49 protein-coding genes and 2 pseudogenes (1 of these 51 running past the window's edge) are annotated in these 57,671 nt (G+C 42.1%); 26 read left to right on the top strand and 25 right to left on the bottom strand.

Annotated elements, in window-relative coordinates; all coding sequences use genetic code 11:
- Window positions 1–302, bottom strand: partial view of a prolipoprotein diacylglyceryl transferase gene (gene lgt, locus AAEY87_RS10285; protein ID WP_068038320.1) — the beginning only. The gene continues 583 nt to the left of window position 1, outside the view; only the first 302 of its 885 coding nucleotides appear in the window; the start codon lies at window positions 300–302; the stop codon falls past the left edge of the window.
- 327 nt (window positions 303–629) lie between these two features.
- Here lgt and AAEY87_RS10280 point away from each other — a divergent pair, with 327 nt between their 5' ends.
- Together AAEY87_RS10280 and AAEY87_RS10275 are read left to right on the top strand one after the other, a co-directional pair.
- Window positions 630–2,288 (top strand): DUF4139 domain-containing protein, encoded by a 1,659-nt coding sequence (locus AAEY87_RS10280; RefSeq protein WP_350657098.1) that lies wholly within the window; start codon window positions 630–632, stop codon window positions 2,286–2,288.
- Between the two features lie 81 nt (window positions 2,289–2,369).
- Window positions 2,370–3,191 (top strand): NRDE family protein, encoded by an 822-nt coding sequence (locus tag AAEY87_RS10275; RefSeq protein ID WP_350657097.1) that lies wholly within the window; start codon window positions 2,370–2,372, stop codon window positions 3,189–3,191.
- A 78-nt stretch (window positions 3,192–3,269) separates the two neighbouring features.
- Here the strand turns inward: AAEY87_RS10275 and AAEY87_RS10270 are convergent, their stop codons facing one another.
- Window positions 3,270–3,791, bottom strand: coding sequence for an RNA pyrophosphohydrolase (locus AAEY87_RS10270; RefSeq protein ID WP_068038310.1), 522 nt, complete (start codon window positions 3,789–3,791; stop codon window positions 3,270–3,272).
- Window positions 3,792–4,224: 433 nt separating this feature from the next.
- Here AAEY87_RS10270 and AAEY87_RS10265 point away from each other — a divergent pair, with 433 nt between their 5' ends.
- Window positions 4,225–4,638, top strand: coding sequence for an OsmC family protein (locus AAEY87_RS10265; protein WP_350657096.1), 414 nt, complete (start codon window positions 4,225–4,227; stop codon window positions 4,636–4,638).
- 14 nt (window positions 4,639–4,652) lie between these two features.
- A complete protein-coding gene (locus tag AAEY87_RS10260) occupies window positions 4,653–5,078 on the top strand; it encodes an MAPEG family protein (protein ID WP_068038304.1) in 426 nt (141 codons plus the stop codon).
- A gap of 84 nt (window positions 5,079–5,162) precedes the next feature.
- Here the strand turns inward: AAEY87_RS10260 and AAEY87_RS10255 are convergent, their stop codons facing one another.
- The 7 genes and pseudogenes from AAEY87_RS10255 to AAEY87_RS10225 form a co-directional block, all read right to left on the bottom strand.
- Window positions 5,163–6,215, bottom strand: coding sequence for a tRNA dihydrouridine synthase (locus AAEY87_RS10255; RefSeq protein WP_502945469.1), 1,053 nt, complete (start codon window positions 6,213–6,215; stop codon window positions 5,163–5,165).
- Window positions 6,216–6,275: 60 nt separating this feature from the next.
- Window positions 6,276–7,772 (bottom strand): UvrD-helicase domain-containing protein, encoded by a 1,497-nt coding sequence (locus tag AAEY87_RS10250; protein WP_068038298.1) that lies wholly within the window; start codon window positions 7,770–7,772, stop codon window positions 6,276–6,278.
- A 257-nt stretch (window positions 7,773–8,029) separates the two neighbouring features.
- A complete protein-coding gene (tatC, locus tag AAEY87_RS10245; RefSeq protein WP_350657095.1) occupies window positions 8,030–8,890 on the bottom strand; it encodes a twin-arginine translocase subunit TatC in 861 nt (286 codons plus the stop codon).
- A 194-nt stretch (window positions 8,891–9,084) separates the two neighbouring features.
- Window positions 9,085–9,768, bottom strand: a pseudogene (tatB, locus tag AAEY87_RS14505) (Sec-independent protein translocase protein TatB); the annotation flags it as partial.
- 70 nt (window positions 9,769–9,838) lie between these two features.
- On the bottom strand, window positions 9,839–10,138 hold the full coding sequence (gene tatA, locus AAEY87_RS10235) for a Sec-independent protein translocase subunit TatA (protein ID WP_350657094.1): 300 nt from the start codon (window positions 10,136–10,138) through the stop codon (window positions 9,839–9,841).
- Between the two features lie 171 nt (window positions 10,139–10,309).
- Window positions 10,310–11,185, bottom strand: coding sequence for a bifunctional phosphoribosyl-AMP cyclohydrolase/phosphoribosyl-ATP diphosphatase HisIE (gene hisIE, locus AAEY87_RS10230; RefSeq protein ID WP_350657093.1), 876 nt, complete (start codon window positions 11,183–11,185; stop codon window positions 10,310–10,312).
- An 82-nt stretch (window positions 11,186–11,267) separates the two neighbouring features.
- Window positions 11,268–11,705, bottom strand: a complete 438-nt coding sequence (locus AAEY87_RS10225; RefSeq protein WP_350657092.1) for an acyl-CoA thioesterase — start codon at window positions 11,703–11,705, stop codon at window positions 11,268–11,270.
- A 428-nt stretch (window positions 11,706–12,133) separates the two neighbouring features.
- On the opposite strand from AAEY87_RS10225, the gene rpmI reads away from it, so the two are divergent.
- From rpmI to AAEY87_RS10200, 5 genes are all read left to right on the top strand, one after another.
- Window positions 12,134–12,331 carry a 50S ribosomal protein L35 gene (rpmI, locus tag AAEY87_RS10220; RefSeq protein ID WP_011281253.1) on the top strand — a complete coding sequence of 66 codons (198 nt, stop codon included), beginning with the start codon at window positions 12,134–12,136 and terminating at the stop codon, window positions 12,329–12,331.
- 120 nt (window positions 12,332–12,451) lie between these two features.
- On the top strand, window positions 12,452–12,808 hold the full coding sequence (gene rplT / locus AAEY87_RS10215; protein WP_011281252.1) for a 50S ribosomal protein L20: 357 nt from the start codon (window positions 12,452–12,454) through the stop codon (window positions 12,806–12,808).
- A gap of 354 nt (window positions 12,809–13,162) precedes the next feature.
- Entirely contained in the window at window positions 13,163–14,218 is a 1,056-nt protein-coding gene (pheS, locus tag AAEY87_RS10210; protein WP_350657091.1) for a phenylalanine--tRNA ligase subunit alpha, read from the top strand.
- Between the two features lie 104 nt (window positions 14,219–14,322).
- Window positions 14,323–16,728: a phenylalanine--tRNA ligase subunit beta gene (gene pheT / locus AAEY87_RS10205; protein WP_350657090.1), complete on the top strand. Its 2,406-nt coding sequence runs from the start codon at window positions 14,323–14,325 to the stop codon at window positions 16,726–16,728.
- A gap of 203 nt (window positions 16,729–16,931) precedes the next feature.
- Complete coding sequence (locus AAEY87_RS10200) at window positions 16,932–17,231, top strand: integration host factor subunit alpha (protein ID WP_068038276.1); 300 nt, start codon at window positions 16,932–16,934, stop codon at window positions 17,229–17,231.
- Between the two features lie 226 nt (window positions 17,232–17,457).
- Here the strand turns inward: AAEY87_RS10200 and AAEY87_RS10195 are convergent, their stop codons facing one another.
- A complete protein-coding gene (locus tag AAEY87_RS10195; RefSeq protein ID WP_350657088.1) occupies window positions 17,458–17,814 on the bottom strand; it encodes a hypothetical protein in 357 nt (118 codons plus the stop codon).
- Between the two features lie 582 nt (window positions 17,815–18,396).
- On the opposite strand from AAEY87_RS10195, the gene ypfJ reads away from it, so the two are divergent.
- Entirely contained in the window at window positions 18,397–19,284 is an 888-nt protein-coding gene (gene ypfJ / locus AAEY87_RS10190) for a KPN_02809 family neutral zinc metallopeptidase (RefSeq protein ID WP_350657087.1), read from the top strand.
- A 135-nt stretch (window positions 19,285–19,419) separates the two neighbouring features.
- Here the strand turns inward: ypfJ and AAEY87_RS10185 are convergent, their stop codons facing one another.
- The 3 genes from AAEY87_RS10185 to trxA all read right to left on the bottom strand — a co-directional run bounded on the left by AAEY87_RS10185 (window position 19,420) and on the right by trxA (window position 22,112).
- A complete protein-coding gene (locus AAEY87_RS10185) occupies window positions 19,420–19,659 on the bottom strand; it encodes a YMGG-like glycine zipper-containing protein (protein ID WP_068038266.1) in 240 nt (79 codons plus the stop codon).
- Window positions 19,660–20,001: 342 nt separating this feature from the next.
- Window positions 20,002–21,270: a transcription termination factor Rho gene (gene rho, locus AAEY87_RS10180; RefSeq protein ID WP_068038263.1), complete on the bottom strand. Its 1,269-nt coding sequence runs from the start codon at window positions 21,268–21,270 to the stop codon at window positions 20,002–20,004.
- A gap of 515 nt (window positions 21,271–21,785) precedes the next feature.
- Window positions 21,786–22,112: a thioredoxin gene (trxA, locus tag AAEY87_RS10175; protein ID WP_068038261.1), complete on the bottom strand. Its 327-nt coding sequence runs from the start codon at window positions 22,110–22,112 to the stop codon at window positions 21,786–21,788.
- A 367-nt stretch (window positions 22,113–22,479) separates the two neighbouring features.
- On the opposite strand from trxA, the gene AAEY87_RS10170 reads away from it, so the two are divergent.
- Window positions 22,480–23,193, top strand: coding sequence for an RluA family pseudouridine synthase (locus AAEY87_RS10170; protein WP_350657086.1), 714 nt, complete (start codon window positions 22,480–22,482; stop codon window positions 23,191–23,193).
- Between the two features lie 191 nt (window positions 23,194–23,384).
- A complete protein-coding gene (locus AAEY87_RS10165; RefSeq protein WP_502945471.1) occupies window positions 23,385–24,980 on the top strand; it encodes a flavin-containing monooxygenase in 1,596 nt (531 codons plus the stop codon).
- A 7-nt stretch (window positions 24,981–24,987) separates the two neighbouring features.
- On the opposite strand, the gene AAEY87_RS10160 is transcribed toward AAEY87_RS10165, so the two are convergent.
- Window positions 24,988–25,929, bottom strand: a complete 942-nt coding sequence (locus AAEY87_RS10160; RefSeq protein WP_350657084.1) for a D-2-hydroxyacid dehydrogenase — start codon at window positions 25,927–25,929, stop codon at window positions 24,988–24,990.
- 556 nt (window positions 25,930–26,485) lie between these two features.
- On the opposite strand from AAEY87_RS10160, the gene rapA reads away from it, so the two are divergent.
- A complete protein-coding gene (gene rapA, locus AAEY87_RS10155) occupies window positions 26,486–29,377 on the top strand; it encodes an RNA polymerase-associated protein RapA (protein WP_350657083.1) in 2,892 nt (963 codons plus the stop codon).
- Between the two features lie 408 nt (window positions 29,378–29,785).
- On the top strand, window positions 29,786–30,688 hold the full coding sequence (locus tag AAEY87_RS10150) for an acyl-CoA thioesterase (protein WP_068038243.1): 903 nt from the start codon (window positions 29,786–29,788) through the stop codon (window positions 30,686–30,688).
- A 30-nt stretch (window positions 30,689–30,718) separates the two neighbouring features.
- Here the strand turns inward: AAEY87_RS10150 and mutY are convergent, their stop codons facing one another.
- The 3 genes from mutY to AAEY87_RS10135 form a co-directional block, all read right to left on the bottom strand.
- The gene (mutY, locus tag AAEY87_RS10145) at window positions 30,719–31,966 is read right to left on the bottom strand and encodes an A/G-specific adenine glycosylase (protein ID WP_350657082.1); all 1,248 of its coding nucleotides are present in this window, start codon (window positions 31,964–31,966) and stop codon (window positions 30,719–30,721) included.
- 222 nt (window positions 31,967–32,188) lie between these two features.
- Window positions 32,189–33,142: a ribosome biogenesis GTPase YlqF gene (gene ylqF, locus AAEY87_RS10140; RefSeq protein ID WP_068329631.1), complete on the bottom strand. Its 954-nt coding sequence runs from the start codon at window positions 33,140–33,142 to the stop codon at window positions 32,189–32,191.
- A gap of 311 nt (window positions 33,143–33,453) precedes the next feature.
- Window positions 33,454–34,191, bottom strand: coding sequence for a dienelactone hydrolase family protein (locus AAEY87_RS10135; RefSeq protein WP_068038234.1), 738 nt, complete (start codon window positions 34,189–34,191; stop codon window positions 33,454–33,456).
- A gap of 362 nt (window positions 34,192–34,553) precedes the next feature.
- Between AAEY87_RS10135 and AAEY87_RS10130 the strand changes: the two genes are divergently transcribed.
- Complete coding sequence (locus AAEY87_RS10130; RefSeq protein WP_502945470.1) at window positions 34,554–35,054, top strand: YcgN family cysteine cluster protein; 501 nt, start codon at window positions 34,554–34,556, stop codon at window positions 35,052–35,054.
- Between the two features lie 45 nt (window positions 35,055–35,099).
- Here the strand turns inward: AAEY87_RS10130 and AAEY87_RS10125 are convergent, their stop codons facing one another.
- The gene (locus tag AAEY87_RS10125) at window positions 35,100–36,323 is read right to left on the bottom strand and encodes an Lnb N-terminal periplasmic domain-containing protein (RefSeq protein ID WP_350657080.1); all 1,224 of its coding nucleotides are present in this window, start codon (window positions 36,321–36,323) and stop codon (window positions 35,100–35,102) included.
- Window positions 36,324–36,620: 297 nt separating this feature from the next.
- On the opposite strand from AAEY87_RS10125, the gene AAEY87_RS10120 reads away from it, so the two are divergent.
- From AAEY87_RS10120 to AAEY87_RS10100, 5 genes are all read left to right on the top strand, one after another.
- Complete coding sequence (locus AAEY87_RS10120; protein ID WP_068038225.1) at window positions 36,621–37,520, top strand: CBS domain-containing protein; 900 nt, start codon at window positions 36,621–36,623, stop codon at window positions 37,518–37,520.
- 318 nt (window positions 37,521–37,838) lie between these two features.
- Window positions 37,839–39,413 (top strand): apolipoprotein N-acyltransferase, encoded by a 1,575-nt coding sequence (gene lnt, locus AAEY87_RS10115; RefSeq protein WP_068038224.1) that lies wholly within the window; start codon window positions 37,839–37,841, stop codon window positions 39,411–39,413.
- A 135-nt stretch (window positions 39,414–39,548) separates the two neighbouring features.
- The gene (locus AAEY87_RS10110) at window positions 39,549–40,004 is read left to right on the top strand and encodes a hypothetical protein (protein ID WP_350657079.1); all 456 of its coding nucleotides are present in this window, start codon (window positions 39,549–39,551) and stop codon (window positions 40,002–40,004) included.
- Window positions 40,005–40,266: 262 nt separating this feature from the next.
- Complete coding sequence (locus tag AAEY87_RS10105) at window positions 40,267–41,829, top strand: peptide MFS transporter (RefSeq protein WP_068329622.1); 1,563 nt, start codon at window positions 40,267–40,269, stop codon at window positions 41,827–41,829.
- Between the two features lie 379 nt (window positions 41,830–42,208).
- Complete coding sequence (locus tag AAEY87_RS10100) at window positions 42,209–44,026, top strand: aminopeptidase P family protein (protein ID WP_350657078.1); 1,818 nt, start codon at window positions 42,209–42,211, stop codon at window positions 44,024–44,026.
- 156 nt (window positions 44,027–44,182) lie between these two features.
- On the opposite strand, the gene AAEY87_RS10095 is transcribed toward AAEY87_RS10100, so the two are convergent.
- From AAEY87_RS10095 to AAEY87_RS10085, 3 genes are all read right to left on the bottom strand, one after another.
- Window positions 44,183–45,019 carry a cell envelope integrity TolA family protein gene (locus AAEY87_RS10095; protein ID WP_350657077.1) on the bottom strand — a complete coding sequence of 279 codons (837 nt, stop codon included), beginning with the start codon at window positions 45,017–45,019 and terminating at the stop codon, window positions 44,183–44,185.
- 165 nt (window positions 45,020–45,184) lie between these two features.
- Entirely contained in the window at window positions 45,185–46,540 is a 1,356-nt protein-coding gene (gene fabF, locus AAEY87_RS10090) for a beta-ketoacyl-ACP synthase II (RefSeq protein ID WP_350657075.1), read from the bottom strand.
- Between the two features lie 241 nt (window positions 46,541–46,781).
- A complete protein-coding gene (locus AAEY87_RS10085; RefSeq protein ID WP_068329614.1) occupies window positions 46,782–48,176 on the bottom strand; it encodes an anhydro-N-acetylmuramic acid kinase in 1,395 nt (464 codons plus the stop codon).
- A gap of 119 nt (window positions 48,177–48,295) precedes the next feature.
- Here AAEY87_RS10085 and tyrS point away from each other — a divergent pair, with 119 nt between their 5' ends.
- From tyrS to AAEY87_RS10065, 4 genes and pseudogenes are all read left to right on the top strand, one after another.
- Window positions 48,296–49,507, top strand: coding sequence for a tyrosine--tRNA ligase (gene tyrS, locus AAEY87_RS10080; protein ID WP_068329612.1), 1,212 nt, complete (start codon window positions 48,296–48,298; stop codon window positions 49,505–49,507).
- Between the two features lie 60 nt (window positions 49,508–49,567).
- Window positions 49,568–50,143 carry a GNAT family N-acetyltransferase gene (locus tag AAEY87_RS10075; protein WP_068329609.1) on the top strand — a complete coding sequence of 192 codons (576 nt, stop codon included), beginning with the start codon at window positions 49,568–49,570 and terminating at the stop codon, window positions 50,141–50,143.
- Window positions 50,144–50,278: 135 nt separating this feature from the next.
- Window positions 50,279–51,322, top strand: a pseudogene (locus AAEY87_RS10070) (capsular polysaccharide export protein, LipB/KpsS family); the annotation flags it as partial.
- Window positions 51,323–51,475: 153 nt separating this feature from the next.
- Window positions 51,476–51,691, top strand: a complete 216-nt coding sequence (locus AAEY87_RS10065; protein ID WP_228138952.1) for a DUF1653 domain-containing protein — start codon at window positions 51,476–51,478, stop codon at window positions 51,689–51,691.
- Window positions 51,692–51,785: 94 nt separating this feature from the next.
- Here the strand turns inward: AAEY87_RS10065 and AAEY87_RS10060 are convergent, their stop codons facing one another.
- Together AAEY87_RS10060 and AAEY87_RS10055 are read right to left on the bottom strand one after the other, a co-directional pair.
- Window positions 51,786–52,622: an alpha/beta fold hydrolase gene (locus AAEY87_RS10060; RefSeq protein ID WP_350657074.1), complete on the bottom strand. Its 837-nt coding sequence runs from the start codon at window positions 52,620–52,622 to the stop codon at window positions 51,786–51,788.
- 183 nt (window positions 52,623–52,805) lie between these two features.
- A complete protein-coding gene (locus AAEY87_RS10055) occupies window positions 52,806–53,762 on the bottom strand; it encodes an alpha/beta fold hydrolase (protein WP_068329604.1) in 957 nt (318 codons plus the stop codon).
- A 190-nt stretch (window positions 53,763–53,952) separates the two neighbouring features.
- Between AAEY87_RS10055 and AAEY87_RS10050 the strand changes: the two genes are divergently transcribed.
- On the top strand, window positions 53,953–54,633 hold the full coding sequence (locus AAEY87_RS10050; RefSeq protein ID WP_350657073.1) for a hypothetical protein: 681 nt from the start codon (window positions 53,953–53,955) through the stop codon (window positions 54,631–54,633).
- 92 nt (window positions 54,634–54,725) lie between these two features.
- On the opposite strand, the gene AAEY87_RS10045 is transcribed toward AAEY87_RS10050, so the two are convergent.
- Together AAEY87_RS10045 and upp are read right to left on the bottom strand one after the other, a co-directional pair.
- Window positions 54,726–55,478, bottom strand: a complete 753-nt coding sequence (locus AAEY87_RS10045; RefSeq protein WP_350657072.1) for an SDR family NAD(P)-dependent oxidoreductase — start codon at window positions 55,476–55,478, stop codon at window positions 54,726–54,728.
- A 99-nt stretch (window positions 55,479–55,577) separates the two neighbouring features.
- Entirely contained in the window at window positions 55,578–56,225 is a 648-nt protein-coding gene (gene upp / locus AAEY87_RS10040; RefSeq protein ID WP_068038182.1) for a uracil phosphoribosyltransferase, read from the bottom strand.
- 394 nt (window positions 56,226–56,619) lie between these two features.
- Between upp and AAEY87_RS10035 the strand changes: the two genes are divergently transcribed.
- Entirely contained in the window at window positions 56,620–57,186 is a 567-nt protein-coding gene (locus AAEY87_RS10035; RefSeq protein ID WP_350657126.1) for a DNA glycosylase, read from the top strand.
- The last annotated feature ends 485 nt before the right edge of the window (window positions 57,187–57,671 follow it).

Here is a 57,671-nt window from a genome sequence, read left to right as displayed (position 1 = left end):
AAGCCGCCGTGGAATGACATACCACCTTCCCAAACTTTGAGAAGATACGCTGGGTTTTGCAACAGCTCGCCAAATTGATAGAACAATACATAACCGACACGGCCACCTAATATGACACCAAGCGCGCCGTAAAATACCAAGTCAGAAACCATATCGGTTGACCAAGTGTCACGTTTGGTACTGCGATACCAAGCTAGACCATAAGCCGCGGCAAATGCTAATAAATACATTAGGCCATACCAGTGCACTTCTACTGGACCCAAGGACAGCGCCACGGGATCATACTGAGGATGAATCTTCATAAGGGCATCATAATTATTGATAATAGAATGAGGGTCATAATAGCAAAAATAGCTACTTAGGCATACCAAATTACCGTCATCCTAGTTTCATCGTAACAACTTATCTGCCGCTGGTAACATCTAGAAAGGAAGACAGAAAACCGTTAAGATATAAAACTGGGTTTAGAATAAGGCTCACAATAAACACTGCATAAAATAATCGAACAAGAGCACTTTTTAAGAACAATAATAAGCAGATTAATAAGTCATTTTTACATAGCGTCAGATCACGTAAGCTTGCGCTAACCAGCGATGTTAATGGATTAATATTATTTTTAAGGAATTATTATGCGCGCTTACTTTTTAACAGCACCAGTTTCGAGTGATCAAAATTATTCAAAAAAACCGAGCAAGTTGGTATTAAAACAGCTCATGACACCGCTAAGTTTAGTTAGCCTAGTAGCTTTAAGTGTCTCTCCTGCTCAAGCTATCATGAGTAGTGTTGAACAAGTTACCATTTATCAAGGTTTAGCAAGCGTAACTCGTACGTTGCCAATCAGTGGCACGGGTGAGCAGACGCTGATATTTTCGTGTTTATCACCGTCTATTGATCAAGATAGTGTCAGCGTGCAGGCACTTGGCAATGTAAATGTCGGTGAAGTCAGTATTGAAGCTTTAAGCGGTGAGCAAGCAGCACAATGTCAGTACCAAGGTGATGCAAAAGTGCAGGCGCAACAGGCTACCTTAGCCGATATCAACGCTGAGTTAGAAGCGGCACGCTTAGCCAAAGCGTACTTGCAAAATCTGACCAAAGTCACGCAAATAAGTACGGATGGTACATTGGCGAACAATGCGCGTGATTTAGAAACGCAAGCGGCAAGCATTAATAAAAGAATTTTGGATATTCAGCAGCGCCAAGCTCGCGCGCAAGATATACTTAATCAGCTGATGGCAGGTAGCTTAACCTCAACAAGTAATAGTGTGACGCAAGTAAGTGTGCGTACCGCCAGCCGCATGCCAAGCTCAGTAAAGTTGCATTACCAAGTACGCGGCGCAGGTTGGGAGCCAACTTATCAAGCACGCTTAAATACTGAGAGTAAGCAGCTTAGTATCACGGCCTCCGCCGTCATCGCCCAACAAACGGGAGAGAATTGGACCAACGTACCTGTTACTTTGAGTACCATTAATCCCAATCAAAACACCACTAGTCAGCTGCCAAGAGTACCGCTCTTATCTTTATATGAAGAGCGTCAAAATGAATTGGTTAGATATACGCCAGCTGCTATGGAGGCTACTCCAGTGGTAGTCTCTGCAAGAGATAGCTATAGTGGCGGCGAGTCTGCCACAAATACGGCACCGCTGCCGAGCTTTACTGTTAATAGCCAAAATAAAAACGGCATTACCGAATATCGTTTGCCGCAGCGCATCAGCATTCCAAGTGACGGTAGACGGGTACGGACGGTGATTGATGAGCAATCTGGTAATAGTAAGCTTTGGCTACGCAGTACACCAAGCGTCGAGCAAACGGCTTATTGGTATGCATCAGCGCCGTTTTTGACTCCAGCTTGGGTTGATGGTTCACTACAGTTATATCGCGATGATAACTATGTTGGACAGTCGCGTTATAGCTATCAATCGCTAAAAGAACAGGGCATTGGTTTTGGGGTTGATCCTAATATGCTAGTGAAGCAGTTGACCGATGAAGACAAACAAGGTGATAAAGGAGTATTTAATCGTTTGCAAACTTTGACGACCAAACAAGCTTATCAGTTTACCAATCAGCACAACCGTGGCATGCGCTTGCAAGTTTTAAGCGCTCAGCCTGTCAGCCGTGATGACAGTATTAAAGTTATAGCAACCCATACTCCACCTGTTACTAAGCAGGATTGGAATGACAGTAAAGGCATAGTCGCTTGGGAGTTTGATTTGCCGAGTAAGCAATCACAAGTGGTACAGTCTACTTATCAAATTAGCTACCCTGCCGATAAGAAGCTAAACACCAATTAGTTATCAAAAAAATGTAAAATAACAATCGCGCTAAATGATAGTCGCGTGACAACTGTAAACCTTAAAACATAAAGGAATTCTATGTGCATCGTCGCCATTGCTTGGCAGCTATTTGATGAATTGCCACTAGTACTATTGTCTAATCGCGATGAGTTTTTGCAGCGTCCAACCGAAGAGCTGCATCAGTGGTCTGATAAACCTATCTATGCTGGACGCGATAGCCAAAGTGGTGGCACTTGGTTGGGTATTCATCAAGAGCAGCATACCGATTTTTATGAGCAAAACGGACGCTGGGCCGCCGTACTGAACTTTCGCGATGGTGTGCAGGCGAGTTTGGATGAACGCTCACGTGGCGCACTCGTCACTGATTTTTTGACCAGTAATATAAGTCCAATGGATTTTGCACGGCAAATCAGCTTGCAAGACTACGCGGGCTTTAACCTTATTATTGGTGATACCACGCAGGCTGTCATTGTCAATAATCGCGGTCATGCACCAACCCCATTGTATGCAGGATTGCATGTCCTCTCTAACGGTCAGCCAGAAGACAGCTGGTTTAAGACTGACCGTTTGCGTGGTCGGCTCCGTCAAGAAGTACTGCCGCTAATTGCAGAAAATAACTCGCTTGAGTACTGGCGAGACGCTGCCTTCACTGTGTTGTCAGACAACATTCCAGCGCCAGCGGACAAACTACCCGATACTGGTATTGCTGTTGAGATTGAACAAAGACTATCATCTGTCTATATTGAGCCTGTAGATCTGACAGGTCCTGAGGATGGAGTAATACCAAATTATGGCACTCGCACCCAAAGTATTTTAACGCTACGTAATGATATTAAAGATGCAAAAGTTACTGCTGAGATTATAAGTTGTGAATTTAATTATCATTCAAATACGCAATAAAAAATGCTTATATTAGTATCTAAATTTTCTAGATATTAATATAAGCATCCGTAATGCGTTTTGCATTAAGCTGTTTATTTATTCCATCAACAAATGGTTATCTTGTTCAGGAATAATTAGCTCTTGTCTGAGGGGTAACTCGCGTGCTAACTCTTGCAAAGCACGACGATATACCCCGCGTTTAAAGTGAATCACCTGCCCAAGTGGATACCAATAGCTTACCCATTGCCAGTGATCAAATTCAGGTTTACCCGCATCAAAGCGAATATGTTGCGCGTTCGGCTCATCTAAGCGCAGCAAAAACCATTTTTGTTTTTGCCCAATACACAGTGGATATTGTCCATGGCGCACGTAGCGTTTTGGCAAACGGTAACGCAACCAATCTTGCGTAACTGCCAATAAATCTACGTGACGAGGATATAATCCGACCTCTTCCCAGAGCTCCCGATACATTGCATCCATCGGCGTCTCCCCGCGGTCGATACCGCCTTGCGGGAACTGCCAAGCGTTGTGACCAATACGTTTCGCCCACAGAACTTGCCCCTGTGTATTTGCCAAGATGATGCCGACATTGGCGCGAAAGCCGTCTGCATCTATCATAAACAAACCCTTAAAATTGTTTAAAAATAGCTTATCTGAATAGCATAAAAATACGACAATCATAATTATTATTGGGTGAATGGTATATTCACACTAATAAAATAAGCTTCATTACCATCATTAAACCAAGAAACAGCCTAAATGTGTAACAGTATTTTGCTATAAAATGTTTCACGAATTTAGATGTTTAAAATCAGCGACTTAGAAAGGCTGTTTTGGAAGCAAACTGAAAAGATCAAAATGATAAATAGGGAAGCAACGAAGCCTAGCTATTTTGTCATATCAGTTATTATCTAGAAGCGTTTGATGTGAGTGACAGATAGTCTATAAAACCTTGTTTTGGCCTATGCTACACTAACCAAGTATTGTTAATATTACTCACTATAAAAATAGTTAATTGATTCAATCAAAACTTATAAAAGGACAATGAACAATGTCAGAGTCAAAAGCGAGCGTTACGTGGCAAGAAAACAAAGCCTTTATGGGCGTGTCACCATCAGGGCATAACGTACAGATTGATGCCGATAAAGAAAAAGGTGCCAGCCCGATGGAGTTGATATTGTTGGGGCTTGGTGGTTGTGCCAGTTATGACGTTGTAGCAATTTTGCAAAAGTCGCGTCAGGAAGTGACGGACGTGCGCTGTGAGTTGACAGCACAACGCGCCGAGACTGTACCAGCCGTATATACTGATATTCATATGCATTTCATAGTGACAGGGCAAGACATCAAAGATAAACAAGTTGAAAAGGCTATTCATTTATCAGCAGAAAAATACTGCTCAGCCAGTCGCATGTTGGTACAAGGCGGGATAAATGTTACTCATGATTTTGAAGTCATTGCAGGGTAAAGGTAGAGATAATTATGAGTGCACTATTTGGATTAATTCCTGATACCGTTGCAGCCGCAATTTGGGCGATGGTGGTTGCAAGTTTGCTACCGTTAGCCATGGCGTTAACAGCGAAAGCCATTGGTGGTTTTAGATTGGCTGACAATGCACATCCGCGTGATTTTTTACAACGTACGACAGGGGCAGCAGCACGCGCTAATGCAGCCCAGCAAAATAGCTATGAAACCTTGCCAGTATTTTTGGCAGCGGTATTAGTTGCGATGTTGTTCTTTGTCCCACAATCGATTATCAATACACTGGCATGGTTATACGTGCTGATTCGTATTGGCTATGGGTTGGCCTACATTGTCAACTTATCGATGTTTCGTTCAGTGCTTTGGGTATTATCAATTGTGTGCTGTTTGATGCTGTTTTATTTGGCGATTCGGATTAGTGCTTAGTTTTGTAGCTGTTAGTTTTGCAGCTATCTAAGCAACTTTACAGTTTTAAGAAGCTTTAAAATTATTTAAAGTAAAAGTGGCTATTTATGGCTGTGCACTAGTCTGTAGGGCAGTAATAATAGTCGCTTTATTTTTTTCTCTTTTAATGCTTTCCCATAATACTTGCGCTTCGCTGTAGCCTTTAGTGAGCATGCCAAGCCATTGCTTATAACGACCGACTAATACGATGTCATTTTTGGCTTGCCCTTCTAAAAATTTAATTTGATGGGGTATCAATGCCTGCCAAGTCAAAGTCTTAGTATCTGTCATAGAGCTGTCTACCAAATCATTGATACTCTTAGATCCATCTACACGCGCAATCAAATCTGGACGTGTGACTGCGCCGCGCCCTAACATGAGATGTGAAGTGCCCGCTTGCTGCATACAAGACTGTGCTTGCTCAGCGGTCCATATTTCACCGTTGGCAATCACTGGAATCTTGAGCTTATTAAATGCTTCGATTTTATCCCAATAGGCAGGCGGCTTATAGCCTTGAGTCTTGGTACGGGCATGAATAGTTAACCAATCTGCACCGCTGTCAGCGATAGCACCCCTAATATCATCCATCTTACTGGTGTCGGTATAACCCAAACGAATTTTAGCAGATACTGGAATATGAGCCGGCACGGCTTTGCGCACAGCACTGATAATCTCATACATGACTTCTGGCTCATCCAACAGCACAGAGCCGCCTCGATGATTATTAACAGTCTTCGCAGGGCAACCAAAATTGATATCGATAGCAGGCGCACCAAGCTCACAGGCAAAAGCTGCGCATTCGGCCATCAACTGCGCTTCACTACCCAGTAGCTGGACGTGAATAGGTGTGCCAGATTCGGTCTTGGCATCATGATGAAGTTCTGGCACATATTTATAAAACACATGAGCTGGCAAGACATGCTGGGTAACACGAATAAACTCGCTGACTGACCAATCATAAGGACGGCCTAAGTCTGCTGCAATTTGGGTCAAAATTTGGCGCATTAGCGGATCGCTCAAGCCTTCCATTGGAGCCAGAACGCGCACCGGATGTTCAAACAGTTGCTGCATATGGTTGTGTTGATTTAACAAATTAGTCTGTTTATTGTCATTATTCATTGGCAATTAATCATTATTAGAAGTAAGTCGAGCAAAAATATTAAAATCTAGTAAGGCCAATTAAGTCCCATAAATCACTTTTTTACCCGTTTGTAATCCTGATATTAAGTCTTGAATGTTGTGAATATCCAAATTGGCCTGAGCACGTGTACAAGCGACATACAATAAGCGCAATTCTTCAGGATTAATTTTTATGCCATTAGTGGTGACATCATAATAAAAGTCATCATCGAGCTGGACGCGCGACCATTCAAGCCCTTTCGCTTTGTGAGCGGTTGAGATGACGTAATCGGCATTTTCGATACTGGTCAGGCTATTCACCGCTTGGCTGAGTACATTGGTCCCATGGTCATCGACCAGTTTAACCAGCGTTTTTAGATCACTACCTTCATTGGTTTCAGAATACTCTTGCACATCACTCCAGTTATAGAAGTATGCCAGTTCGGGTACGCCATACGCCGATTTACCATTTTTTAAGTTTTCGGCTGCTTGGCAGAACTTGAGCATGCGATCAGTATCAGCTTGTAGCGCCACGCGGTGACCGAGTTTAAGCCCAGTTAGTAGCTGCGCCATAGCAGCAGCATTAGTGCGGCAAAGGATAGCGTCTTTCTTACTGTGCACCATACCCTTTTCAGTAGAGGACTGCTTGTGAGGATTTCCTTTAAGCGGGACGTCTTCTTGCAATGCTTTTAGCAGGGTATTAGCAACTTCTGCAATCGGTTCACCAAAGCGAAAGGATTGGGTCAATAAAGTTTGCGGCAACGGTAGCTTTTTCATCGCATTGACGGCGCCGCGCCACTCATAAATTTGCTGATGAGCATCACCCACATAGATGACCTGCCTTGGCTGCTGAGTCAAGATTCCCATCATTAAGGGGTCGGCATCTTGCGCTTCATCAAATAGAATAAAGTCCGCAGGAATGCTAGGTTTAGACAATGCCCATAACTTTAGATAAATATCATGACCGATACCTGCCGGATGGCGTGCATCAATAGACTGCAACCAGCGCTGTTCAACGGCAGGGTAGAGCATTTCGCGCAGCTGCTCTGCGTCGGATTCATCGAGCCAGCTTGGAAACAAAATATGTCTTGGTGCAGGGTAGCTGGCATGAGTACTACAGAAATTGCTAACTGCGTCACTAACGAATCGCGCCAATCTGGCAGGCGTGAGGGTAATGTATTTATTAATCCCATCCATTTGCCTGCGCACTTGTACGGGTTGCAAGCCTAGATCATCACCAAGGCGCTTAGGTGAAAAGCGTGGTAACGATAACTTAGCTGTAATATCACGAGCAACGTGCCGATAAGCGAGCGAATGAAAGGTACGACACTCTACATGCGGTGGGAACTTTTGCCGCGCATCGTTGGCAATGGTTTTATTGAATGCTAAATACAAGCCACGTCCACGCAGACGCTCACCAATAAGTTTTAGCGTCGTTGTTTTACCGGCACCTGCATAGGCGACTACTTTAAATGACTTGTGATCCATCGCCATATTAAGCGCGCTCAGCTGTTCATCAGTGGGATCGCTCATATAAGCTGGCATAGATGCGGACATAAAAAAGCTACCTAAAGTACAAAAAGTGATTAAAAACAACTGGGGTAAAAAAAGCCACTGGATCAACAATGGCTGGCTGGCAATTCAATTATGATAACAAATGAATGGAGATATGTATGAAAGGCGGGTAGATAATTGATGTATCGTCAGTTCATTCTGACTTAAATACAATATCAGATTTGTGCAGCTTGCTACTTATAATCTTTTATTATTTTCATGTTATTTACAATAGATATAGTTAAAGTAATACCAACAAACTAGTCATCGTCAGATGATAAAGCTGCATTTTTATCTTCTTTAATTAATATTTTTGCTAATAATAAACCCAACTCGAACAATAACCACATAGGAATCGCCAGCATCAGCATGGACACACCATCAGGTGGTGTTACTACCGCTGCAACTGCAAAACAGCCAACGATAATATAGCGTCGCTTATCTTCTAAACCCTGAATGGAGACGATGCCAACCAATATCAATAGTAAGGTGACAACAGGAATCTCAAACGTCAATCCAAATACCATGAACAGCTTTAAAGCGAAACTCAAATAACTGTCGATATCAGTCATCGGCAGTACGTTTTGCGGGGCGAACATAATAAAGAACTTCAAAACCCCTTTGAGCACGATAAAGTAAGAAAAAGCTACGCCGGTATAAAATAAAAAGATAGAGGATGACAGGACAGGTATGGCAATTTTTTTCTCTTTCTTATATAAACCTGGCGCTACAAATGACCAAATTTGATAAAGAATATAGGGCATGGCTACGAATGTGGCCACAAATACAGTCAGACGTATCGGGGCCATAAAGTTAGAGGTAATATCTGTCGCAATCATGGTCGAATTAGCGGGTAGTTGCGCGACCAATGGATCTGATAAAAAGTTATATAGCTCGCGTGAGAACCCTACCAATGCTAAAAATATTATTAATATTGCTACGCAGATTTTGATTAAATGGGTACGCAGCTCTATCAAGTGCTCAGTAATGGGCATATCGATTAGCTTACTTAACATGTCATCAGAACTGCTATCAGGTGCGACATCTGCTTGCTCCTGCGCGCTATCTTCAGTCTCCGCTATTTTTTCTTGCCGACTTTTTTGCCGTTTAAATAAGCTCATTTAGGCGTCTCCTGTTTGATTAACGAGGAGGGCATAGTCAATTTATTTTGGTCTACATCATCATCAGAGGTATTATCCGATGAATAGCTTTCTGATAGCTCGAGTTCAGCTTGGATAGATTCCAGCTCTTCGTCGATAGGCTCCATCTTTTCATCTAAGCCATGATGCGAAAAGTTAGAATGTGAAAAACCATCATTCAATAGAGTGTCTGCTTTATAATTAGGCAGATATGGAGGTGCAGGTAGGCGGCGCGCTTTATCATAAGCACTAAGACGGAACCACATATTTTCCCATGGTCTAGTGATAAAACGATGCGGAATATTGTTAGAAGTAGCTAAAGGGTCTGAGGCGTATTTTTTGGGATCATCAAAATTTGAATCATCAAAATCTTCATCGTCATAAATATTAGATAAGTCTCTTAACTCTTCATCCTGCTCATAATTATAATCATAAGCAAATTCTGTTGGCGTACTTGATGTTATAGAAGCTTCTGCCTCCAACTTATCAATCGTGTCTTGTTTCTGAGCGTCCTGGCTCTGATAATGATCTGAATTAGAGTTCTTTGGCTTGTTGATAGCATCCATACTTTGATGTTGCGAATATTCAAACTCTTGCATACTACCGCGCAATTCTGCCATTTCGCGCTTCATATCGGCTTCAGTTTGGCGGATTTTAGCAAGCTCGTCTTGCATCTGTTTGCGAGTTTCAGCCAAGTCAAGCTCAGCCTCTATTTCAGATTGCAGCGTTGAGACTGTACGACGCAATTTGGCATACCATTGCCCAGCAGTCCGTGCAGCCTGAGGCAGCTTTTCTGGACCTAATACAATTAAGGCAATGACGCCAAACAAGAGTAATTCAGAAAATCCGATATCAAACATAACTGTCAAATATATTCGTCAACATTCTATTCAACGACGCTGTTTATAAGTAATTTATAGACGACGCGTATCATACCTTATGCTTATCATTAGAAGTAGTAGGATTGATTTCTATATCATCAACCTTAGTACCGGTCTGTGAATTTGCCGAAGTATTATTCAATTGGGTATCTGATTTAGACACACTAGCATCATGATCAAGAACGCGACGCTTACGCGCATGTTCCGTCTCTTCATCTTTAACGGCTTCTTTAAAACCTTTTACTGCGCCGCCCAAATCTTTGCCAGCGTTTCTGAGTTTGGAGGTGCCAAATACGACAACCACCACAACCAGTAAAATCAGCCAATGGGTAATGGAAAAACTGCCCATAACGGTATCCTTATGTCTTTATAAAACCAATATATATGGTATCACTTGAAACTTACTAGCCGAACGATAAAATATTTCGGACACGTAAGATTTAAGTCATTAAGGCTACATTATAACGCGCACAGATGACAAAAAGTTGAAAACAACAATAATTACACAAGCTTATTTCATCTACGGCTGTCTTGCGGCTTTTTCATCAATACCTGATAGCCCAAAACGTCGTCCTAACTCATTTAGTACCGCATCGGACTCTATATCGAACCATGCTAATCCTACTAAAGTATGAAACCAGACATCCGCTACCTCATAAATTAATTCATGACGTGCAGCATCGTACTGCGCCTTGTCTGTAAGCTCATTACAGCTAGCAAAGTCTTTGGCGGCAATGATACTTTCGGTAGCTTCTTCACCTACTTTTTCTAAAATTTTATTAAGACCATGAGCATATAAACTGGCCACATAAGAGCTGTCTGCTGCTGCCTGTTTACGCTCAGCCAACACACGGTCAAGCTGTGGCAATATAGTCGTATTAACATCTTTGTTTGCTTGATTATTGCTGTTAATAAGATCTTTTTGACGAATAGAACTATTTACATTATTTTCGTCCGTACTGTTATGTAAACTAGAATCTAAATCTCTGTTATCGGATTTATAAATGTCAGCCGGATCTTTTAGTATTGCATCAACTGTTTGCCAGACTGGCTCTGAGCCTGATACATCTAAACGTTGATAAAAACAAGATTCGCGCCCTGTATGACAGGCTATACCGCCAACCTGAGTAACACTTAGCACGAGCACATCTGCATCACAGTCTAGATGAATATCGTGCACCTGTTGAGTATGACCTGAGGTCTCGCCTTTATGCCAGAGCTGATTGCGTGAGCGTGAAAAATAGACCGCTGTTTGCGTTTGTGCGGTTAGTTGTAGAGACTCAGCATTCATCCATGCCATCATTAAAATGCGTCCTGTCTCATGATCTTGTGCAATCGCAGGGATGAGTCCATCGGTGTTAAAGCTTACAGTAGTCAGCCAAGCAGGTATGGTCATAATCTGTCTTCTTATAAAGGTTAGGTTGCAGAGAAGTAGCAGAGATGAGGCCTAAGAAGCTAACACTATTGATCAATAATGGCTAAAATAGCTTCTGCTCCAAGGCCTCTTTGATATCATTATGAAACGATATAGCTTTATTCGATCGATAGTCATATTGAATAAAGCGTTTACGCGCTTTTGCTACTAGTGAGCCATCATACATACGCGTCACTTTAATAGCCATATCGCCACTCTTATCAGATATCTGCTCTACGCCCAATTCAAATAATAGCTCTTCACGAGCGCGAACGCGACTAACAACCTTCAGTTGTAAATCACTAATAATCAATCCTTGATAATCTGAATTGATCTCTTTTATACCTTTAGAGTATAAAAAACGCGCCCGTGCTTCAGCCAATAGTGTAATAAGAGATTCTAACGTCAAATGCTGGCCGACATCAATCTCTGTATTGCGTACACGCATAACTGTCTCAAAGACAAAAACATCATCATTGAATTCTAACTCTTGGTCTGTCAACGTCATCTCCTATATGAATTATCAGAACGTCTCAGACGCCATTGTTATCAATAAAACATAGCTTAGTCTGACATTCAATCAATTTAGGAATAAGCGGTAGTATTACTTCACTGACTGTTTTTATTTTTATATAAAGTATCTACTATTATCAATATCATAGCTTTTAATAGCGATTTTTAAAAAAATAACAAGTAAGCTGTCATATAAAGTGAGTAATGGTAGGGGCTAGTCAATCTATCCAAGATATATTTTTATAAAAGCCTAAATAGTCTCATCTAAAACTTTACTTGGCAAAATCCTCGTGCTTCTGCTAAAATAGCGCCTCCCACCTCGAGGCAGATAGAGGTTTAGTGGTTGTTTTTAACGCTACTAATCAGTATTAACTATTTGACGACCAGGTTCTAACACAGAAAAAGAGGCACATCATCATGAAAGTTAAGATGAAAACCAGAAGCGGTGCAGCTAAACGCTTCAAAAAAACAGCGAATGGCTTTAAGCGTAAGCAAGCATTCAAAAGCCATATTTTGACCAAGAAATCAGCTAAGCGTATTCGCCAGTTGCGCGGTCTTAAGATGGTGGACAAGTCTGACGAAGCAGCAGTTCGTCGTATGTGCCCATACATCTAATAGCCTATTGTCATCTATATTTTGTTTAAAATATTTGACGTTGCAATCTGATAGCGATGTCTATCATTCAATGACATCGTGATTCGTTTAACAGTGATTAAAGAAATCTTGGAGTAATTTATGGCCCGTGTAAAACGTGGTGTACAGGCAAATCGCCGTCACAAAAAAATCTTAAAGCGCGCAAAAGGCTACTACGGTGCCCGTTCACGTGTTTACCGCGTAGCGGTACAAGCAGTGACCAAAGCTGGTCAATATGCTTATCGTGACCGTCGCAACAAAAAACGTACTTTCCGTCGTCTTTGGATTGCACGTATCAATGCTGGTGCACGCTTAAACGGCTTAAGCTATAGCCGCTTTATCAATGGTATGAAAAAAGCTAACATCGCAATCGATCGTCGTGTACTTGCTGACATCGCTATGCATGATGCAGCGACTTTCACAGCATTGGTCGAAAAAGCTAAAGCGGAATTGGCCTAAATATTGACCGTCCTTTAGGTATTCAACTTATTTAAGTGAGTATGTAAAAGGATAGGAATAATATTGATTAATAGTACAATATTAATAAAAGCTACCGCTAGTCGGTGGCTTTTTTTATATTAGATTATTTTACGGTTTATTTTAATAATGTTTGAGCTACCTATCTGTTTTGTAAAACTGCATCTCTAACCGTCTAAATATTCAAGCCATTAATATAACTAGCCTTTATTTTCTGTTATTTGAAAGTATTTAAATAACAACAACTGGGTAAATGGTTTGCAATATTTGGTCGAACCCCTACAATTACCAATCACTATAATTAATAGTCCGTTTAAATCAGGAATAATGCGTCTTATGACTACCCCTGCTGCCACTGCCGATTTGTCGGCGCTACCGACTTTGTCCTTGGAGCTCAACGAGCTCAATGAATCTCAACTAAATGAATTTGCCAGTTCCGCTGAAGCTTTAATCTTGCAAGTAACCGATGCGCGTGCGCTACAAGACTTACGTGTACAACTGACTGGTAAAAAAAGCCCTTTAACTGGCTGGTCAAAGCAGATGGGTAAGCTCAGTAGCGATGACAAAAAAACGTATGGTGGCTGGTTGCATCAAGTACGTAGTCGCATTCAGCAAGCACTGACTGACCAGCAGCAACAGTTAGAAACGGCGGCATTAAATGCCAAGCTTGAAGCCGAAAATATTGATATTACTTTGCCTGCGCGCGGTGGTCAGAAAGGTCATTTGCATCCGGTAACGATGATTACCCAGCGTATGCAGCAATATTTTGTGCAAGCAGGTTTTAATGTCGCCACTGGTCCTGAAGTTGAGAGCGATTACTATAACTTTGAAGCACTAAATATTCCCTCGCATCACCCTGCACGTGCGATGCACGATACATTCTATTTTGACGCACATTATTTATTGCGTACACATACTAGTCCAGTGCAAATTCGCACGATGGAAAAGAATGAACCACCGATTCGTATTATTTGCCCAGGTCGGGTGTATCGCAATGACTCGGATCAAACCCATTCTCCGATGTTCCATCAGTTAGAAGGGCTTATGGTTACTGAGTCGAGTACCTTCGCAGAGTTAAAAGGCTTAATTAGTGAGTTCTTAGAAGCGTTCTTTGCCAAAGAGCTGACCGTCCGTTTCCGCCCCTCATTTTTCCCATTCACCGAGCCTTCTGCTGAAGTAGATATCTTAGATGATAATGGCAAATGGCTTGAGGTTATGGGCTGCGGTATGGTACATCCACAAGTGCTGACCAACTGCGGTATTGATGCCGAAAAATACACTGGCTTTGCTTTTGGGATGGGTATTGAGCGCTTTGCGATGCTGTATTACGGTATTGATGACTTGCGTTTATTTTTCCAAAATGACGTACGCTTCTTAAAACAGTTTGGCTAGAGTGCTCCTTGTTTATATAAAAAGTGCTCCTTGTTAATATGACAGGTTAATAGTCCAACCTTTAATTCAAAATCTTTATTATAAAATTCTGATCCGAGATATTTATGAAAATTAGCGAACAGTGGCTACGTCAATGGGTAAACCCCAACAATACCAGTGAGCAATTGGCCGAACAATTAACCATGGCGGGGCTAGAGATTGACGATCGCTTTGCAGTTGCTCGTGCCTTTAGTGGTGTGGTGATCGGTGAAGTAATAAGCGTTGAGCAGCATCCAGATGCTGATAAATTACGTGTCACGCAGGTGAATATTGGTGCAGCTGAACCGTTACAAATCGTTTGCGGTGCACCCAATGTGACTGTCGGTATGAAAGCGCCCGTTGCTACCGTTGGTGCAGTGTTGCCGAGCAATGATAGCGCGGGTTTTAAAATAAAAAACGGCAACCTACGCGGTGTCGACTCTAACGGTATGCTTTGCGGTGCGTCTGAAATTGATTTGGTTGACGATATTGATGGTCTGCTTGAGCTGCCAGCTGATGCGCCAATTGGCACAGATATCCGCGAATACTTAGGCTTAGATAACCAGATACTAGATATCTCAATCACCCCAAACCGTGGTGATTGCTTTAGTGTACGTGGTATTGCGCGCGAGATATCGGTCATTAACGATTTGCCGATGCAGCAGCCAGGGATTACTAACAACGTAGCAGTTACTGAGAACGGTGCAACTCCTGCGGTAACAGTGAGCGCAGTTGAGGCTTGCCCACGCTATTTACTACAGTCAATCAGTAATATTGATCGTAGCATCAACACTCCAAAATGGATGCAAGATGCGCTAGTCCATTCAGGACTACGTTCACACAACTTTTTGGTTGACGTAACCAATTACGTATTGATGGAATTAGGTCAACCGCTACATGCTTTTGATGCCGATACCATTGTTGGGGATATTGTTGTACGTTTGGCACAGCCTGCCGAGACGATTACCCTACTGAGTGAGCAAACCATTACCTTAACGGGTGATGAATTGATCATTGCTGATGATGAAGGTGCACTTGCACTTGCCGGTATTATGGGCGGTCAGCGTAGCAGTGTCACCGATAGTACAACTAACATTGTTTTAGAAAGTGCCTTCTTTAGCCCATTGGCGATTGCTGCGCGCGCACGCCGTTTTGGCTTGCATACTGATGCCTCACAACGTTTTGAGCGCGGGGTAGACTTTGAGTTACCAGAGCTAGCTTTGGCACGTGCTTGTGATTTAGTGACTAGTATTACTGGTGGTCAAGCTGGGCAAATAGTAAAAGCGGAAAGTAGCGATCATCTACCATCGCGTGCGCCAATCACCTTGCCAATCGCTAAAGTCCGTGATGTCATCGGTATTGAGATTGAGCCAGCGGTAATGGTGCGTATTTTGACCCAGCTAGGGTTCGAAGTAGCGCAGCAAGTGGATAGCCTTATTTGTACGCCGCCATCTTATCGCTTTGATATGAGTATTAAAGAAGATTTAATTGAAGAAATTGCGCGTATTTACGGCTATGACAATATTCCAAGCGTCTTGCCACACTTGCAAGTCAGCATGGATTATGATGATACGGCGGACTTGACTCACGAGATGAAGCTGGCATTGGTCGATAACGGCTATATGGAAGCGATTAGCTTTAGCTTCAGTGATGCAAAAATAGAAGCTTTGCTCGATGATGAAGCGCTAGGAGAAGTGTTGGCACTGGCCAATCCTATCTCTAGTGACTTGGCGGTGATGCGCCGTACTTTGCTATCAAGCTTATTGCCTTGTGTGCAATATAACTTAAATCGTCAGCAGCCACGCGTACGTTTCTTTGAGACTGGCCTTAGCTTTGTTGGTCACAGTATTAGTGATTTGGTACAGACACCAAGTATTGCTTTGGTAGCAGTCGGCAATATTTTGAATGAGCAAGCTTATCAGAATCGTGCGCTAGATTTTTATGATCTTAAGTATGATATTGAGCAATTAATACCTGCGCAGATTGATAGTGCGCGTATCCGCTATGAGCGTAGTAGTTTGAGCTTTTTGCATCCTGGACAAAGCGCGAAATTATATATCGATGATCAGTATGTCGGCTGGCTGGGACAATTGCATCCTAATACGGCTAAGCAATTAGATCTACCTGCTACTTGGGTCGCTCAATTATCACTGGCACCGTTGCTGACGCTTGCTCGCGAACAGAACGCAATTACCACTCCAAGTAAGTTCCCACAAGTACGCCGCGATATTGCAATCTTGGTGGATAGTGATATCAGCTTACAGACATTAGAGTCAACGATACGCAATACAGCAGGTGCTCTACTGACTGACTTATGGTTGTTTGATGTCTATCAAGGCGATAATGTACCGACTGGTCAACGTTCGCTAGCTTTTGCGCTAATATGGCAGGACAACACGCAAACCTTATCTGACGAAGTGATAAAAACTGCAACTGACAAAGTGATTCAGATATTGATTGCCCAACATGGCGCCCAGCTACGCGATAGCTAACTATATTTAGCTAAGTGGTTATTAATAAAGAGTTTTATTTCAAGATTTGTTAAAAATTGAGTAAAAATACTTTATAATGCCTAAACTTGATTCAAAAATACGGTCATTTAATGGCCGTAATCAATAAATCGCTTATTCTTATATAGCAGTCATACCGCTAAACCATGATACCCGATATCTCGACATAGCATAGGAGTCGTACTGTGAGCACCTTAACCAAATCTGACATGATTGAGCATTTGATGAGTCATCTTAACCTAACAAGGCAAGAGGGTCGTTGCTTGGTCGAGAATTTTTTTGATGAACTGTCAGAGAGTTTGATTGATGGCAAAGAGGTCAAGCTTTCAGGCTTTGGCAACTTCGAGCTTAAAGATAAAAATAGCCGTCCAGGTCGTAACCCTAAGACAGGAGAGCCTGTTGCTGTTTCAGCACGCCGTGTAGTCACGTTTAAAACTGGGCAAAAATTCCGTCAGAAGGTTGATGAACGTCTATTTGATCAGTAATGCTTGCTTTTTTATTTATAAGACAAATCCTAATATTCATTAGATTTGATGTTCCAATATTTTTTATAAATTTAAAATGAAAGATTGGTGGCTTGCTAGATTGAATAATGACTATTAAATCTAGCAAGCCACTGTTAAAACTTATAAATAATACGCATAAAAAAAGAGAGCATAGGCTCTCTTTTTTTTGAACTACAGTATATTTCTATTGCATAAGCAAAGAAAATTACTGAGCTGGTTCTTCAACAACTACAACTTCGTCAGCTGCATTAGCTGCTTCAGTATCGCTAGCTACGTCTACGCTAGTAGTAGTACCGTCTACAGGAACTTCAGCGTCCATTTCGTCAGTAGCAGTTGCAGCTTGTGCATCAGCGATGTCAGCTTCAGCGTCAACAACAGCAGCTTCAGCATCAGCAACAACTTCGCCTTCAGCAGCAGCTTCGTTTAGCTCTTCAGAAGCGTCTTGTACTTCTTCTTGTGCATCAGATAAATCTTCAGCAGCGTTTTCTGTATTGCTATCACAAGCAGTTAAGCCCATAGAAGCAGTCATGATACCAGCAAGTGCAAGTAATTTAAGATTCATAGTGTATTCTCCGGAAAAATGAAATGAGCAGTAGCCACGGCAAAGGGTTGAGCATCCGAATTATTTCGAAAGTCAACTAATCCTAGTTACAGCTACTCAGCTTTCACGCATTCTATATGTTTTCTTTTCAAATGAGAAGAGCTTGTACAATTAAGTAACAATAAAATAGTGAATAGGCTTGGTTGATATCGTTTTGATATAAGTTTTAATACAACTTACGGAGATGTTTTCCGTATAATCAATTGGAACATAGAGTGACAGATAAGTAATAGACGGCTTTTGTAACTAAGGTTTGAGAACCGTAAAAGACTACAATGATAAAGTAAAATATAAATAGTTAGCACGATATATATCTATAAGTTGATAAAAGATTCACCTAAAATATAGACAAATATTAAAAGAATACAACGGCTAGTTATCAATAACGAGAAATGTTTTCAATTAGAATTTAAATCATTAATAAGAATCATAACTATATTGGTTATTAAAAAAATTAAGTTTGCTATCAATGTATTGCTTCAACTTACTAAGTTTAATAATTGAGATTGAAAAATACATACTATCAATTTAGGGGGATATATTATGAAATGGCAAGATAGACGAGGCAGTTCTAACGTACGCACGAGTAGCGGCGGTGGGAAAATGATTGGTGGTGGTATCGGGGGTATTATCATCGCTGGTATTTTATGGTTAGTATTTGGGGTAAACCCAATGACAGCATTGCAGACTGGTCAGGTAGTAGCAGGTGGCGGAAATAACAGCTCCACTGAGCCAGCTACAGGTGACGACCGTGATACTCAGTTTGTTAAAGTAGTGTTAGCCGATACTGAGGCAGTGTGGCATCAAGTGTTTAATGAAGGTGGACAAACTTATCAGGAGCCGTCATTAATCTTATTTAATGGACAAGTTAGTTCGGCCTGCGGTAGTGCTACTGCTGCGACAGGGCCTTTTTATTGCCCAGGTGACCAGACCGTCTATTTAGACACGTCATTTTTTGCAGAAATGCGTCAAAATCTTGGCATTTCTGGTGATCAGCAGGGTTCAGGTGATATCGAAAATAAAGGCAGAGCTGGCGACTTTGCTCAAGCCTATGTCATTTCTCATGAAGTTGGACATCACGTACAGACATTGTTAGGTATCACCCAGCAGGTCAATGAAGCGAGCCGTCAGGTGAATCGTGCACAGGCTAATAAGTTATCTGTGCTACAAGAGCTACAAGCTGATTGTTTTGCAGGTGTATGGGCACAGCGCAACCAACAACGAGTGCAGTTCTTAGAGCCAGGTGATATAGACGAAGCGATTAATGCTGCAAGCCAGATCGGTGATGATCGTCTTGCTCAAGCAAGTGGCCGTGCTGTGACGCCAGATAGTTTTACCCATGGCACCAGTCAACAGCGCGTACAATGGTTTACACGTGGATTAGAAAGTGGCAACGTACAATCATGTGATACATTCAGTGGGGCACTATAATCAGCATTGCTAGAACAATCTGATTGTCATATATAAAAACCATCGAATAAAAAGCCTGCAATATTAATTGCAGGCTTTTTGAATTTTTAACGTACCTAAAAACTATCTAAGTAATGTCAGATAATTATTTAGTTATTATCTACTGTTGTTAAGAATGTATGCACCAGCGCCACCAACTGCCGCACCGCCGATTGCACCACGAGCGATATCTTTGCTATCGCCACCGCTTCTGATAAGAGCACCAGCAGCAGCGCCAGCAGCAGCACCTTTAGCTGTGTTACTCAAACCACTATTATATCCATTAGTTGCACAGCCACCCATAATAAGAGCAGAGCTAGTAAGGGCTGTCATTGCAATAGTTTTAGCAAATTTCATATTATCACCTGTTAAATAATCAAAATTAAAATAAATACAATATGTTTTATAAAGCATATTTATACTACGGTCAATACTATACTGTTAAACGTTAGACGGTCGTAGTAGAAACGCTAAACTTTGCAAGTACCATGTAATTTATGTTGCCTCACTGTGTCATTGGTAGTGCTTTCACTTAGTATTCTTGTATTTATATAATTAATAAGCTAACTGGTTTTGGTTTTGCTCTAAAGAAACTAAAAGAGACTGCTTATCCGCAGTCTCTTTTATTAAAATTAACAATAACGATGATCCTCAAAAATATTCAAATAACAGATATTCTATTAGTATATTCAGCTGAATTTAGTTTTGAGATTTACGTTTCATTTGTTCAAAAAACTCATCATTGGTTTTAGCTTCTTTTAAACGATCTAATAAAAACTCGGTCGCTTGAACGCCATCCATCGGTTGTAATAGCTTACGTAATATCCAAACTTTACGCAGCTTATCTTCATCAAGCAGACGTTCTTCACGGCGTGTGCCAGATTTTTTGATATTAATCGCTGGGAAGACACGTTTTTCGGCTAAATCACGTTCCAGAGTAATCTCTTGGTTACCAGTACCTTTAAATTCTTCAAAGATAACACTATCCATTTTACTACCAGTATCAATAAGGGCACTGGCAATAATAGTTAGGCTGCCACCTTCCTCAACGTTACGTGCAGCACCAAAGAAGCGTTTCGGACGCTCAAGGGCATTGGCATCAAGACCACCAGTCAATACTTTACCTGATGAAGGGATAACCGTGTTATAAGCGCGAGCGAGACGAGTGATAGAATCCAGTAGGATAACAACGTCTTGCTTATGCTCGACTAGACGCTTGGCTTTTTCGATAACCATTTCAGCGACTTGTACATGACGCTGAGGTGGTTCATCGAATGTCGAGGCGACTACTTCACCGCGTACGGTACGCACCATCTCCGTCACTTCTTCTGGACGCTCATCAATAAGTAGAACGATTAGGTAGCATTCTGGATTATTGCGGGTAATCGATTGCGCGATGGTCTGTAGCAGCATCGTCTTACCAGCTTTTGGCGGTGCAACAATGATAGAACGCTGACCTTTACCAATAGGAGCAATCAGATCGATGATACGTCCGGTTAAGTCCTCGGTAGTACCGTTACCCAGCTCAAGCTTAAGTTGCTCAGTTGGAAATAGCGGAGTCAAGTTTTCAAAGATGAGTTTATGGCGCGAACGATCTGGGGTATCAAAGTTGATCTCGCCAACTTTCAATAGCGCAAAATAACGCTCAGAGTCTTTCGGTGGACGAATGGTGCCAGCGATACTATCGCCTGTCTTTAGGCTAAAACGTCTTATTTGACTCGGGCTGACATAAATATCATCAGGGCCTGCTAAATAAGAGCCTTCAGATGAGCGCAAAAAGCCAAAACCATCCGGTAGGACTTCAAGTACACCATCACCGTAAATAGCTTCACCATTACGAGCATGAGTTTTTAGGATGGCAAAAATAATGTCTTGTTTACGGCTACGTGCCATATTATCAAGACCCATTTCTTTAGCGATAGCCAAAAGCTCAGTGATTGATTTTTTCTTTAATTCAGTTAAATTCATAGATAGGTCATTAACGATTTATCGGGTGAGAACTGCCATTAGCAGCACAACCCACGACATTGATTAAAACAACGATAGTGTAGCGATAGGATGTGTGCACAGAGTTGAGATTTATATAGCATTGATTTTTATGTGTCAGATTATCATCAGCTGCGCAAAATTGTGTCAGGATGACAAATGTGAATACAAAGAGGGCTATATAAGAGTCTAGGATATAGAAGCCTGCAATGAGAGCTCAATATCAATAATTATGTTTGTTAATTTTGTTCAGTAATACAACTGTGTTTTGTGTTGATAAACACGAGGAGAATAGCGACAAGACGCTTAGGAAAAATATTATGTTTCTCTTGTCAGCAGACTATACGGTTTTAAAGTTAGACTTGTCAATTATTTTTGTTAAAAAATTTGCATTATTCGCTTTTTTGCTGATAAAGACACAAAAAAGCCATCATCTTGTACAGATAATGGCCAGTTTTGGTTATTTATTTACATGATGCCTATCAGCAATTGGCAACTTATAAGTGCTTATCAAGTACTTTAGCTAGCTCAGATTTTGGCTGTAGACCCATTACTGAATCCACTTTTTCACCGTCTTTAAAGACAAATAAAGTTGGGATATTGCGGATACCAAAGCGACTTGCTGCTTGTGGGTTATTATCGACATCGACTTTGACAATTTTTACTTTACCTTGATAGTCGTTAGCCAAGTCTTCTAGAATAGGGGCAATTGACTTACAAGGACCGCACCATGTTGCCCAAAAGTCTACTAGCACAGGCACATCGGATTGCAATACGTCTTGATCAAAATTTGCATCGGTAGTGTTAACAATAAGGTCTGACATAATTATTCTCTCTTGTTGTATCATCTTTTTTACCAATAGCAGATGAAAGTAATTTGATAGATTAAGCTTAAGTACTTATTTATTACCTAAGTTTATCCGATTACTCATCTACTAATGATTTAAGAATGGTTGAGTGGAGGTGAAAATGTGCCATTATATTAGCATGTTTGCCAAGTCTTAACAGATAGAGGGCAGTTAAAATGCTTAACAACTAGTATTAGTACAATAAATCGAAACACAAATTAACAGATGCTACATTATCTGTAGAAGATTACTTATACTATTTTATCTTCCTAAAAACATATTTAACAATTCAATTATGTTTTTTTAATTCATTTAAATCAATTTATATAAGCAGCCATTTTTTATGCCTTTTACTGATGACGCCATAAACGCTCTGAATCTACAAGAATCTCAGTATCCCCTAGAGTTTTTTCAAACATTTGCGCAACAAGTTACTGTTTATGAGGATAAAGACATTTGGGTAGTAGATAAACCTGCAGGGCTATTAAGTGTCGATGGTAAAACGTTAAAGGTAAGTATGCTGGCTCGACTTGAGCGTGCTAACCCCAATGTGAAGCTTATTCATCGATTGGATATGGATACCTCAGGGCTGCTTATATTCGCAAAAAATGCGGCTGCCCAAACCAATATCAGTAAGCAGTTCATTGATAGATTGCCACAAAAAACCTACCAAGCCCGCGTTTTTGGCATATGGGAAGACGTTGGTGCAACTGGCAGAATATCGGTGCCAGTGCGTTATGAGCCTACCACTAAACCGCGTCATATCGTTGATCGTGACTGGAGCAAAAACGCCTTGACTCTATACGAGGTGCTCGCTCATGAACAATGCAACGGTCAAGCGGTAACACGTGTAGCGCTAAAACCGGTGACAGGGCGTAGTCATCAACTGCGCGTCCATATGGTACATGCTGGCCATGTCATTATCGGTGATTCTATTTATGCAGAAGGCCTAGCGTTAGAAATAGCGCCGCGTTTGAACTTACATGCTCAGCAGTTACGCCTAAAACATCCTGTGCTTGGTGCTTGGATGGACTGGGAAAGTTCAGTACCGTTTTAAATTTGCAGCACTCTCGGAAAATAAAAAGCTAAGTTGAAGGTCTCAGTGGAACATTTAAGGTTTTAATCAAGCGAAGTAAGAACGCTAACTAGATGGCTAAAACGGCTTAAGTGTTTGTAGTGATGCGAGTCGATGGTAAGAAGATATTGGAGTAGGACAAAATTATGGTCAGTATTAATTCTATAAAAAATATGACAAAAGGTCGCCTAGCACGCTCAAAACCTCAATCGAACACACCAGCAGATTATGAGGTGTTAATAATTGGTGCGGGGATATCTGGGATTGGTATGGCGTGTCGTTTGCAGCAAAGTCATCACAAGCTATTTAATCGTAAGTCCACAGTCAAAAAAATGAGTAAACGTCGCAAAAACCAAAATAAACTTACTGAGCCATTTATCATACTAGAAAAGCGTGCAGACTTAGGTGGTACATGGGATTTGTTTACTTATCCTGGTATTCGTTCAGACTCTGATGCCTTGACCTTTGGCTATAGCTTTCGGCCTTGGTTAGATCATAAAATGCTAGCTAAAGGTGACGACATTAAAAGCTATATAGCTGATACGGCGCATGAGTTTGGGGTTGAAGAGCAGATTCGTTATCAGCATGATGTGCAGCAGATATCTTGGTCAAGTGTCGCCAAGCAATGGACAGTGATGGTCAAAAATAATGCCAGTGGCGAGGTGTATACGATTACAGCAAATTTCATCATCGGTGCGACTGGCTATTATGATTATGATGCAGGATATAGACCGCATTTCGAAGGAGAAGAGCAATTCCAAGGTGATATCGTGCATCCACAGCACTGGCATGATGTGGACTATAACGATAAAAATATCGTGGTGATTGGTAGTGGTGCGACGGCGATGACCTTAGTGCCAGCATTAGTCGATCCTGATGGTCAACAGTGCGCTCGCCATGTAACCATGTTGCAGCGCTCGCCAACGTATGTAGCAAGTGTGCCTGGTGATGATTACGCTCTTGATTGGCTATCGGGTAAGTTTTCACCCTTATCAAAGCCTCAGGCTTATACCTTACTGCGTACGCGTAACGTTCTGATGCAACAAGGCCTATATCAATTTGCTACCCATGCACCTAAAGTCCTGAAAGCAGTATTAAAACATGGCGTCAAAAAAGAGCTTAAAGGCAGTGGTGTCGATGTCGCCCACTTTATGCCTACTTATAATCCGTGGGATGAGCGCCTGTGTGCGGTACCCGATAGCGATTTATTTACCGCATTGCATAGCACGCGGGCAACGGTCGTTACCGATCAGATTAGTCATTTTACAAAGACAGGGATTGCACTAAAATCAGGCTATCATATAGAAGCCGATATGATCGTGACGGCAACGGGGCTTAAACTCCAGATGCTTGGCGGGGCAGCGTTATATGTCGATGGACAGCCCATTGATGTAGGTGCGCGCATGACTTATAAAGCGGTGATGCTTGAGGGTGTGCCTAATATGGCGATAATGTTTGGTTATACTAATGCTTCGTGGACATTAAAGATTGATCTGGCTTGTCAGTATGTGGTTAGGATGCTCAAGCACATGAAAAAGCACCGTTATAGCGTAGTTTTTCCGCAGGCTATAACGGAGCAAAAGCAGGTACAGATACAACCAGATACGGTACTTGGTGCGCTATCAGCAGGGTACGTGCACCGCGCACAAGATGAGCTACCCAAGCAAGGCGATCGTTATCCATGGCAAGTGACGAACAACTATTTGAGTGACCGCATTATGCTCAAATATCGTAAAGTTGAAGATGATTGGCTACGTTTTACACGCTAAAACTCTATTAATTATTAGTGATAAAGTCTGCGACTTGTTCGCTTAGCATTTGCCATAGAGTCTCTTGCGCGCTTTTGCTACCCCATGCATTATGCGGGCTAAATATAACGCGCGGATGGTCGCTAATACTTAATAACGGGTCATCTGTGGTGATAGGTTCTTGCTCAAAGACATCACTGCCATAGCCAAGGATTTGTTCATTATGTATAGCGTCAGCGAGTGCTTGACTGTCGACGATACCGCCGCGCGCGACGTTAACGAGTAGCGGCTGCTTGGTCATTTTTGCCAAGGTATCTTTGTTGATTAAATGCTGGGTATGCTCGTTCAATGGGCAATGTAAACTAATGACATCAGCATTAGCAAGTACTTCATCGAATGCCGTATAGTCATCATTGCGCGGTGTGCGTCCTTGATGTTCTGCCCACAATACGGTCATGCCAAAAGCGCGCGCTATTTCGGTCACGCGTTTACCGATAGTACCTACACCAATGATACCTAGTGTCTTATCTTCTAAATCGATGAGTGAGACATCAAGCAGACAAAAATTACCATTGTCTCGCCACGTACCATCTGCTACTTTTTGATGATAATGAATGCCAGCACGCATTGCATTGAGCATCAGCATAAAGGTATGTTCAGGAACGCTCTTGACCGCGTAACCTGCGACATTATATAAAGTAACATTGTGCTCTTTACAAGCCTCTTGATCGACGTTGTTCATACCGGTGGCAGTCAGCTGAATGAGCTTAAGTTTAGGTAACTTGGCAATCACTTCAGTAGTAATCTGAACTTTATTGGTGAAGATAATCTCAGCATCTTGGCAGCGCTCAATGATGAGGTCGGAATCTTCAGGTGTATCATCGTAAGTAATATAGTCAGTGACGCCTGCTGGTGCTGGCAAGTTTACGCCATCGGAAAATGTTCCTTTATCTAAAAAAACTGCTCGCATAATTGTTCCTTATTTATAAGATTTCTTATCTTGTTTTTATTAAAATGTGTGGAGTGGGGTAGTCGGTTATAATTTTTCTAGTGAGAGAGTATAATTAACTTCTGCTGTCTAGCAGAATATTTGCTACTTAGGATAGTACCTGCTCAATGTAGCATGCTTTGCGCAAAAATTAAAAATACGATAGGAAGTAAAATAATAGCCTTAAATATATTAGCTTTGATAATTTTTAGACGTATTTATAGATATAGGTATCTCACTATTGTCATTACTATAAGTTTCATAAAACGCGAACCACTCTATTATCTATATTCCTCATCAATATGCTCTTGAAAAAGCAACTTATTGCACGCATCTAGCCGGTAACGTTATATAATGGTGCGCCTTACTGGTTTGGCCAGATAAAAGCTTAACCAGATAATATACATATGCATCTTCTAAACTATGATGCCTGCTTAATATAGTGACAATTTTACTATGCTAATGTGTTTCTTCACGTTTAGTGTAGTCGCTGTTACTGCCCATTTTCTTATCATCTGAGTACAAAAGACATCGCCTTATGACTATCTCTGCCGCTTCATTGCACAGTACCGAATTCGCCGTTGGTCAACGCCATTTATCTGATACTGAGTCCGAGCTTGGCTTGGGCGTGGTTATCGATGTCGATGACCGCTGTGTACATATTTTATTTCCGCAAAGCGAAGAGACCCGCGTCTATGCAAAAAGCTCGGCGCCATTATCACGTGTTGTATTCAAAGTCGGTGATAATATTTGCGATCAAGAAGGTCGTAACTATGTCGTGACTGCTGTTGACGAGGTAATGGGTGTCCTGAAATACGGTGTCGATGAACATGCCAAAGGCATTATGGAAACCCGCCTTGCCGCAAATATCACGTTGGCAAAACCACTTGAGCGTCTATTGGCGGGCCGTATTGAACGCGGTGATTGGTACGATTTGCGCCAAGATATCCTACGTATGCAATCAGCACTAGCGGGTCATCCACTTAAAGGTTTGATGGGTGCACGTGTCGATATTATCGAGCATCAGCTTTATATTGCGCATGAAGTTGGCAAACGTATCGCGCCGCGTGTATTGCTTGCCGATGAAGTCGGTCTTGGTAAGACCATCGAAGCAGGTTTGATTATTCATCAGCAGCTTTTAACTGGTAAGGCTGAGCGCGTTCTTATATTAGTCCCTGATAGTTTGCAGTATCAATGGATGATTGAGTTACGTCGACGCTTTAACCTTAACTTTGCGCTGTTTGATTTGGTCCGTACCGCTGCCATTAAAGAACATGATCCTGAGCAAAATGTATTTGCCACTGAGCAATGTATTATCGCTGGTATGGATCTATTACTTGACCATCCTGACTTGTATGACCAAGCGATGGAAGCAGGTTTTGATTTGCTAGTAGTCGATGAAGCGCATCATCTACATTGGGATGAAGCGGCAGGCGGTAATGAAAAATACGACTTAATCGCGGATTTCGCTGAGGAAACCCCTGGTGTCATGTTGCTAACGGCTACTCCTGAACAACTGGGCGTCCAAAGTCACTTTGCGCGTTTGCGTTTGCTTGACTCTGATCGCTTTGATGATTTGGATGAATTCATTGCAGGTCAAGAAGCCTTTGCGGAAACTGCCGCTGTGGCTGGTGTATTGATAGAAGATAAGCCGTTAAATGATGGACAAATCGCTGCCTTGACAAGTCTGTTGGATTTAAGCGCAGATGAACTCGCAACGATTAATGAAGATGAAAAGTTACGTACTTATGCACTGAATGAGCTGTTAGATCGTCATGGTACAGGGCGTGTGTTATTCCGTAATACTCGTGAGAGTGTCAAAGGGTTTTATGGTCGTAGCAGTCAGCCGTATCCATTACCGCTACCTGAGGCATGGCAAGATAGCTACCAGACGACAGGTAAGCTACGTGAGCAGCTATGGGGTGAAGAAAATCAACCTGATGGCAGCTGGCTAGAAGATGACCCACGTGTACCGTGGTTGATTGATATCTTAAAAGGTGAGTTGAAACACCAAAAAGTATTGTTGATTGCCCGTAGTGGCGCGACAGTTGAGAGCTTGGAGGCAGTATTGCGTCTGCATGCTGGCATTAAGACGGCTATCTTTACTGAGCAGATGACGTTGCTTGAGCGTGACCAAGCAGCAGCATTCTTTGCTGATAGTGAAGGCGCACAGATACTATTATGTTCAGAAATTGGCTCTGAAGGACGCAACTTCCAGTTTGCAAGTCAGCTGATACTATGGGACCTGCCAGCTAATCCAGATACCTTAGAGCAGCGTATCGGTCGCCTAGATCGCATCGGGCAAACGCAGCAAATAACTTTACACGTGCCTTATGTACAAGGGACGGCTCAAGAGCGTCTATATCATTGGTATAACAGCGCGCTAAATATGTTCAATCAGATATCTCCGACCGCTCAAAGCGTGCAAGAGCAATATATTCAAACGCTCAAACCGTTGCTCGAAGGCGCAGATACTGCTGAGAATCGCGATACCTTAAAAGCTCTCATCGCAGAAGCGCTACAAATGCGTTTGGCTCTAGAGGCACAGCTGCAAGCAGGGCGTGATCGTTTGCTTGAATACAACTCGTGCCGTCCACGCGTGGCTGGACGTATCGCTGATGCGATGCGCGACTTTGATGGTCACAATGTATTGCCGCAATTTATTGAGCGCTTTCTGGCATCAGCCAATGTTGATTACAGCATCCAGCGTGATGGTTCTTGGGTACTTGCACCGCTCGATAGTACTGAGATTAGCGAGTATATTGAAGGCTTGCCGCTGGGTGATGAAGAAGAAGGTATGACGTTGACCTTCGAGCGTGAACTAGCGCTCCAACGTGAAGATATCGAGTTTATTTCTCATGAGCATCCACTGATGCGCGCGATTTACGAGCTTGCTAGTACGAGTACCTTTGGTAATACGACGGTGGCAATGCTTAAGAGCAATGCTATTCCTCAAGGTATGATTATGCTTGAGGTGCATTTTAGAGTTGAAGCGATTGCCCCGAAATTACTAAACCTACCAGCGACGTTGCCGACTCAGAACATTCGCGTCTTTATCAGTGAGCAAGGTAGTGATTTATCCGAGCGTATTAGTAGCGAGATGATCATGCCGCATATCGACCGCTTGGATAAAACCCGTGCGCGTCAAGTCGTTAAAGTGCGTGGCGATGTGATTGAGAGCCGTTATTATGAGGCTGAAGAGATTGCACGCGCGCAGCTAGCCGATATCGGAGAGCAAGCAAGTGCACGCTTTAGCCAGCAGTGGTCACGTGAGATTAAACGTCTTAAGCATTTGCAAACCATTAATCCTAATGTGCGTCCCGAAGAAATTGAGCGCCTAGAGCAGTTGCAAGCACAAGGCGAACAAGCGCTAGCGAACTTATCGTTGGTGCCAGATTCTATCCGTGTATTAGTTGCTGTAAAGCCGTAACTACTATAAATGGTATAAGAAAAGAGGTGCTCAATAGCGCCTCTTTTTTGCATAATCATTTATATTTAGAATAATGTCTGGTAATTCGATACACTTGCGTAACAAAAGTCTAACCTAGGCAGTCAGGCTAATGCTAGGTAGCAAGCTTTTAGCAACTGGTCAAAGCTTGCAATATTGGTTAAGATGTTTCCTCTGTTACATTATTGCTCATTATGGCAAGACCAATGCATTATTAAATAGTAATTTACTGCAAGCTCTATTATTTACCATTATTACTCATACTATTATTACGTATCAAAATTTAATGATAAATGTCATTTCTAAGTACTGTTTTAGGCTATTTTAAGCCGTATCGTAGTAACTTCGCTTGCCGATGAATGTCGCTGAAAAATAAGGAAACTTACTGCCATGTCTGATTATTCACAATTGATTGATGAGTTGCTCGCTACGGTAGCGCTTATCGAGGTCAGTCCTGATGTATTTGAAGGCAAAAGCCATGATTACGTTGGTGCACGTATATTTGGCGGGCAAGTACTGGCTCAAGCCATAATGGCTGCTGCCCAAACACTTGATACGGATAAGCCTTGCCATTCGTTACATGGGTATTTTTTGCGTGGCGGTGATATCAATCAGCCAGTGATTTACAAAGTAAGACGTTTGCGTGATGGTCGTAGCTTGTCAGCACGTGAAGTAACAGCGATTCAATATAAGCAAGCACGTGGTAAGCCACCTGTTGAACAAGTAATATTTTCGATGATTGCTTCATTTGCACCGATGGAAGACGGTTTGGAGTATCAAGAAAATATGCCCGTTTATCCACCACCTGAAGATCTACAGACTGAGCAAGATTTAAAAGAAGGCTATGTTGGCAAAGTGCCAGATGCGCTTAAAGCTCGTTTTATGCGTCGTCGTCATGTGGAGATTAAGCCTGTCAAGCCACGCGATCCTATACATCCAGAGCCAACGAAACCTAAGCAAGCCAACTGGTTACGTATTCGTGAATTGGGCACGCAGCCAGTTGCTATACAGCAAGCGCTCTTGGCGTTTTCCTCTGATTTTTATTTGGTGGGAACAGGGCTCATGTCTCATGGCGTCAGCTTTATGACTAGCGGTCTACAAGCGGCTAGCATTGATCATTCAATGCACTTCCACCGCAGTTTTGATATAAATGATTGGCTGTTATATGACATGTGGAGTGATACGACATCCAATGCTATGGGGCTCAATCATGGTCAGTTTTGGCAAGATGGCAAGCTGGTCGCCACCGTACAGCAAGAAGGGCTCATGCGCTTGCGAGTGCCTAAGTCTTAAAAAGTCTTAAACTTAGCTCTACTCTAAATTCTAACCTTCTATAATTTTTCCCATTGCGCGCGGTAAACCTAAGCTGTCCTCAGCTTGCTGCGCAGTTAGCCATTTAAATTCTATTTCTGCAGCGCTTAGCTTGCCATTTAACTCGACTATTTTTGTAGCATCGATTGCTAGCTGACGCGGTGTCAAATACCAATGAAAGTGAGTCAGTGAATGCTTAATCGGTGCGTCATCCAATAAAAAGTTACTGATTGATTTTGTTACTAATTCGTTCTTTGCTAGCCATTCATGGATAATTTGCTCAGCGGTAGTAAATTCCGCTTCATATATTTTCTCATTGCTACGTACGTCACTTGGCACAGCCAATAGCTTATCGTCGTTCGCAACTTGTTTTTTATCAGTCATTTTGCCACTAGCTTTGCCATCAACTTTCTCTACAAATTGTAGCGGCAAACTCCATAATCCACCCCAAATGCCGTTATCAGGGCGCTGTAACCACAGTATGTCACCGTCTACACTTTGAATAAGTAGAGCATTGCTAAACTTGCTTGGTTTGGGTTGTTTTTTTGCTTTGACTGGATAATCGGTTTCGCGACCTTGCGCATGTGCCAAGCAATCATCCTGTAGTGGACACAATAGGCAAGCAGGCTTGCTACGCGTACATAAGGTTGCGCCCATATCCATCATGGCTTGCGCAAATAGCCCTGAACTCTCTCTAGGGGTTAAACGCTCTGCCAATGCCCATAGCTCTTTAGTGGTGGCAGACTTAGTAATGTCACCGTCAATCGCCGCCCAGCGCGTCAGCACTCGTTTAACGTTACCATCACAGATGACGCCATAACGATGCAGTCCCATCGCCATAATCGCGCCAGCGGTAGAAGGCCCAACACCAGATATCGCTTCCCAACCTGCTAAGGTTTGCGGAAAGTCGCCCGTCTCATCAATTATCTCGACCAACTGCTTTGCGCCTTTATGCAAATTCCGTGCGCGAGCATAATAGCCTAAACCCGCCCAATGCTCCGCCACTGTATCCCACTCTGCTTCCGCTAAATCTTGCACTGTCGGAAAGGTGTCCATAAAACGCGCGAAGTAGGGCAGTACAGTCGTTACTTGCGTCTGTTGTAGCATGACTTCCGATAACCAAACGACATAAGGATTGGGAGTATCAGTTTGGTGCTGCTGCCAAGGTAAATCGTGGCGACCGTTCGTTTCGAACCAGTCAAGTAGGCGTGGGGCGAAGGAGTCGAGAGAATTAGATGACTGAGAAAAATGAGTAGGCAAGAGTATTCCTTGTAAATCAAAAAATGAATATAGAATTTATGATTAAGGTGATTTATGGGGTGTGGTAAGGGTTGATGCAAGAGAATAGGTTATGATAAAAATAGCTCGAAAATATCATTTAAGAAATATTTCCAATAATAAAAAGTAAGTATTACTTTAAAATGAGCCAAGTTTGGCTCATTTCCTTATAAAATACTGATGAGTTCTAAGTGAACACCAGCTCTACTTCCGATTCTTCCGCGCACGTTTTTTACGTAAACGCTTTTCCTCTAACTTAGCCTCTTTTTTGGCTTCCGCTTGTGCGCGTATCTCTTCTACCAATAATAGCTCCGCTTCCCGCATTTTTGGCGTCTCTAACGTAATGCGTCCCAGTGTGCCACTGCGTAGCTCATTCACTAAAATCTCAGACATACGGTAAGTATCAACGATGCCGCCTCTTTTTAGCAATCCTCGGTTACGTCCAGCAACTTCGAAAAACTCCCAATCAGTCTTTGGTAAATCTTCAACTTTATAACGTTCTTTAAGCAGCTCAGGATATGCCCCAATTAAATATTCAGCGGTGTACCCAGCCACATCAGCAAAATCAAAAGCTGTGTCTTTAATGCCACCCGTGGCAGCCAAGCGATAGCCTGAATTTGGGTTTTCAATTTTTGGCCATAGCATGCCAGGCGTATCATAGAGCATGATGTCATCATCGATTTTGATCAGCTGCTGTGACTTAGTAACGGCAGGTTCATCGCCAGTTTTGGCAATACTACGTCCAGCTAGACTGTTAATCAAAGTCGATTTACCAACGTTTGGTATGCCCATGATAAGCACCTTAATTTGCCTACCAGTGCCTACTTTGTTAGGCATTAACTGCTTACATATCTGTACGATGCGTTTCACTTCGCTGGACTTGTTATCGTCACAGGCTATGGCTTTTACTTGATCCTGACTTTCTAAATACTCAATCCACGCTTGCGTTTGATTGGAGTCGGCAAGGTCTGCTTTATTGAGGATTTTGATGACAGGTTTTTGTCCACGTAGCGCTGCTACCATAGGGTTTTCACTACTGTATGGAATGCGAGCATCAATGACTTCGATGACCACATCCATCTCTGGCATAATTTCTTTAATCTCGTTACGGGCTTTATTCATATGTCCAGGGAACCACTGGATACTAGCGTTACTCATTGATATAACAACCTTCTTTAAATGGAGTGCCAAAAGTAAGACAATAGGTTTTTACTTTTGTGATGAGGTTAAGTTTACTACACAATGAGAAGTTGAATGCACCTAAAGTAGATTGCTCGTTTTATTTTAATTTGCTCAAGCGTCTTACTATAGGAATTTTGAATTGAAAAAAGCCGAAGTCAGATATAGTTTTATACTATCGATAATAATTTTTCGCACAAAAAAGCAGAGTATGACCAGCATACTCTGCTAAATTTTTACTCAAGTTCTTGTTAAGCTAGAAGGCTTTGTTAATTTAAACTGTTAAAGCATTAACCTAAATTAGCTTTCATAAACTCTAGCATATTTTCCCAGCTTTGCTTGGCAGCGGCTTCATTGTAGCCAAGATCTACATCATTCTTGGCTGCGCGCTCATCTGCATGCGGGTTGGTAAAGCCATGCTTGGCGTTATCGTATACATCAACAGTATAATCAACATCAGCAGCATCTAGCTCAGATTTCAGACCTTCGATAGCGTCCATTGATACCATTGAATCATCGCGACCGTGGGCGACCAATACTTTAGCCTTGAATTTGTCGTCCGCTGGCTGTTTTGCTGATGGGTTGCCATGGAAGGTTGCAACTGCTTTTAATGGCATGCCTTCGCGTGCCATATCGAGGACAACTTTACCACCGAAGCAATAGCCAATCGCGCCTAAATTATCGCCATTGACTGCCATTTGGTCGCTAAAGTCGTTAAGAATCAAGCGGCAACGCGCCATCAGCATGTCTTGATCTTCGAGCACTTGCTCCATCCACATATTAGCCTGAGCTGCATCAGAGGTCAGTTTACCTTCGCCGTAGACATCCATTGCCACGGCAGCATAACCTGCTTTAGCCAGATTTTCAGTGATTGTTTTAGGATGATCGACCACGCCCCACCATTCAGGTGCGACTAGAATGCCAGCGACAGGATTTTCATCTGAGGCGTCTTCTGGCAGCGCAACATAGCTAATTAGTTCAATGCCATTTTCAGTGGTACTTATCAATTCAAAGGTCTTAATTGACATATTATTGTCCTTTTTTATATTGTGAGTTTTATTTAGTTGTATAGTTAATCTTAGATAAAAAAAGTACAATTATTATAGTGTGCTACACGGATAATTTTTCCTTACTTGCTGTGCCTACGCAGACAGAGGCTGCGCAAAATTTAACCCAGTAGCACTGTATTTTTTAGTAGATCGACTATATTTGTACGTTTTCAATTGTCTGACTCGTTCTACCTTAACGCCCGCGACCAACAAAAACAGCTATAATACTGTAACGCTGTTTATCAAAATGATACTGCGACTCTATAAAACGCTACTGTAATTCTATGAGGCTAAATTTGTTACATCAATCAAGTTCATTTTCAGAGAAAGCATCTGAGACAATATCTAATACAAAGTCAGGTGAGGCAAATGATGCCACGCTACGGCCACAGTTTTGGACCCAGTTTAAGCTGTCTGAATTAAACCATAGTGAGTGGGAAGCCTTGTGTGATGGCTGCGGCAGTTGCTGCTTAATTAAATACATTGACAATGATGACGACGAAGAACTGGTCGAGTATACAGATGTGACTTGCCAGCTAATGGATTGTACGACGGGTTACTGTAAGCATTATGATGCACGTCAAGAGTACGTGCCAGACTGCATTCAATTAACAATTGAGAATTTGCCGAACATGATGTGGCTGCCAGCCCATTGTGCATATAAGCGTTTATATAAAGGTCAGGCATTACCGGATTGGCATCTGCTATTAACTCAAGATGCGGTAGTAACGCAGGAGCAAATGCGCGCTGCTAACATAGGGGTGGCAGGGCGCTGCGTCTCCGAGAGTGGAATGTCTGATGAAGAGATGGAGACGCGAGTCGTTAATTGGGTGAGGCCTTAGTTAACTTGAAGGTTTATTTATCGAAAGTCTTAGTTACTAAAAACCTCAATCACTAGAAGCTTGGGCAGCAGATTTCGCTTCTGCGTCAGCCTCTAACTGCGAATCAGCTAGCGGCGGGATAGGAATGCCTTGGCGAATTTGGGCAGAAAACTCATTGCTATTAGCGCTAGCGTCTAGATCTAAATTGGCCTGATTATCAAAACCTCTTACCTTTGGATTGATATGAGCACGCTCATACCACATATCCATTGACCATGGCTGACCGCCGTTCTCGGGATTAGCATCTAGCATTCCGACGTCGTAAAGATAATTTGGTAGCCAGCCAGATACCCAAATCCGATAATCCCATGGCAGACGTTCACCACTGACAATTCGTGCCATATAAAAGATAATATTGGTACAGTTGCTAGTTAAGGTGTTATACCAAGCGGGCTTTGCATTGAGCTCATCGGCAGCGGTTAAGTATGACTCAAACAATGATTTGACTTCTGACTGCTGTAAATGGCTAACAGGCAACAAATAAACTTGCTCACCGCGCGCATTACTGCGAGTATAAATGATATCGCGCTCTTCAGCGGCAATGAGGCTGAGCTCATAACGTCTAAAAAAGCCTGCCAGCGCCGAAAACGATTCGCCGTTTTCTTTACGAATCTCAAAAGAGAAGGCGAGCGGTCTCTCATCTTCGAAGCGAAAGCTTACTAGAGTATGCGCAATCAGCGGTCCCATCCAGTAAGAGTTACTCACATCGATGCCGGACAATTTAGACATATCAATCGTGCGCGTCTCCCAGTGCTCAGTCGCATCCTCATCAGTATGCCAATCAAAGTTACGCACATTGGTAAACGTAATCAAATCGGGGTTGGTGGCATCGCGCTCATAAGAGACTCTTTGACTGACTTCGGGCATCCAGTCACGGTTTTGTTTGGGTTCAATAGAGAAAAACCAACCAAGGCCGACTACCCAAACCGCCATATATATTCCAGTTAGCCATTTACTGGTTGTTTTTTGATTAATGGTTTTGTTAATCGTTTTGTCGATAATCTTGTTTGCTAGCTCTGGCTTATATTTTACGGTCAATAATGAGGCTAGCAAACTTACAATCACTATGGTCGCTATCCAAGTTACCGGACTGTATGCACCGAGCTGATAACCAAGCAACATTAATAGCCAGAGCGCTGATAATATAAGCGTCAGTGCAATCAAAAAATGTACAACATAATGCCGCCAATTTTTTGGTTGGCGTGCGTTGTCGCTCGTATTGTTCGACAAGCTAGGGTTAGCTTTACGAGATGATAAAAGCTGAGAAATAACAGAACGAAGCGACATAAGTGCAAGCTAAATAAGTGAAGTTGTTGACGATAGCAAAGTTTATAACACACTGACAATACAATTTGGATAAATTTGTCGTTGAATGTCTGGTGGGCTTGCGATAAAGTGAAGCTAATTTAGACTGGTCTATCTATCTCTAATGATAAGTTAGCCAGCTTTATTTATTATTTTAATCTCCATTACTCGTTTTATTATCATATTAATTATCATTAACTAAAGAGGTTAAATCACATCGCCATGTCTGACGACGTTCCAAGCCCGAGTAGTTGGTCGATGCGCGGCTTAAAACGCTGGCTATCGACCGCCCCCGAAACCCGTGATGAATTGATTCGTCTGGTACAAGATTCACGCCAGTTCTTAGAGCCAGATACAGTCGACATGCTCGAAGGTGTACTGGATTTGCCAGCCACGCAAGTACGTGAAATCATGACGCCGCGCCCGCAGGTGATAGGTCTACATGAAAGTACTAGCCTTGCTGAAGTGATGGATATCATCCTTGAAACCACGCATTCACGCTATCCTGTATTTGACAGTCAAGACGATGATGCGGTTATTGGTATCTTACTCGCAAAAGACTTGATTCCTATTTTAGTGCATATGGTGCGCGATCAAGAAGACAAGATTGACAGCAAACGTCTAAAAGACTTGGTACGTCAGCCGCTATATATTAATGAAAATGCGCGTTCTGATACCTTGTTACGCTCATTGCAGCGCACCCAAGTACACATGGCGATTGTAGTCGATGAGTTTGGTAACTTCGGCGGGGTGGTCACGATGGAAGATTTGTTAGAAGAAATCGTCGGTGATATCGTCGATGAGCATGATGACTTTGATGAAGATAGTGATATCAATAATATCGTTGTGCATCCAGAAAAGCCTAATACTTGGCGCGTGCAAGCCTCTACAGTGATTGAGGACTGTAATGACGAGTTAGGTAGTCACTTTGATGATACCGATGTCGATACCATGGGTGGCCTTGTAATGCAGACGCTTGGCTACGTGGGTGATTTAGAGGGTGAGAGCGTACAGATAGATGATTGGGAAATTAAAGTCATTGACGCAGAAGGACGCTTTATTCAAAATTTAGAGCTGACCAAAATCACTGCCGATCAGCGACTGTTAATAGGTAGCCACTAGTTTTCCAGCTATCAGTCCAGAACTCGGCTGCCAACTATTAATTTACCGATTTAGTATCTAAAGTATGTAAGGTACGCATATATATTAGGTTTAAGCTTTTATGGTAAGAACACGACTACGGTCGTGTTTTTTGCTTTTTGGCATTTACTATTTTTGCTACGCAAATTTACCCATTAATTAGTATAGGCTGGTATCATGGGCGGATTTAATTTTCAGCACTGCCAGTGGCCGTCAGACAGTATCTGTCAAAAAAAGGTTACTGTTAAAAAAGAAGCCTCAAACTTAATGTTTTGAATAATAAGATTCTGGATAATTGCTATGCGCCTGTCTACTGTTGATTTACAAAAGCGTTTGAATCCTACTAAGCCTAAACGCCTATCGCTAGGGTTAACTATTTTGATTGCTTGGCTTGCAGGTGCGATATTTATATTTGCACTCGCGCCTTATGGTATCTGGCCACTAGCACTGGTTTCACCTGCTATTTTGTATGCACTATTATTGCCGGATATGACTGGCAAGCGCGCATTTATTATCGGTCAAGCATATGGTACGGGGCTGTGGTGTGTTGGTGCGTTTTGGCTATATACCTCTATTCACGTTTATGGTGCGACGCCTGTATGGCTTGCGTTAATTATGATTGCGCTGATGGGCCTAGGGATGGGGTTATTTCATGGCTTTTTAGCCTTGATATTTAATCGGGTGGTTGGCAAGCAGCCATTATCCTTTGCAGCTCTTTGGATACTACAAGAGTGGATGAAAACGTGGCTGTTCACGGGTTTTCCGTGGTTGTTCGTTGGCTACGCCTTTACTGAGCAGTATTGGTTGTCTTCACTTGCGCCCGTCGCTGGTGTATTTGCCGTCTCTTTCGTCGCAGTATTATTAGCAGCCAGTATAGTGGAGCTTTTGCGTCGCCGCGCAGGTTATGCCATCGCCTCTGTAGCACTGTTGGTTATCAGCACTGCACTATGGCTAATCAATCCGCAGTGGACGAAACCTAAAGGCACGCCTGATTTATCAGTATCATTAATTCAAGGTAATATTCCACAAGACCTCAAATGGTTGACCGAGTATCAAGTGGAAACTCTCAAGATTTATGCAACCTTAACCAGCACTGAGTGGGGGCGCGATATCGTGCTCTGGCCTGAATCTTCAATCCCTATGTTCCAGACAGAGGCAGTTGGCTTTATCAGTGAAATGGTAAAAATGGCTAATGCTACTGATACCACATGGGTGACCGGTATTCCTTATAAAGATGAAGCAGCATTTGATGCCAGTACCGATAAGTATCCACCATTCTATAATAGTGTTATTGCCTTGGGTGCTGAGGCAGAAGGCTTGTATAAAAAACAGCGTCTAGTGCCATTTGGTGAGTATATTCCCTTTGAAGGCTTGCTAGATATCTTGCCCAATCTCGCTGGCAGCCAAGATATCATGAGCTATAGTCGCGGTAGTGATCAGCAATCACCGTTACGTGTGCGTGGGCATAATTTAGGCGCGGCAGTTTGTTATGAAGTTGCTTACCCTGATACCACTCGTAAAAATGCAATCGGTACTGACTTTTTATTAACTATCTCAAACGATGCTTGGTTTGGTACTTCAGCAGGCCCACTGCAACATCTGCAAATGGTACAGATGCGCGCGCTTGAGAATGGTCGCTGGTTTATGCGCGCAACTAACACTGGCGTTACCGCTATCATTGATCATAAAGGCCGTATTGTCGAGCGGGCGCCGCAGTTTGAGCGCACAGTATTACGCGGTGATATTCAGGCACGGGTTGGTAACACTCCGTTTATGAGTCTTGGTAATTACCCTATTTTGTTTATCATGGCACTGTTATTACTATTGAGCTATCTAGGTAAGCGCTCAACCACTCGCGCTCAGCTTGGTAAATAGGAACGTCATTATCATAGCTTAATTGGCATGTACTAAATAATAATTCCTTTAAATAGTTAAGGGTTTGAACACATTGGTATAAATTGCGATATAATAGGCTAAAATTTTAAATATTTTGTGCAAGGTGGATAAGGTATGTCAGAAGATATCGTCAACAACAATCCAAAAAAAGAGTTTATGTATGCTCTAGGTGGCATTGCCTTGTTTTTAGGTATTGTCTTACTTATTGGTATTTCAGCATTCTTGCGTCCAGCAGGAGAGCACATCACGGCTGAAACTACTGAGGCTTCGGCAGCGGCTGATGAAGCAGAAGCGATTGCCGCTGAAGATGCAGACCCAGCTGACACTGCAGAGGTAGCTGCTCCAGCAGGTGCTGATAGCGATGCTGCCGCAACTACTGAAACGCCTGCTGATGCAACAGTAACACCTGCAGAAGATACAAGTGGTGCAGTGGTTAGCGCTGAAGCTGGTACTGCAACTGCTTCTGGTACAGTTAGTCAAGCCGCAGTCGAAGATACTGATTTGACTGCAGAACAGGCTGATGGTGATTTAGATGCTGGTACTGCTGACAATACCGCAGCTGCACAGTAAGCGAATATCATTACTTAATAGTATTTATAAGCAACACGATTAGCTTCTAATTATCAAGCTTGTATAAAAGCACCGACCTATTATTTTTAATAGGTTGGTGCTTTTTTTTGTCAAGTTTTCGTAGGCATTTGTTCAAATAGTAAACAATCTTTCCCTTTACATACTGATAATCTAATGAAACAATAACGCGCATTTACGACCGTCCGTCTCAATAATGAAGGGCTTGGTCATCTCTATAGTAGTGTGTTAAAGGAATAAATTTATGAGAACGGAGACACAATCAGAGGTTAATACCGCTGAGCTAGAAGCACTAGATAATGGATTTATGGGACACCCTCAGCCATTACGTCCATTGTTCTTTACTGAAATGTGGGAACGGTTCTCTTATTATAGTATTCGCCCGCTATTAGTACTTTTTATGGTGGCAACGGTAGGCAGCGGTGGTTTTGGCTTTGATGAGGTAACCGCTTCTGCTATCTACGGCATTTTTGCTGGCTCTTTATACTTGGCAGCAGTGCCAGGCGGCTGGCTAGCTGATAATTGGCTGGGTCAAGAGCGTGCCCTGTGGTGGGGTAGTATTATTATTGCCCTTGGTCACTTGTGTATTGCGCTTTCCGCTATGTTTGGTATGACATTATTTTTCGTCGGTCTAATGTGTATTGTTTTGGGCTCAGGCTTATTCAAAACTTGTATTTCAGTGATGGTCGGTGCGTTGTATTCTAAGGGTGATGTACGCCGTGATAGTGGCTTTACTTTATTCTATATGGGTATCAATATTGGTGCATTATTAGCCGCGCTTATCGTTGGGGTGTTCAAAGAAAAAGGCATGTGGCATGTTGGTTTCGGTGTCGGTGGTCTGGGCATGCTAGTATCATTGCTCATATACCGTTTTTCTGCCCAAAAAACTTTAACACGCTATGCACGAGCAAAAGGTATCACGGCTGAGTGGGAACATGCCAATGATCGCCATAAAAACGTCGGTCGCTGGGTCGCAGGATTCTTAGCTTTACTAGCCACAATCGTCATTTTGGTCTCTACAGGTATGATGCCGTTTCAGCCTCAAATGGTGGCTGAGTATATGACCTATATCATCGCAGGTGTGGTGATACTTTATTTTGCTATTATGTTCATTTCACCTAGGCTTGATAAAACCGATAAGCTCCGTTTGTTAATTTGCTTTATTTTAATTATCGGCTCGACGCTGTTTTGGTCAAGCTTTGAGCAGCAGCCGACGTCTTTTAACTTGTTTGCCGATCGCTATACTGATCTCAACGTTTTAGGTTTTGAGATACCGAGTATTTGGTTTCAATCGCTCAACCCTTTATTTATTCTTCTCTTAGCGCCAATTATTAGTATTGTATGGGTTAAGCTTGGTAATAGAGGCGTTGAGCCTAGTAGTATGGTGAAATTTGCTCTCGGTATGTTACTTGCCGCCGCAGGTTTTGGCTTAATGATTGTGGCATCTAAAAGCATTTTGACTAATGATAGCGGGTTGGCATCACCTTTATGGTTGGTAGGTAGTTTGCTGTTACTAACGCTTGGCGAACTGGCACTTAGTCCTGTAGGTCTGTCTTCAATGACTAAGCTTGCACCAAAAGGCATGCAAGGTCAGATGATGGGACTTTTCTTTGCTTCTTTAGCCATGGGTAATTTGGTTGCCGCATTTTTCGGTGGCAACGTTTCAGCTGATAAGATTGAAGGCTTACCAGATCTATTTACGACGATGACGATTTTATTGGTTGTTACTGCTGCCTTATTATTGGTATTAGCGAAGCCTATTAATAACATGCTACAAAAAAGTGAGCGTGCCGATAAAGTCAGCTAATTAATAGGGTTTTTAATAAGTCGTTGAGCAAGTGTACCGCACAAGTCAATGACAGATGATGAGACGTGTTACCATTACTGGTAGCACGTTTTATTGTTTCACTTGGTGAGATATTTGCCTCAGGCTATTGAAAGCCTACTTTCTGCCCAAACATCTAATGATGTTCTGCTTTAATACTATTCTGCTGAAATAATAGTTGGCCTCATATATTTGGTATCTGACTTTTTACAACATTTTAATTCTCAAACATATTGAATGTGGCTGATTCAAATACTGATTATTTAATTAAACTTTAAAGCAACTTTACCCGCTCGAATAAGACGACTAATCATAGCCGCCTCACGATAAAACTTCTCTAAAACCAATAAGGAAGCATTTAATGAATAAACAAACCATTCATGATCGTATCGATAGCTTACGTAAAAGCTTAGCTGCCCAAGACCTTACCGCGATTATTGTGCCATCTGCTGATCCACATTTATCTGAGTACTTACCAGAATATTGGCAATCACGTTTGTGGTTGTCAGGGTTTACAGGCTCAGTCGGTACGCTCGTCGTTACGGCTGATTTTGCCGGCCTATGGACTGATAGTCGCTATTGGGTGCACGCAGCTGATCAGCTAGAAGGTACAGGTATCAGCTTAGAGAAGCTTGCTCCAGGCCAGCCAAATCATATCGATTGGCTCGCCGAGCACTTGCAAGAAGGTGATAGCGTAGCAGTCGATGGTAATGTGCTATCTATCGCTGAGCAAGATAAGTTACTAGACGCTTTTGATGCCAACGACATTACTTTAATCACTGAGCGTGATGTATTGACAGACATATGGAGCGATCGTCCAGCGCTACCATCAGCAGAGTTATATGCTCACGATGAGCAGTTTCTCGCCCAGTCTGCTACCTCAAAACTTGCTGCCGTGCGTGCCAGTATGGGCGATGCAAGCGCAACGTATCACCTGCTTTCTAGCTTAGATGACATTGCATGGTTGACCAACTTACGCGGCGCTGACGTCGATTATAATCCTGTGTTTTTAGCGCATATGCTGATTAGTGCAGACAAAGCGACATTGTTTGTTGATAATAATAAAGTCAGTAGCGATATTGAAAAAGCCCTAAAAGATAGCGGTATAACGCTTGCTGATTATGATGCAGTACAAGATGCATTGAGTGCGCTGACGCCAGATGACTTGCTATTGTTAGATCCAAGTAAAGTCGCAGTGGGTACGCTATCAAAAATGGCGGACGATGTAGGCTTTATCGAGCAAATGGCACCGAGCACTTTGCTAAAATCTGTTAAATCTGACTCAGATATCGATCATGTACGTGAAGCCATGCGTCAAGATGGAGCCGCATTAAGTGAATTCTTTGCCACATTTGAGAAGCGCTTAGCAGATGGTGAACGCTTAAGTGAGCTGGACGTTGATAGTATGCTGATTGAGGTACGTAGTCAGCAGCCACATTATGTATCGCCAAGTTTTCCAACCATTGCAGGATTTAATGAAAATGGTGCGTTGCCGCATTACCGTGCGACACCAGAAAAGTTTAGCTACCTTGACGTCGCTGAGGGCGAAGGTGGATTATTGCTGATTGACTCAGGCGCTCAATATCAAAACGGCACCACCGATATCACTCGCGTGGTCGGTATTGGCCAAGTAAGCAGCGAGCACAAACGCGACTTTACCACGGTACTCAAAGCCCATATTGCTTTAGCGCGTGCAAGCTTCCCTGATGGTATTGCCTCGCCACTAATTGATGCGATTTGTCGTGCGCCATTATGGCAAGCACAGATGGATTATGGTCATGGTACAGGGCATGGCGTTGGTTACTTCTTAAACGTCCATGAAGGCCCGCAAGTCATCGCCTATAGTGCCAGTACGCCAAAAGAGCGCGCGATGAAAGAAGGCATGATATCCAGTAATGAACCAGGTCTATACCGCGAAGGTAAGTGGGGTATTCGTATTGAAAACTTGGTGGTAAATATGTCAGTTGCGAGTCCGACTGAAACTGAGTTTGGTAAATTCTTAAACTTTGAAACCATCACTTACTGCCCAATTGATACTCGTTTGATTGAGTCTTCATTGTTGGATCAGGTAGAGATAGATTGGTTAAACGACTATCATAGCCAAGTCTTTGCTGAGCTAAAAGATCGCGTTGATGGCGCGGCACTTGAATGGTTGACCGAGCGTACACAAGCCATTTAAAAATAAAAGCTTGTATCTACGAATGCATATCCCGCCCTAAAATAGAAAAATCCCCGTAAATTATTTACGGGGATTTTTTTGTGTTAAAGCTTTTTAAGGTACTTAGAAAATCAGTAATAAATACAATAATCAATAAATGCTAAGCCCTTTCAAAAGCTAGTTCTTCTTAGCAATGTTTCTTTGAATAATATCTTCGACAGCTTGGTTTTTTTCTGTAATACCAGCTAGTTGATGACTAACTTCGGCACGTAACCATGATTTTAAGTCCTCAGACATTTGCATCATTTGCTCACTGAGGTAATCATCTACGTGCATCTCTAGCTCATGAATTAAGGTCTCATGGGCAGCACTTAACTCTGGATCCTTAAATGACAAATCAATTGCTGCACCTTTTTTAGGCTTCACAATAGTATGTTCTGTATGGTTGTTAGGATGAATACTACCATCAGCGCTATTTTTCTCATTGTCTGTAACGCTAACATTAGTACCAGTGTCAGGATTATCATTGGTAGTAGCTGCTGCATTTGTATCTTGCGCTACTTTAGCACGGTTATTTTTATCGGTTTCTAGTTGTGCTGCACGCTCTTCTTTTTGCGCTTGTTGCTTTTGTGCTTGCTCTTTTTGCGCTCGATCTATCTGCAGCTTTTCTTCTTGGCGCTTAGCTTCTTCACGCTCAACTTTTGCTGCAGCACGTGCTTTTTCTTCTGTGGCTTTTTTCTCTTCTGCTAAGCGTTGTTGTTCAGCAGCGGCACGTTGTTCCGCCTGCTTATCGGCAAGCTCTTTTGCAGCCGCTTGCTCTGCTTCATGCACACTATATAACTCATCAAGGTGCGCGTCTAAATCAGGCAGACTAAAGGTAAAACTTTCAAAAGGAGTGTCTGTTTGCAGCAGAGTAGTAATATCCGTTAATTCTTGGACAATGGCAGCGCGTATCTGCTCTGGCGCACGGGTCCACCGCTGATAAAATTGATGCGAAAACGAATAGCTTGACATAGACTCTTCCATAAATTTTCTAAAAATTACCCCTTATCATACGCAACTATGATAAGGGGCTGCAAGGGGACAAACGTAGCAAATCTGCTACCAACGTTACATTGATAGCATTATTCACTTTTATAGCTTAATTATGATTCAACTTAGGCTCAATAACTATGATAACTATGACCAACGTGCAAAAATCAATGAACCATTGGTGCCGCCAAAACCAAAGCTATTAGATACAGCGTAATCAAGATTTTCAACTTTACGTGATTTATTGGCCACATAGTCTAAATTGCAGTTGTCCTCGACATTGTCTAGATTAATCGTCGGCGGTACATGCTGATTCTGCAAAGCAAGTATCGTAAAGATAGCTTCAACACCACCAGCTGCGCCTAATAAGTGCCCAGTCATAGATTTGGTTGAGCTAACCAAGATGCTGTCTTTGACTGAAGCAAATACGGTCTCAATCGCGATGGATTCAGCGACATCTCCAGCAGGCGTACTAGTACCATGGGCGTTGACATAGCCAACGCGTGATGGATCAATACCTGCGTCATTAAGGGCACTTTGCATAGCGCGTGCAGCACCATTACCATCTTCAGGTGGCGCCGTGATATGGCTGGCATCGTCACTCATACCAAAGCCGACAACTTCAGCCAGTATGGTTGCACCGCGTGCCTTGGCGTGAGCAAGGCTTTCCAGTACCAATACGCCTGCGCCGTCACCCATCACAAAACCATCACGATCTTTATCGAATGGACGTGATGCTTTGGTCGGCTCATCATTGCGGGTAGAGAGCGCATGCATAGCCGCGAAGCCTGCCATACCTAATGGGCTCGAGCCTCTCTCGCTACCACCTGCAATCATGACATCAGCATCACCATAAGCGATTAGGCGTGCAGCCAAACCGATAGCATGCGTACCTGTAGTACATGCCGTTGCAGTCGCAAGATTGGGACCTTTAAGTTTGTGTTTGATAGCTACTAGGCCAGCTGCCATATTGGCAATAGAGCCTGGAACGACAAATGGTGATACTTTTTTAGCACCTCTTGCATTTAGCATGGCGCAGCTATCTTCAATAGTTTGAATACCACCAATGCCTGATCCTAAGATGACACCGAAGCGCTCTTGGTCGACATTCTGTACCGGAGTGTCCTCTGCGCTGATTGCTTCAATGAAGCCTGCATCTTTAAGTGCCATTGCAGTAGCAGCTACACCATAGTGCATAAATGCATCATAGCGGCGTGCGTCTTTGGGGCTCATATATTGCTTAGTGTCGAAGTCTTTAATCACGCCTGCGATTTGGGCGCGATAGTCAGTCGCATCGAAATGTAAGATTGAGGTAATGCCGCTTTCGCCGTTGAGCAGTCGTTTCCATGTGCTTTCGATATCCACTCCTAGCGGGGTAACGGCACCCATACCCGTGACGACGACACGCATCTCATCAGAACGCTCATAATGAGGTGGTTTATGACGCAGTTTTGGTGCAGTATTGGTATGTTGCGGTGTCGATGAACTGCTATTTTGGCTCATGAGATATATCCTGTACTTGCGGTCCTAAAGGGATGGACTTGCTTATATTGTATGGCTATTGAGGAATAGTTCTATATTATTTATAGCGTTATCTTACTATTTTGACAGCCATTATAAAGCACATAAGTGCACGTCTGTAAACTTAATAGTTCATAGAATAGTGACGCTAGAGTAATATGCCACTATATTGCTATTGATTGCACGCTTAAATACTATACAAATTCAATAATAATGTTAATGATTAAGCAAAACACACTTGTCCCAAAACAACGCCTTTACTTGCGCCAGTAACGGCTGGCAAGTTACCTGTTTCACCTATGAGTGTCTGCCTTGCCAGCCAAGCAAAAGCAACCGCCTCTACCCAAGCGGGGTTAAGTCCTAGGCTTGCAGTAGTCTCTACTATGCAATGGGGGAGATGTGCTTGTAAGCGTGTCATCAAATAATCATTCAGCGCACCGCCACCGCAGACATACACCGAACTATTTTCATGAGCTTGTATAAACATGTTAATTTGCGCACTAGCACTAATGGCCGTCAGCTCGGTCAAGGTTGCTTGTACATCAGCGGATGAATAACGAATATGGGCAGAAGCCTGATCGAATTTTTGTAGTTCGTCCTGTAACCAAGCTAAGTTAAAATCTTCACGACCTGTACTCTTAGGGTAAGACCGTGCAAAAAATGGATGCTCTATCAGCTGATTAAGTAGCGGCTCAACGACTTGTCCAGATTGTGCCCATGCACCGCCAGCATCATAATCATTATCGGTATGCAATGCCGTCCACGCATCTAATAATAAGTTAGCAGGGCCCGTATCATAACCAACAACGCTATCTGCTTGTTGATTGTTTGAAAGGTCACTAGTAAGCGCTGGCAAGACGGTGATATTAGCAATACCACCCAAGTTTAATAAAATGCGGGTACAGTCAGGCGTGGCAAATAATGCTTGATGAAAAGCAGGGACCAAAGGCGCACCTTGACCACCGACCGCCATATCACGGCGACGAAAATCACTCACGACGCTAATGCCAGTACGCTCAGCGATGATATTGGCATCGACTAATTGCAACGTAAAGCCCATTTGCGGGCGATGGCGCACGGTTTGACCATGACAGCCAATCGCTAGCACGGACTCACTATCTGTATTTGACTGCTGCAACAAGGTATTGACCACGTCGCTTGCAAACTCACCGTACTCTTTGCTTGCCCAACCGAACCAGTCTAACTCGCTGTTTGGTTCATCAGCTGTTGGCGTTAATTCTTGGACACCATTAGGCTGACATAAGGCCAATAACACTTCACGGAGACGTGGTGGAAAATTCTGGCTACAAGTCGCCAATAAACGCATGGGTTGCGGCGTGTCGTCATCATTATTAAGATCATCACTATTAACATTGTCATTAAATTGACAAAGAACAGCGTCCATACCATCTAAGCTAGTGCCCGACATCATACCGATGTATAAACCATCATCGAAGCTTTCAAACACCGTTTGCTCCAGCGCATCGGTCAATGTGGCATAATTTAAGTCATCAATACTTTCTAAACCATTGTCTAAAGTATTGTCTAAACCATTATCAAAATTCATATTTGAATAAGTAGTATCATTAGTATCAGCAATCGATGCGGGGTTGGTCATGGCAATTTCCCTTAAAAAACGCTAGTATATCTGTCAAATTCTAACATCTTTTGATGGCTATCAGATTCTAAATAGTTCAAACAATTTAATCTTTCAATAAAGACAATAAAGAGATCATCATGACAGACCATTCATACACCTTAGAAGAACAACTTGCCCTTATTCAGCGCGGTACGCAAGAAATTCTATCGCAAGAAGATTTAGTCGCTAAGTTAAAACTAAACCGTCCGCTACGTATTAAGGCAGGCTTTGATCCCACCGCACCTGATCTGCATTTAGGTCACACGGTATTGATTAATAAGCTTAAGCACTTTCAAGATTTGGGTCATGAGATTTATTTTTTAATTGGTGATTATACGGCCAAAATTGGCGATCCCTCTGGTAAAAATTCTACGCGTCCACCATTGACCGACGAGCAAATCCAAATCAATGCGCAAACTTATGCTGAGCAAGTCTTTAAGATTTTGGATAAAGAAAAAACCAAGATTGTCTTTAACTCTGAATGGTTCAAGGATATGTCAGCGGGTGATATGATTCAGCTTTCTAGCCAGTTGACCGTTTCACGTATGCTTGAGCGCGATGATTTCTCTAAACGCTACGCGGCGCAAACGCCAATTGCTATCCATGAGTTTTTATACCCATTGGTGCAAGGTTATGACTCTATCGCGCTAAAAGCCGACGTCGAGCTTGGCGGTACCGATCAAACCTTTAATATCTTGATGGGTCGCACTTTGCAAGGCCGTTATGGTCAAGAGCCGCAAGTTTGTATTACGGTGCCAATCTTAGAAGGCTTAGACGGCGTCAATAAAATGTCTAAGTCACTGAACAACTATGTCGGCATCTATGATGCACCGGGCACGATGTACCAAAAAATCCTATCCATGCCAGATACCCTAATTCGTCGCTACTTTGAATTTTTAAGCTTTAAACCGATGGAAGAAGTCGACAGCTTGATGGCAGAGATGGAAAATGGTCGCAATCCACAAGAAATCAAACGTATTTTAGCCGAAGAATTGATTGAGCGTTTTCATGATGCGGACGCTGCTGCCAATGCGCATAAATCTGCAGGTAACGTACTGGCTGATGGCGAATTACCAGTGGATTTACCAGAGATAATGCTAGATTTAGAAGGTCAAGACGCACTATTTATTACCCAAATTCTGAACCAAGCTGAACTTGCCAAAAACAACTCAGCAGCTAAAGATATGGTAAAACGTGGCGCAGTAAAAGTGGATGGCGAAGTGGTCGACGCCAGCTTTAGCTTAACCTCAGGGCAGACAGCGGTTATCCAAGCAGGTAAAAAAGCTTATGCAAAAGTGACGGTGGGTTAATCAAGATGGCAAGTTAGGTAAAGAGAGTTTATAAGTTCATTATGGCTTGAGGAGAGAGATATGCTAGACCTTCCTACATTATCAAGTAACGGAATCACCCTTAAGCCATTGACATTAAGTTATGCAAATGACTTAGCCGAAGCTTGCCAAGACGGTGAACTATGGAAAATAAACGAGACTTCTGTACCAGAGCCAGATAAAGTCATCGACTACATCAATACTGCAGAATCAATGCCCGATAGAAAAGCTTTTGTCGTCATTGATGAGTCAACCGGTAAGGCGATTGGCTCAACGAGCTTCCATGATATTTTGCCTTTTGCGAAACGCTTAGAGATTGGCTATACCTGGTATGCTCAATCGTATTGGCGCACGCATGTCAATACGACCTGTAAGCTCATGCTGCTCACCTATATATTTGAAACCTTAGAATATCAAACCGTAGGCTGGCGCGCGGATATTGGCAATCGCCGCTCACAAGAAGCGATTGAACGCTTAGGCGCCAAAAAAGATGGGGTCATTCGAGGCAATAGAGTCTGCCGTGACGGCGTTATTTCAGATACAGCGATGTATAGTTTGGTAAAGTCTGAGTGGCCACAAGTAAAAGCAGAATTGATGAAAAAGCTTAAGACGTATTAAACATTTAAAAATAGTCTTTATCAGTGCTTTGGTCGACTGTTCAACACACAATAACAACCACTAAAATTTGTAGTTAATATAAATAAGAATCTTAAGTAAATTCCTGTCTATCAAACTAATAGTGACTTTTCTTCTATGAAAAAAATCAAAAAGTTCATTAAATATCCTATCCAGTCGACTAATGATATTTTAATGAAGCGCTTACCACTATCTGAACGCAATAAAGAGGTGTTAACAGATGAGCTTTCTAAATTAGTTTCAAACTCAAAATCAAACTCTCTACCAACTATCTATATTATAGGATTTAGTACTTGGAAAAAAATTATTAGGAAGTATTTTAAAGAATATAACTTAGTATTTATCGACAAATCTATTTCAAAAGAGCAGTTTAATCGACGATATCGTTGGCAGATAATGGTTAATATAGATAGAAGCCAAATCTTTATCTGGGGGTATAAAGCACCTGATTTTATATTTGATTTTATCCAAAAGAACGATATAAAAACGTACTTCGTTGAAGATGGTTTTATTCGTTCGGTTGGGTTGGGTGCAACTAAAGAACCTCCTTTATCTCTTTGTTTAGACAGCGTTGGTCCAGATTTCGATGCGGGAAAACCAACAGATTTAGAGAATCTATTAAATTCTTATGAATGTAACGATGACTTGTTATTAAGAGCAAAAGATCTAATAGATACCATTAAATCGCATAGAATTAGTAAGTATAATCATTCAAAAAAGGTTGATGTGCAAGGTATTTACGGAGAGAAAAAAGGTAAGCGGATATTGGTAATTGGTCAGGTAGAAGACGATGCTTCGATAAAGCATGGCTGTATATCAAAGCTGACTAATAACGAGCTAGTAAAAATAGCCGCCGCTGAGAATCCAGATGCGCAGATTATATATAAAGTACATCCAGACGTTTTAAATGGTCACCGAGATTATTTATCCAGCCCCTTGTTAGTTAGAGATATATGTCAAGTACTGGAGTTGGATATACCACTTGCAGATGCTTTAGAGACGATAGATCATGTTTATACTATGACATCTTTGTCAGGATTTGAAGCTTTGATAAGAGGTATCAAAGTAACCACAATTGGCGCTCCTTTCTATTCAGGTTGGGGGTTAACTGACGATAGACAACCAACTGTAAGACGAAAGAAAAAGCTATCTTTAGAAGCCTTATTTGCGATAAGTTATATTATCTATCCTAGCTACTTTGATGCCTATACTGGAGCTATTATTGAAATTGAAGATGTTATTGCAGAAATAGTTAGACTTAAAAAAGTTAAAAACATTGAGAACTATGGTGTTTTACTAAAAGATGTTTTTGTTATTCCCCAAGGCATTTACCGCCATTATAAAGGCAGTCTTTACCAAGTTTTGCATACCGCTCAGCATTCCGAAACGGAAGAAGCGTTAGTCGTTTATCGCTGTTTGTATGGCGAATATGGTGTCTGGGTACGACCGTTAGCGATGTTTGCTGAGACAGTCATAGTAGATGGTAAAGAAATACCTAGATTTGAGATGATTAAAGCTTTGGCTGATTAATTCTAAACTTTCTTATAAATTATCCTTATATTTAATTAACCAAACAAGAAAGCGACCATTTAAGGTCGCTTTTTTATGCATATTGAAAGGGTAGTTAGCTGTCTAAAAAGGCAATTAAGGCTTCATTAAACTCTTTTGCATGAGTCACATTAATACCGTGCGGACCACCTTCAATGATATGAAGTTGACTATTTGCAATCATATCGTGAGAACGCTGACCACTCACTTCTAACGGTACGATTTGATCCGCATCGCCATGAATGATCAAAGTTGGTACGTCAAATGCTTTTAAATCATCACGGAAATCGGTATAGCTAAAAGCTTTGACACAATCGTAGCTAGCTTTGGCAGAGGCAAATGCAGCAATGTCACGGTTATATAAACGTAATGGTTTACTAACTAATAATTTGCCGTCTTTTGGAGTAAAAAAGTTCTTAGTAAAGTCATTTAAGAAGGCAATACGGTCACCGCTGACACCATCTAAAAACTCCTGAATGTCTTGCTCTTCTAAGCCACCATCAGGATTATCATCCGCCTTAAATAAATAGGGCGGCACAGCAGAGGCTAGTACTGCTTTACTGACACGCTCTGAACCATATTTCCCAAGATAACGCGCCACTTCGCCACCGCCCATAGAGAAGCCGACGATAGTAGCATCTATTAAATCTAGCTCATCCATCAAGGCTTTTAGATCTTGTGCCAAAGTATCGTAATCATACCCGTTCCATGGCTGGGAGGATTTCCCAAAACCACGTCTGTCATACGTAATCACTTGATAACCCGCCTCAACCAGTGCAGGGAGTTGTGACTCCCACGCCCGTCCGCTTAATGGCCAACCATGAATCAACACAACAGGTTTGCCAGTACCTTGGATTTCGTAATATAGTTCGACAGGTTGCTCGTTTTGAGTTGCAACTTTCACATATGGCATGCTCAGATCCTTTTGATATTATTATAAAGTTTTTATAATGACGCACCTTTTTGATTTGGTTTTTGGTTAATGAAGGCAAACGTCAGCTTTTTAGTATAAAAGTAGATCGGAGCAATTACTATGACGTGTTGTAAAGTTATAGTGTCGATTATAGAGTTTTTATGTGACAGCGTAATGTTGTGCCTAACCTTCCAAAAATCTCTTTAACACTTTATAAAAGCCAATCGGCTCGTCCATTGGTACCGCATGACCCGCCTTCGGTAAAACAACTTCAATAGCATTAGGTAGCATATAGGTGACTTTCTGCTGCCATTCGGGATCATATAATCTAGAGCGACCACCAATTAAGTTCACTACTGGAATAGTGACTTTTTCTATGACTGCCCGAAAGTCGTAGGGCAGCTCTAAGTAAGCTTGCAAGCAGCGCATCTTGTGTTGCCATGTACTGTGATTATAAAACACCAGCTGATGATCATTTTGATGAGTCAAGAATTGTATGATGGCTTTTGAGCGCGAGCGATTTACTGATAGTAAAGAGAATAGCCGTTCGACATCAGTGACTCGGCGTTTGATAGCAAATGGCAGATGCGTGAAGCTATCAATCTTGGCATAGGGTAGCGTCATATCGACCACGTTATGAAAAATATCAAACACCTCTTGCTGTTTCTCTCCGAACAATCCACCTTGCCAATCAGACTGATTATGGATAGCAGGGCTTTGGTCGATATTTAAATAGTGACTTACCCGCGATATACCAAAACGTTCAAAATATGCCCACATCACTTGAGCGCCCATTGAAATAGCGGCAACAGGTAGAGACTCTATGCTTAGCTCACGGCAAACTTGCTCAATCACTGCGTTAATATCGTCAGCATACTGGCGTACAAAATCAAATTGCGTCAAATTGATAGATTTCGCTTCTCCAAAACCTCTAAAGTGCGGTAAATAGAACTGATATTCGCCCGCGAGCGGTAAGATAAACGGTAAAAACTCACGCGCATCCATGCCGTAAGCATGTAGCATGAGCACAGGTTTGCCTTTACCGATGACTGAGACTGGGAGCGTTATATTGTTAGCAGTAGTGACGTTCATAGTCTGTAATTGGTATTGCATCGGCAGTGTGAGCAGATTTTTTATCATGAAGTGGTTTCATCTCATCTTAATGTTATCAAACTATTTTAATGTCAAAATGCTTAGCACAAAACGTCTTTATATTATTGATAATAGGCTGTTATAGTAAAAACAGTCAGGCTGACCATAGCATAAAAAATGTCTATCAGTGAAGAGTCGTCAAAGTGATGGCTTAATAATAAAAAGGGAATGTTGGTTTATGAATAGAGCGACATTATCAGGACTGGATAATAGCCTTTATCCGCAAATATGGGAGCAGCAAACTTTTGCCAATCCGCATAGCTTGTTAATGGCGCTACTAACAGGTGGCCTTGTTTTAGACCCAAAAGACTTTACCAAGCAATTATTAGCAAACGATACTTATCAAGATTGGATTAATGCTTCCGTATTCGGACGTTATATCCAGCGTAGTTTTGCAGCCTTCTATAGCCAAACTGAAGACAATTTTAATATGGATATGCCAGCGCTGTTTCGTGCCGAGCTAATGCGCCACGCTCAATACCTACCATTGGGACAAGTGTTATTTGTCGCTGGAAATATACCCAAGAGCGCACGCTTCGATAAATTATTTACCAGCACCGTCAATCCTGCTACTGCGGTCTTAGGGGCTCAAAAAATTAAGCAGGATGCGCTAAAGTCAGGACGAGAAAACAGTCAAACCTTGATTGTGAATCAGATAAAAGTCGTTGGCAAGCAAGTCGTTGGATTTCCAATACGCCATAATAAGCGCACCAGCGAGCGCACTCGTAATGAAGTATTGGTATTAGAGTTTCATGATTTACGTTTGGTAAATGAGCAGGTTTTAAGTAGTGAGAAGCTAACTAATACGGCGATGCCAAATGACACTGCCGTATTGCTTCGTTATTATGAATTGCGTTGATATTTTAAACGTCGACAATCTAAACATTGATACTTTAAACGTCGATAGTTTGAGTTTGCAAAAAATTATAGGCTGGCTTTCTGATTCAATTTTTAGCTATCTTGCTTAGCAATCGTTAATCCATTATAGGTTTGCGCGACTGGCATCACTTCTAAACGGTTAACGTTAATATGAGCAGGAGATTCTATGAGCCAAAGTAAAATATCACCAATATCTTCTCCAGTCATGGTTTTAAAGCCATCATAAACCTTAGCTGCTTTATCTTCATCACCATGATAGCGGACATTTGAAAACTCAGTTCCAGCGACATTACCCGGTTCAAGATTGGTCACTCGCACTTGCGTACCTAGTAAATCAGCTCGTAGATTTAAACTAAATTGTTTTACAAAAGCTTTGGTAGCACCATAAACGTTACCGCCAAAGTAAGGCCAGCTGCCTGCAATCGAGCCAACATTAATGATATAACCACTATCGCGAGCGGCCATCGCTGGCAAGACGGCATGAGTCAGCGCCATCAGACCTTTGATATTGGTATCTGTCATACGCATCCAGTCATCAAGGCTGGCATTTTGGGCAGGCTCTGTACCCAGTGCTAGCCCAGCATTGTTAACCAAGACATCGATTTGACTAAAGCCATCTGGCAAATCGGCGATAATTTGCGGAATAGAGGCAGTATCACTGACGTCCATCATTACGGGTAAGAATAAATCGCCCAAAGTTTCTGCCAAAGCATTAAGTTTATCGATACGTCTGGCACAGCCAATCACACGGTGACCTTTGGCAACCAAACGTTCAGCCAGTGCTTTACCGAAACCAGCGCTTGCTCCTGTAATCAATACATTCATTTCATATCCTTTTGATGCTGTGTGCTTGTGGCATAATTTTTATGACGAGTATTTGTTTTGGCTTAATAGTTGCTATCTTAACTGCGGTTCAATCGATAGTTACCTATTTGATAATTGCTTACCAAAGATTTTATCACCTGCATCGCCAAGACCTGGAATGATGTAACCGTGCTCATCTAAATGACTGTCTAGTGCGGCGGTATAAATGGTCACGTCAGGATGCGCTTCATTCACCAAGCGTACGCCCTCAGGTGCAGCAACTAACACTAAGGCTTTAATATTGGTACAGCCATTTTTCTTTAGCATCTCAATAGTCGCTACCATCGAACCACCCGTTGCTAACATTGGATCAATGATAAGGGCAGGACGTTTGTCCATGTGGCTGACGAATTTTTCAAAAAATGGTACTGGTTGCAAGGTCTCTTCGTCGCGCTGCAAACCCACGACAGAGATTTTTGCAGTAGGAATCAAATCGAGCACCCCGTCCAACATGCCAATACCAGCACGTAGAATAGGTACAATCGTTGCCGTCTTACCGATAATTTGCTCACCAGTGATCTCACCACACCAGCCTTCCATCGGGAACGTTTCAATTTCAAAATCGCGGCTTGCCTCATAAGCCATCAAACGTGCAAGTTCTTTAGTTAGCGTACGGAACTTATAAGTACTACAGTCTTTTTCGCGCATGAGGCTGAGTTTATGACGGACTAACGGATGCTCAATTACAGTAATTTTTAAGTCGCTCATAAGTATTCTCTTGGTTTTTGGTCTGATGCTTGCGCAGTAACTGCGATTGCTATTAGTATAAAAGATACAAACACTTACTGCACATTAACCCTATATTTAGCCCATAAATAGTAAGCTTAATACTCTAATAATAAAGCGGGCCAAATGCATTTATAACGAGGTTAGTTTTATTTAAGTCGACCACATTTGACTATCATAGCGCCATAACAAGTGAAGCAGTGTTTAGACCTGCTATGATACCAAAAAAACCGCTTTTCTGATGAAGAATATTATGACCAAACAACTATCAAGCACCCAGAATGAAACAGCTCCTAGCTCAGTAACGCTAGAGATACCAGCAGCAAAAATAGAAACCCATCCGTTTGGTCCTGTTTTACCACCCAATGCCACGGTGATGATGATGGGAACTTTTCCACCGACAGCTGACAAATGGGCGATGAGTTTTCATTATCCTAACTTTTATAATGATATGTGGCGTATTTACGGGCGCGTGTTTTTTGATGATGCCAATTATTTTAGAGTCGGCGATGAAAAACGCTTTGATCCTGAGCGTATTCGCGACTTTATGTTCGAGCGCGGTATCGCTTCTTGTCCGACAGTAAAACAAGCTATTCGTGAAACGGGCAATGCCTCGGATAAAAACTTAACCGTTGTAACGCCTGTTGATTTAGACAATATCTTGCTACAAGTACCAAAGGTGCAGACCTTATTTACGACAGGAGGCAAGGCAACAGAGGTATTACTTAACTTATTAGCTAAGCCACCTGCCAAGTCGAAGTATCCTAAGACCAATCAAAGTATGGATTATCCTTACCAATGGCAAAACGACCATAATAAAAAAACTGATATTAATAGTCTTACCTTATATAGGTTGCCTTCAACTTCGCGCGCCTATCCTTTAGCGTTAGATAAAAAAGTCGCTGCCTATAAAGAATTTTTTAAAAAGATTGGCAAGCTATAAAAAGTGTCATATATAGAAGGCTTTTATATAGAAGAGGTGAGCGATTTTAAGAAACAAAGGCCAGTTATGATAAAGGTAAAACTATTTTTGACGCTAACTGACTGATAAATAAGTAGTATTAATAATAAGGCTAGATAATCTCTAAAATAGCAGACAAAGCCCCTTGACCCTCATTCAAATATGCGTATAATGCGTCCCAGTCGGAAGGGAAGGTAGTTTAATAAGTGGTTCACCACTTATTGAGAACGCTTCTAGGTAAATTACTTTTAATTCAGTTTAGAATAAAATAATTTACTGCTTGACACCTCGTTAAAAGGGTCTATAATACGCCCCTCAATGAGACAAACGGCAATGATTGCAGTGTATTATTACACAACAATAACCCAATTAACTTATTGAAACGAAACGAAATAAAAGCTTGACAAATCAAATCATTATGATATGATAGTCGGCTCGCTAGATAGGTTAAGCCATAACGGTTTAAG

The sequence above is a fragment of the Psychrobacter sp. S1-30-MNA-CIBAN-0213 genome (assembly GCF_040309845.1).
Lineage (GTDB): Bacteria > Pseudomonadota > Gammaproteobacteria > Pseudomonadales > Moraxellaceae > Psychrobacter.
The sequence above is the reverse complement of the archived record's forward strand: the minus strand, read 5'-3'. Positions and strand labels throughout refer to the sequence as shown.

Bases quoted from the DNA above. Each gene is read 5' to 3' on its own strand.
- AAEY87_RS10280 (WP_350657098.1), top strand. From the start codon at position 630: ATGCGCGCTTACTTTTTAACAGCACCAGTTTCGAGTGATCAAAATTAT.
- AAEY87_RS10035 (WP_350657126.1), top strand. From the start codon at position 56,620: ATGATGATGGGAACTTTTCCACCGACAGCTGACAAATGGGCGATGAGT.
- ylqF (WP_068329631.1), bottom strand. From the start codon at position 33,142: ATGAGTAACGCTAGTATCCAGTGGTTCCCTGGACATATGAATAAAGCC.
- AAEY87_RS10250 (WP_068038298.1), bottom strand. From the start codon at position 7,772: ATGTCCGCATCTATGCCAGCTTATATGAGCGATCCCACTGATGAACAG.
- AAEY87_RS10060 (WP_350657074.1), bottom strand. From the start codon at position 52,622: ATGCCATATGTGAAAGTTGCAACTCAAAACGAGCAACCTGTCGAACTA.
- hisIE (WP_350657093.1), bottom strand. From the start codon at position 11,185: ATGACCATACCTGCTTGGCTGACTACTGTAAGCTTTAACACCGATGGA.
- AAEY87_RS10085 (WP_068329614.1), bottom strand. From the start codon at position 48,176: ATGACCAACCCCGCATCGATTGCTGATACTAATGATACTACTTATTCA.
- tyrS (WP_068329612.1), top strand. From the start codon at position 48,296: ATGACAGACCATTCATACACCTTAGAAGAACAACTTGCCCTTATTCAG.
- upp (WP_068038182.1), bottom strand. From the start codon at position 56,225: ATGAGCGACTTAAAAATTACTGTAATTGAGCATCCGTTAGTCCGTCAT.
- trxA (WP_068038261.1), bottom strand. From the start codon at position 22,112: ATGTCAGACCTTATTGTTAACACTACCGATGCAAATTTTGATCAAGAC.
- AAEY87_RS10135 (WP_068038234.1), bottom strand. From the start codon at position 34,191: ATGTCAATTAAGACCTTTGAATTGATAAGTACCACTGAAAATGGCATT.
- rplT (WP_011281252.1), top strand. From the start codon at position 12,452: ATGGCCCGTGTAAAACGTGGTGTACAGGCAAATCGCCGTCACAAAAAA.
- AAEY87_RS10195 (WP_350657088.1), bottom strand. From the start codon at position 17,814: ATGAATCTTAAATTACTTGCACTTGCTGGTATCATGACTGCTTCTATG.
- AAEY87_RS10255 (WP_502945469.1), bottom strand. From the start codon at position 6,215: ATGAATAATGACAATAAACAGACTAATTTGTTAAATCAACACAACCAT.
- rapA (WP_350657083.1), top strand. From the start codon at position 26,486: ATGACTATCTCTGCCGCTTCATTGCACAGTACCGAATTCGCCGTTGGT.
- lnt (WP_068038224.1), top strand. From the start codon at position 37,839: ATGCGCCTGTCTACTGTTGATTTACAAAAGCGTTTGAATCCTACTAAG.
- AAEY87_RS10075 (WP_068329609.1), top strand. From the start codon at position 49,568: ATGCTAGACCTTCCTACATTATCAAGTAACGGAATCACCCTTAAGCCA.
- tatC (WP_350657095.1), bottom strand. From the start codon at position 8,890: ATGAGCTTATTTAAACGGCAAAAAAGTCGGCAAGAAAAAATAGCGGAG.
- AAEY87_RS10165 (WP_502945471.1), top strand. From the start codon at position 23,385: ATGACAAAAGGTCGCCTAGCACGCTCAAAACCTCAATCGAACACACCA.
- ypfJ (WP_350657087.1), top strand. From the start codon at position 18,397: ATGAAATGGCAAGATAGACGAGGCAGTTCTAACGTACGCACGAGTAGC.
- AAEY87_RS10095 (WP_350657077.1), bottom strand. From the start codon at position 45,019: ATGTCAAGCTATTCGTTTTCGCATCAATTTTATCAGCGGTGGACCCGT.
- AAEY87_RS10105 (WP_068329622.1), top strand. From the start codon at position 40,267: ATGAGAACGGAGACACAATCAGAGGTTAATACCGCTGAGCTAGAAGCA.
- rpmI (WP_011281253.1), top strand. From the start codon at position 12,134: ATGAAAGTTAAGATGAAAACCAGAAGCGGTGCAGCTAAACGCTTCAAA.
- AAEY87_RS10275 (WP_350657097.1), top strand. From the start codon at position 2,370: ATGTGCATCGTCGCCATTGCTTGGCAGCTATTTGATGAATTGCCACTA.
- AAEY87_RS10150 (WP_068038243.1), top strand. From the start codon at position 29,786: ATGTCTGATTATTCACAATTGATTGATGAGTTGCTCGCTACGGTAGCG.
- AAEY87_RS10120 (WP_068038225.1), top strand. From the start codon at position 36,621: ATGTCTGACGACGTTCCAAGCCCGAGTAGTTGGTCGATGCGCGGCTTA.
- AAEY87_RS10270 (WP_068038310.1), bottom strand. From the start codon at position 3,791: ATGATAGATGCAGACGGCTTTCGCGCCAATGTCGGCATCATCTTGGCA.
- AAEY87_RS10050 (WP_350657073.1), top strand. From the start codon at position 53,953: ATGAATAGAGCGACATTATCAGGACTGGATAATAGCCTTTATCCGCAA.
- AAEY87_RS10055 (WP_068329604.1), bottom strand. From the start codon at position 53,762: ATGATAAAAAATCTGCTCACACTGCCGATGCAATACCAATTACAGACT.
- AAEY87_RS10185 (WP_068038266.1), bottom strand. From the start codon at position 19,659: ATGAAATTTGCTAAAACTATTGCAATGACAGCCCTTACTAGCTCTGCT.
- AAEY87_RS10110 (WP_350657079.1), top strand. From the start codon at position 39,549: ATGTCAGAAGATATCGTCAACAACAATCCAAAAAAAGAGTTTATGTAT.
- AAEY87_RS10260 (WP_068038304.1), top strand. From the start codon at position 4,653: ATGAGTGCACTATTTGGATTAATTCCTGATACCGTTGCAGCCGCAATT.
- fabF (WP_350657075.1), bottom strand. From the start codon at position 46,540: ATGAGCCAAAATAGCAGTTCATCGACACCGCAACATACCAATACTGCA.
- AAEY87_RS10100 (WP_350657078.1), top strand. From the start codon at position 42,209: ATGAATAAACAAACCATTCATGATCGTATCGATAGCTTACGTAAAAGC.
- AAEY87_RS10265 (WP_350657096.1), top strand. From the start codon at position 4,225: ATGTCAGAGTCAAAAGCGAGCGTTACGTGGCAAGAAAACAAAGCCTTT.
- AAEY87_RS10160 (WP_350657084.1), bottom strand. From the start codon at position 25,929: ATGCGAGCAGTTTTTTTAGATAAAGGAACATTTTCCGATGGCGTAAAC.
- pheS (WP_350657091.1), top strand. From the start codon at position 13,163: ATGACTACCCCTGCTGCCACTGCCGATTTGTCGGCGCTACCGACTTTG.
- AAEY87_RS10045 (WP_350657072.1), bottom strand. From the start codon at position 55,478: ATGAATGTATTGATTACAGGAGCAAGCGCTGGTTTCGGTAAAGCACTG.
- AAEY87_RS10170 (WP_350657086.1), top strand. From the start codon at position 22,480: ATGCCTTTTACTGATGACGCCATAAACGCTCTGAATCTACAAGAATCT.
- tatA (WP_350657094.1), bottom strand. From the start codon at position 10,138: ATGGGCAGTTTTTCCATTACCCATTGGCTGATTTTACTGGTTGTGGTG.
- rho (WP_068038263.1), bottom strand. From the start codon at position 21,270: ATGAATTTAACTGAATTAAAGAAAAAATCAATCACTGAGCTTTTGGCT.
- pheT (WP_350657090.1), top strand. From the start codon at position 14,323: ATGAAAATTAGCGAACAGTGGCTACGTCAATGGGTAAACCCCAACAAT.